The organism is Sinomicrobium oceani (assembly GCF_900119185.1).
In the GTDB taxonomy this organism is placed as follows: domain Bacteria; phylum Bacteroidota; class Bacteroidia; order Flavobacteriales; family Flavobacteriaceae; genus Sinomicrobium; species Sinomicrobium oceani.
On sequence record NZ_FPJE01000027.1, the window covers coordinates 1 to 57,671 of the forward strand.

Genomic DNA, 57,671 nt, shown 5'->3' on the forward strand with positions numbered 1-57,671 from the left:
GCCATATAAAATGGATGTTTTCATGTAGAGCCTGCTCTATTTTACGCGAAGAATACAGGTTGCGCAAATAGGCATACACTAAAATTTTTAGCAATACTTTGGGATGATAGCTCGATGTACCGCCTCCACGATAGGTCTTTTCCAGGCTGCTCAAGTCTACCGAGTCCAAAATCGTGTTGACAATACGTACAGGATGGTTCTGAGGAACTAGGTCATCATAACTGGGCGGAAGCAGGCTCAACTGCCCTTGGTCGTAGATCTTCCAGGTGACTTTTCGGCTCATGCTTAAATTTACAAACACAAAACCTTATAACAAAAAAAAGAGGCTGCCTTTTTAGACAACCTCTTTTTTTATCCCCGTTAACGATCGGCATTAGGAAATATCATTGATTTTCTTTATATTAACTGAAATAACCATACAGACATAAACCTGAAATGTCTTAAAATGTTCGGGAATATTAACTAAAAACCCTTAATCACCATGTTAAAGAGTATATCAAACTTACAAGATGTGAAAAAGTTATCACGAAAAGAACAAGAGTTAATCCGAGGAGGTATTGCCTGCAAACTGGAGTCCAACGGATCTTATTCGTGCCCCGGGGATACAATCTGCGATTGGGACACCATGATGTGCAAAAAACCCTCGGACATCTACGGATAATCGAAAAAGGTCAACCTTCGTATGTATACGGGGATGTCCAAAAATTATTTTTTACCTTCTGAGATTTGCGCATTTAATTCTTTTCTCGGGATACAAAAGAGGCTGCCTTGACAAAATTCAGGACGGCCTCTTTTTTATTCCCTGACGCATCAACACCAGCTCCATCAAAAAACTTCCATTTTCTTTATACACATCAACACGTAATCGTCCTCAAAAAAACGAAGATCACGAACACACCGTGTAGTTTATCGATAAAAACATACATTTTATCGATTTTCATGAAATCAGGTTTTCGCCAAAAACATCAAGACATCAACTTATCGGATATTTGAAACGTCATTCAGAAACATACGCTGGATAGTCACTAAAAAAACAGCATACACTTTATTCGATTAAAGTTTCTGGATTAGTTAGTTGTTTTAAGATTCATGGTTGGTTTAGACTTTTACTGTAGTTTATTTTTGGGGTAGTTTAACATGCAAATGTTAATTAATAAACTCAGTAATTCAAGAAGCTGTCTTTTAGGCAGCTTCTTCTTTTTTATAGCATCTCCGCTTTGCTTTTTCTTTTCCCGCATAAATCCTATATTCGTAATCAGAAAAACTATATCATGCCAGACATCAGAAAACTATTTGACACTATATACGAATCTGCTCCTTTCCAAAAAATTCAGGCTGCAGACTACCTGCCACTTATTGAGAATGAAATACAAGAGGCCAAAAGAGAAATAGACCTTATCACATCCAATACGGAGTCACCTAACTTTAAGAACACTATAGAAGCCCTGGAATTTTCAGGAAAATACCTGGACAGGATGACCAGCATGTTTTTCAACCTGAACAGTGCCGAAACAAATGATGAGATCCAGAAGCTGGCACAGAAAATTTCTCCGATGCTTTCGGAATTCGGCAATGACATCCGGCTGAACCAGAAACTCTTTCAACGTGTTGAAGCTGTCTATCTGCAGCAGAAAGAACTCGACCTCAACGCCGAACAGACAACCCTTTTAGAGAACCGCTATAAGAGCTTTGCCCGGAACGGAGCCGCACTATCCGAGGACAAAAAAAACAAACTCCGCGAAATCGACAAGAAACTTTCATCGCTTAGTCTGAAGTTCGGAGAAAACGTACTCGCCGAGACCAACGCTTTCGAGCTCCATCTCACCGATGAAAAGGATATTTCGGGGATTCCGGAAGGTGCCCTGGAAGCCGCAAAAAACCTTGCCGAAAGCAAAGACAAAGAAGGATGGGTATTCGACCTGAATTACCCCAGCCTGGTCCCCTTCCTCACCTATGCCGACAACAGGGAGTTAAGAAAAAAAATGCTGCTCGCTTCAGGTAGTAAGGGATTTCACAATGATGAACTCGACAACCGTGAAACCGTATTAAGTATAGCACGTCTCCGCTTTGAGCGCGCGAATCTTCTGGGATATAAAACCCATGCCCATTATGTTCTCGAAGAACGGATGGCAAAGACCCCCGGAAAGGTTAACGACTTTTTAAAAGAATTACTCGAAAAAGCAAAACCCGCTGCACAAAAGGAGTTCATACAATTACAGGATTTCGCCCGGGAACGGGATGGCATCAAACAATTGGAAAAATGGGACGGAGCCTATTACACCGAAAAACTAAAACAAAAACTTTTTGATCTCGACGACGAAAAACTAAAACCCTACTTCAAACTGGAAAATGTGGTTCGCGGGGTTTTCACCATAGCTCATCAATTATATGATCTGAACTTTGAAGAGGTACACGATGTGGACACCTATCACGAAGATGTAAAAACTTATAAGGTAACAGATAACTCCGGAAATTTCACAGCCCTTTTTTATGCCGATTTTTTCCCTCGCCCGGGCAAGCGCAACGGCGCATGGATGACTTCATACAAACCTCAATGTATAAAAGACGGTATTAATGACCGTCCGCACATATCTATCGTCTGTAACTTTACCAAACCGACAAAGACCAAGCCTTCATTACTTACTTTCAATGAAGTCACCACCTTATTTCACGAATTCGGACATGCCCTTCACGGTATGCTTGCTAACACCACCTATCCTTCTCTAAGCGGAACCAGTGTGTACTGGGACTTTGTAGAACTTCCGAGCCAGGTTCTGGAAAACTGGTGTTACGAAAAAGAGGCGTTAAAACTTTTTGCCAGGCACTACGAAACCGGAGAAGATCTCCCCATGGAATATGTAGAGAAGATCAGGAAATCTTCGAGCTTTATGGAAGGAATTCAAACATTGAGACAACTCAGTTTCGGGCTTTTGGATATGAGCTGGCACGGTATCGATCCGACCACAATAAAAGACGTAAAGGCACATGAAAACAAGGCCTTCAGCGCTACAAACCTCTATCCTGAAACACCGGAAACCTGCATGAGCACAGCTTTTTCACACATCTTTCAGGGCGGGTACTCATCGGGCTATTACAGTTACAAATGGGCAGAAGTACTCGATGCCGATGCCTTCGAACTCTTCAGGGAAAAAGGAATTTTCAATAAAGAAGTAGCTGTGAGTTTTAAGGAGAATATACTATCCAGGGGTGGTACCGAAGACCCTATGATACTCTACAAACGCTTCCGGGGGCAGGAGCCCAAACCGGACGCACTCCTTCGCAGAGCCGGCCTACTGGAGAAAGTATCCTGACCCTTCTAAAACAAGAAAAGCATAAGAACCTTAAAAATCAGTTCTTGTGCTTTTCCTTTTTAGCCTGCTCCTTTTCCCAGGCCTGATACCCACCCTGAAGGTTATACACCTCCTTAAACCCCAGTGAGTCCAGAGATTTGGTAACCCTGGCACTTCGCTTACCTGTGCGGCAATACACATACACCGGCGTGCTTTTATCAATGCCCTTCCATTGCGAAAGAAAGTCAGGCTCCGAGCTATCCAGATTCAGGGCTCCTGCAAAATGCCCCTCTCCGTATTCATCCGGTGTACGCACATCGACCAGGAATTTTCCAGCCAGGTCTTTTTCACTAAGCTTGGTAATATCTACATCCGCTACCTGCGCCTGAACAGATAACCCGACAAAACCACATAAAACCAATAATAAGTATTTCATGATTACACGTATTTTGATCTTCAAAAATAACTATTTTATTTCCAGTTCTTAAACAATACCAGTAATACTGCCCAAACTACCGGGATGCCTTCCACCCAAAAACTACAGTAGTAACGATGTTGTTTTACCCTTGAGTAAATCAGGGCAAGTACTAACAGTACGATCACGACAAGCAATGTCATCGCATCCGTTCCCAACCGGTTCTGTTTTAATAATTCCAGGGCAAATACGACAACCAGTACATATATCCCGAGTTTTCTGGCATTTTTTATGCCTATTTTTTGCGGTATGGTTCCCAAAGAAAGGTTATCTACCGCCATGTCCCTGATCTCAAAAGGAATAGTCAACACCATAACAAAGAGAAAACGTTGTAACCATTCGAGGACCACATCCTGTACCGAGGCTTCTCCGAAAGCCATAATATCCGCATTATTTACTACCGGAAGCACCACCGTTGCACCGCTCCACACCAAAGCAACAATAAAGATCTTAATACCGGGAGAATTCCGGATGTTGCGGAAAGAAGAAGATAACGGAACCGCATAAAAAAAGGAAAGGATCATCAATACGGCCAGCACGATAAAAGCAGCTGCATTTAAATGCAAAAGGTAATATCCACAAAGCAGAAAGCAGATAAAACTAAAGTATTGTATACTTTTTACATACCGGGTTTTTACCACGTAAAATCGCCTGGCTTCACTTCCGTATTTTATAAAATTATACCCGACAATGGTTCCGTAAAAAACGACATAACAAACATTTTCATCATACGGTATCCCGAAGTTCAGCAGTGTTATAACCGTTAGCGAATATACAGACAGGGCCACATGTATACTTGCCTCGATATAGAAGTTGAATACCTTTGTTAAAAAGCTCATCGGACAAAAATAGAAAATAGACTTTATTCACGCATAATCTGCCCTGAACATTCCGGTTTACGACCGTTAAAAACTTTGTGTACAAGTAGATACAAAAGGTTATTTTTAACAAATATAATACGTATTTTTGCGCCGCAAACACAACGATTTACACATACATTTAATTTTAGAGAATGAGAACAGACTCCTTTGCAGTACGTCATATTGGGCCGCAAGAAGACGACCTGGATAAAATGCTGAATGTCATTGGCGCAGAAAGCCTGGATCAATTGATTTTTGAGACTATTCCGGATGACATTTTACTAAAAGAAAAACTCGATCTTCCGAGAGCCCTCAGTGAAAACGAATTCCTTTACCATATTCAAAAACTCGCTGCAAGGAATAAGATGTTCAAATCATATATCGGACTGGGTTATCACGAAACTTTCACCCCTTCCGTGATCAAGAGAAATGTCCTCGAAAGTCCGGGATGGTACACTGCGTATACACCTTACCAGGCTGAAATAGCCCAGGGAAGGCTCGAAGCCCTGCTCAATTACCAGACGATGATCTGCGACCTTACCGGTATGCCACTGGCCAATGCATCATTGCTCGACGAAGGGACAGCCGCTGCTGAAGCTATGACTATGCTCTTCGAACTTCGTTCCAGAGATCAGAAAAAAAATAACACCTGTAAGTTTTTCGTATCTGAAGAAATTTTACCGCAAACCCTTTCCATCCTTAAGACCAGGGCCATTCCACTCGACATAGAACTCGTTATCGGAGATCATGCGAACTTTGAATTTTCTGCGGATTTCTTTGGAGCTATTCTTCAATACCCCGGTAAGTACGGCCAGGTTTACGACTATAAAGAATTTGTGGCAAAAGCTAATGACAATAATATCAAAGTTGCCGTAGCGGCTGACATCCTAAGCCTTGTCATGCTCACACCTCCAGGAGAATTCGGTGTGGATGTCGTGGTAGGAACCACGCAACGATTCGGTATCCCGATGGGATACGGCGGACCTCATGCCGCATATTTTGCTACCAGGGAAGAATACAAACGAAATGTTCCGGGACGAATTATAGGCGTCACCAAAGATGTTAACGGAAACCGCGCACTTCGTATGGCCCTGCAAACCCGTGAACAGCACATTAAGAGAGATAAAGCGACCTCCAACATCTGTACAGCACAGGTTCTCCTCGCCGTTATGGCGGGCATGTATGCGGTTTATCACGGTCCGGAAGGGCTGAAATACATCAGTTCCAAAGTTCATCGTTCCGCAATTACCCTGGCAAAAGCCCTGGGGCAACTGGACTATGAGCAGACAAACCCGTCTTATTTTGACACCCTTGTCATCCGAACCAATGCTGTCGCCATACGCAAAACAGCAGAAAATCACGAAATCAATTTCCTTTATATAGATGACAACACAGTATCTATAGCCATTAATGAGGCTACATCGGTCGATGACCTCAATGATATCATCGCTGTCTTCGCTGAAGTCGCAGGTAAAGAAACTATCGTTCTCCATACCCTGGAAGAGGCTACCGTCATCCCGGAAAACCTGCAAAGAACATCAGATTTCCTGAAAAACGAAGTTTTTCATGCCTACCATTCCGAGACTGCCCTGATGCGGTATCTCAGAAGACTGGAGCGGAAAGACCTCTCCCTTAATCACTCCATGATTTCGCTGGGCTCATGTACCATGAAACTCAACGCCGCTTCGGAGATGTTACCGGTGAGTATGGCACAATGGGCCAACATTCACCCTTTCGTTCCCGTAGACCAGGTGGGAGGTTACCAGGAAGTCCTCAGCGAACTGGAACAACAACTCAATGTCATTACCGGCTTTGCAGGCACATCGTTGCAACCCAATTCCGGCGCACAGGGTGAATTTGCAGGACTTATGGTAATACGTGCCTATCACGAAGCCAACGGAGATACCAATCGCAACATCTGTCTCATCCCGGCATCGGCACATGGTACCAACCCCGCTTCCGCAGTGATGGCAGGAATGAAGGTCGTAGTAACCAAAACCGATGAAAAAGGAAATATAGATATTGACGACCTCAGGGAAAAAGCAGAAAAGCATCACGAAAACCTCGCAGCCCTTATGGTTACCTATCCGTCCACACACGGTGTATTCGAATCGTCCATTAAGGAGATTACGAGAATCATCCACGATAACGGCGGTCAGGTGTATATGGACGGTGCCAATATGAATGCTCAGGTCGGCCTCACGAATCCGGCGACCATAGGCGCAGACGTATGTCACCTCAACCTCCACAAAACCTTTGCCATCCCTCATGGTGGCGGTGGCCCGGGAGTAGGCCCGATCTGCCTGGCAAAACACCTCGTGCAGTTCCTTCCGTCGAATCCCGTAGTAAAAACAGGCGGAGAAAACGGTATCACTGCAATTTCAGCCGCACCATGGGGAAGTGCCCTGGTCTGCCTGATCTCCTACGGATACATAAAAATGCTCGGGGTCAACGGTCTCACCAATGCTACCAGGCATGCCATCCTCAATGCAAATTATATTAAAAACAGGTTGAGCGGGCATTTTGATGTGCTCTACACCGGAGAAAGAGGCAGGGCTGCACACGAAATGATCGTGGACTGCAGGCCATTCAAGAAAAACGGTATTGAGGTGACCGATATCGCCAAACGCCTTATGGACTATGGCTTTCACTCCCCTACCGTATCATTCCCGGTAGCAGGAACACTGATGATAGAACCGACAGAAAGTGAAAATCTCGATGAACTCGATCGCTTCTGTGATGCCATGATCTCTATACGCAAGGAAATAGACCACGCTACTGCAGAAGATACAAATAACGTATTGAAAAATGCACCACATACACTCGAGATGCTTACTGCAGATCAATGGGATCTTCCCTACTCGAGGAAAGAGGCAGCGTATCCGCTGGATTATGTTGCAGAAAATAAATTCTGGCCTTCGGTAAGACGTGTAGATGATGCCTATGGCGATCGTAATCTCATGTGTACCTGTGCCCCGATAGAAGCGTATATCGAAGCCGAATAGCTTATAAAACAAGCCTCATTTACAAGCCTTTCCGCGATTTTTTCCGGAAAGGCTTTTTTTATTCCCCTTGACATCTGACAGTTTTCTCTGAATTAAAAAAGATGTTGAACATCGTATTTTTTACTATGCGCGCATAGTAAAATAAAAATCAATTCCATACCTTTAAAGAAAATAATTCACCAGATGAATATTAAAATTACCGGTACGGGGTGCTACATCCCTTCCGAAATAGAGATGAATTCAGGTTTTGATCAACATGAATTTTTAGACGCTAACGGTGTCAGGCTTGATCCTCCCAACCAGGTTATCATTGACAAATTCAAAGCGATAACGGGTATTGCCGAAAGACGATATGCCAAAGAACATCTCAACACTTCCGACCTGGCTTTTTATGCTGCCGAGAAAGCCATTCAGGATGCTGGTATCGATTCCGAAACGCTCGACTATATCATCGTGGCCCATAACTTCGGAGATGTCAGGTACGGCTCTATTCAGGGCGACACCATTCCTTGTCTTGCAGCAAGGGTAAAACATGCTTTAAAGATTAAAAATCCGAAATGTGTAGCTTATGATCTTCTTTTCGGATGCCCGGGTTGGGTGGAGGGACTCATCCAGGCCCAGGCTTTTATAAAAGCCGGTATGGCAAAGAAATGCCTTGTTGTAGGAGCAGAAACACTATCCCGGGTTATCGATAAACACGACAGGGATTCCATGATTTTTTCCGATGGCGCCGGTGCCACAATAGTCGAAACCTCCGCAAAAAACGAGGGCATACTCGCTTGTGAATCGGCAAGCTATACCCAGGATGAAGTATATTACCTCTATTATGGCAACTCCTATAATAAAGACCTGTGCAGAAATACCCGTTACATTAAAATGAACGGAAGAAAAATATACGAATTTGCCTGTATCCACGTCCCCCAGGCTATGAAAGACTGTCTGGATAAAAGTGGTGTTGCTATAGAAAATGTAAAGAAAATTTTTATCCATCAGGCCAATGAGAAAATGGACGAAGCCATTATCAAACGCTTTTTCCGGCTCTACAAAACCCCGGTCCCCGAAGACATTATGCCTATGAACATTCAAAAAATGGGAAACAGCTCCGTAGCGACCATACCCACACTACTCGACATGGTTAAAAAAGGCGAAATCGAACGGCAGTCCATAAATAAGGGAGATGTTATTATATTTGCAAGTGTTGGCGCCGGCATGAATATCAATGCCGTCGTTTATAAATGCTAACTATGTACGAAAATAACTTTCCCAAGAAACGGTACGGAATTACCTTAGACTTTCTTAAAAAACATATTCCGGGAAATGCCAGGATACTCGATCTGGGAACACCAAACCCCTTTTCCGAAATTATGGAAAAAGAAGGTTTCCGGGTTACCAACACCACAGGTGAGGATCTGGACATTAAGGTTGATGTAGTGACCGAAGACAAGTTTGAAGTGGTTACCGCTTTTGAAATTTTCGAACATCTCGTGGCTCCTTTTAATGTATTAAACGCCATTAAAGCAGATAAACTGGTAGCCTCTATCCCGCTCCGGTTGTGGTTTTCGCCTGCCTACCGAAGCAAAACCGATATGTGGGACAGGCATTATCACGAATTCGAAGACTGGCAGTTCGACTGGCTGCTCGAAAAAGCCGGATGGGAAATCAAAGCCCGTAAAAAGTGGACAAATCCTGTTAAAAAAATCGGACTCCGGCCCTTGTTGCGGTATTTTACGCCGCGGTATTATATGGTGTATGCCGAACGCAAGAAGACAACTTCTGCAGTTTAGCCGGGAGACTCCCGAAATACATCGTACTCCATGAAGTATTATATTATCATACCTGCCCATAACGAAGCAAAATTTTTGCCTCTCGCACTCCGGTCTGTTGCGGAACAAACACTCCTGCCCGAAAAGCTTATCGTGGTTGACGATAACTCTACGGACAACACTACAGAAGTACTCTTACCCTTCTCGGCACAATACCCCTGGATCGATGTGGTATCCGCTACCGATTCGTCCACGGAACACCTTCCAGGCGGCAAAGTAATACAGGCTTTCTACCAGGGGCTCAACACTCTGGATTCCCACTATGATTTCGTTGTGAAAATGGATGCCGACATTGTACTGCCTCCGGACTATTTTGCTACCATTGCACAGATATTCGGAGCAGACCCTTCGATCGGGATAGCCGGCGGACTCGTTTATATTGAGCAGAAAGACAAGTGGGTTTATGAAGCTATAGCAGATAAAAATCATGTCCGTGGCCCGGTAAAATCATACTCCAAAGCATGTTTTGAAAAAATCGGCGGATTGAAGCCGGCCATAGGCTGGGATACCGTAGACACCTTACTTGCCCGTTACCACGGTTTTTCCATCGCTACCACAGATACGCTTATTATAAAACACTTACGTCCTACGGGCAACGCTTACACCAAAAAAGCCCGGCTGCTCCGGGGGCATGCCATGTACACCATGAGGTATGGTTTGCTGATAACCTTTATCGCATCGGTAAAAACAGCATGGAAACAGAGAGATCCGATCGTTTTATCAGACAACCTGAAAGGTTATTTTCAGGCGGGGGCAACCCAGGTCCCTTTTCTCGTAACGGAAGACGAAGGCCGTTTTATACGCAGGTATCGCTGGCGGGGGATTCGTAAAAAGCTCGGGATATAATCCACTGCCGACATCCATTGAACTACCTGTATTGTTACAAAGGCAGGTGTACTACTTTTTTGGTTTCGAAAAAATCTTCGGAAAAAAAATCGGAAAGCAGGTATTCTTTAGCTTTCGGAAAGTCCTTCAATTCTTCCGAGAGGTCTCCCCCTTTAAGATATAATATACCGTTTTTGAGATCGTGACGATGCTCCCGGGTAGTTTTATTGCGGACCCATTGCACAAAATCGGGCATATTGGTTACGGCCCTGCTGACGACAAAATCAAACTGTTCCCGGATTTTTTCCGCCCGGATATGGGCAGCCCTGACATTGCGGAGCTCCAGGGCCTGTGCGACTTCCCGCACCACCTTGATCTTCTTGCCGATGGCGTCAACCATCAAAAATTCGGTTTCCGGAAAAAGTATGGCCAACGGAATCCCCGGAAAACCGCCTCCCGTACCTACATCAAGTATTTTGCTTCCGGGGGCAAACGGCTGTACTTTGGCAATCCCCAGGGAATGCAGTACATGGCGGATATACAATTCTCCTATGTCTTTTCTCGAAATTACATTGATCTTTGCATTCCACTCGGTGTACAAAGGCTCAAGGGCCTCTAAACGGCTGACCTGCACATCGGAAAGTCGGGAAAAGTATTGCTGAATGACCTCAAAAGACATGGGCTCGATTTTTGCACAAAAGTAAACAAATCTAAATTTTATATCCACGATATCCCGGATATCTCGCAAATTGGTTATTTTTGACTGGTTTTAACCGGTTGTTTTACTACAATACATATCGGAAAACAACTATTTACGAGACCTCAGGATACTTGCCATGGATCGCCAAAAAACCGGAGAACGGGATCAGGCTTACGAATCATAACTATCCTGTAGCTTCTCCGGAATAATTAATCATCTATTATTTCATGGAAAACGACATACTCAGATTTTCGAGAAAAGATACCCGGAATTTTTTCAAAACGCTAAACAAAAGGGTCAATGCCTACTTTAAGGAACACAATATAAAAAGAACAGGGAACTGGAGGTTATACCTCAAGACTATCATTATGTTCTCCCTGTTCCTTACCCCTTACTTTCTTATCCTCACGCTCGACATCAACCAGTGGATTCAGTTATTGCTCACCATGGTCATAGGCATCGGCATGGCGGGGGTAGGCATGAATGTCATGCACGACGGTAATCACGGATCCTATTCTTCCAAAGGATGGGTAAACAATCTTATGGGGGCCAGTATATACATCCTGGCCGGGAATGTGTACAACTGGCGGGTACAACACAACGTATTGCACCATACCTACACCAATATTCACGGACATGATGAAGATCTGAATGCAGGAAAGATCATTCGGTTTTCCGAACATGCCAGCTGGCACAGGTTTCACCGTTTCCAGCATTATTATTCGGTCTTCCTCTACGGACTTCTCACCTTAAACTGGGCTATTACCACAGATATCCGCCAGTTACGCAGGTACCTGAAACGAAAGCTTTCCTACGGAAAACTGCATAGTCCCGCAAAACAATGGAGTGTGCTTATCATCAGTAAACTTATTTATATAACGCTCTGGATCGTACTTCCCATGGTAGTCCTGGATGTCGCCTGGTGGAAAATCCTTATCGGATTCTTTACCATGCACTACACCGCCGGACTTATTCTGAGTATTGTATTCCAGCTGGCTCATATCGTCGAAGACACCGAAACCCTGATGCCCGACGAAACAGGCACCATGAAAAACACCTGGGCCATACATCAGCTATTTACCACTGCCAATTTCTCTACCAAAAACAAGGTAGTAAACTGGTTTACAGGAGGGCTTAACCACCAGGTTGAACATCATATTTTTCCGAATATCAGCCATATACATTACACAAATATTGCTAAAATTGTTAAACAAACAGCCAGTGAGTTTAATTTGCCCTATTATGAGTATAAATCTACCAGAAAAGCTATAATTTCGCATTTTAAACATCTGAAAGCACTGGGTAAAAAACCCGTATATATCTATAATTAAGAACGTAAAACAACAGATGGAACAACAACTCATGGAACAAAAGCTATCTGAAAGAATCCTGAACATGGCCACTTCGGCCACACTTGCTATGGCAGCAAAAGCCAGGGAACTGCGAGCAGAAGGAAAAGACATCATAGGGCTGAGCCTCGGAGAACCGGACTTCAATACTCCCGATTTTATAAAAGATGCGGCCATACAGGCTATCAATGATAACTATAACAGCTATTCACCTGTAGACGGTTATGCCGATCTCAAAGACGCTATTATAACCAAGTTTAAGCGCGATAACAAATTAACGTACAAACCCGATCAGATCGTCGTTTCTACCGGAGCAAAACAATCGCTTGCGAATATAGCCCTGGTGATGATCAATCCGGGGGATGAAGTGATACTTCCCGCTCCCTACTGGGTCAGTTATTCCGATATCGTGAAGATTGCCGAAGGTGTTCCCGTTGAAGTCCCTACTTCGATAGAAAATGACTTCAAAATGACACCCGAGCAACTGGAAGCTGCCATAACTCCCAAAACCAAAATGTTGTGGTACAGTTCTCCTTGTAACCCGAGCGGATCGGTATACAGCGAGGAAGAACTCGAAGCGCTCGCGGCAGTGTTGAGAAAACACCCGCAGATCTATGTGGTCTCCGACGAAATATACGAACACATCAACTTCGCAGGAGGTCATGTAAGTATGGCTGCCATAGAAGGTATGTATGACAGAACCGTTACGGTAAACGGTGTATCCAAGGCTTTTGCCATGACCGGATGGCGTATCGGTTATATCGGCGCTCCTTCATGGATAGCCCGTGCATGCAACAAAATGCAGGGACAGATTACCAGCGGAGCTAACTGTATAGCACAACGAGCCACCATTACTGCTCTCGAAGCACCGGTGAGCAAGATACAGTATATGATCGATGAATTCCACAAAAGAAGAGATCTCGTACTTGATCTGCTTCGTGAAATCGACGGATTTCAGGTCAACGTACCCGAAGGTGCTTTCTATGTCTTCCCGAACATCGCTTCGTTCTTCGGAAAAACTTTAAGAGGCAAAAAGATCGAAAATGCTTCCGACTTCTCGCTTTACCTGCTCGAAGAAGCGAATGTAGCTACGGTGACCGGAGAAGCCTTCGGAAACCCGAACTGTATACGTATCTCTTACGCAGCCTCCGAAAAAGATCTCAGAGAAGCCTTGCGAAGGATCAAAGAAGTACTGGCCTAAACAACCATACAAGCCACGGAATAAAAAGGTTAAAGAGCGGAAACGCATTCTTTAACCTTTTTTTACATCCTTGACTCCTGCACTATTGCTTCAAATAATCCCTATCTTTGTCAAAAATTTTTTTTGATGTCTGAAAATGTCACTCCCTATAAAGACTCCGGATTGGGAAAAAAGGAGCAGGTTACCAAAATGTTCGATACGATTTCCGGAAAATATGACGGCCTCAACAGGGTTATTTCTTTCGGAATAGATATAAAATGGCGAAAAAAAGTAGTACAGATCGTCAAAGATACAAATCCGGAAACGATACTGGACATCGCTACAGGAACCGGTGACCTGGCCATTAATCTGGCACAGACAGGGGCCGGAAAAATTATCGGCCTTGATATTTCCTCCGGCATGCTCGAAGTGGGAAAAAAGAAAATAGCCGAAAAGAAACTGGAAGACACTATCGAGATGGTATTGGGCGACAGTGAAAACCTCCCCTTCGAAGACAACACATTCGATGCCATTACCGTAGCCTTCGGCGTAAGAAATTTTGAAAATCTCGAGAAAGGACTTTCGGAAATTTTACGTGTCCTCCGCCCCGGTGGATGCTTTGTGATCCTGGAGACCTCCGTACCTACCAAACCTCCCTACAAACAAGGGTACAACCTGTACACCCGTCACGTTCTGCCCGTGATCGGGAAGGTCTTTTCCAAAGATCGTTCGGCATACAAATACCTCTCCGAATCGGCATCTGTTTTTCCACACGGAGAAAAACTGAACAATATTTTATCGAAAATCGGGTTTATAAAGGTGCAGAACCATCCCCAGACCCTTGGGGTAGCTACCATATATGTAGCTTCCAAATAAAAAGTCATGACATACCCAAGTAAAACGGAAACTTTAAGCGTATGAACAAAACACTACTTTGTGCCTTTGTGCTTACTTTATTGAGCTATAACGCCTCGGCGCAGTTTAATGAAAACCCGTTGATAAACCTTGAAAACTTTGATAAACAACCCCTGCACTGGGGTTATTTTCTCGGGATCAATCAATACGATTTCAAATTCGATTACCGGGCGTATGACAACCAGGAAAGCCTGAGAGACGTACAGGTAAACAAAAGCATCGGCTTTAATGTGGGGCTCATCGGAGACCTTCGCCTCAATGATTATATGAACCTCCGCCTCGAACCCGGGCTGTACTATACCCAGAGAGACCTTTACTTCCCCGGATTCTATAACCCGGATGGTTCTTTTGATGATGTCAAAGGGCTTCGCCAGGTAAAATCGACTTATATTCACGTACCGTTACTGTTAAAGGTAGGTACGAAACGTATGGGCAATATCAAACCCTATATCGTCGGCGGACTCTCCACATCCATGAACCTGGGCAGTAATGAAAGCAGCCGCGAAGACAACCGGGAGGGAAAATTCCGGATGAAAAAACAGGCCTATTATTACGAGATCGGGTTCGGGATAGATTTCTATTTGTACTATTTCAAATTCTCCCCTTCTATCCGCGGGGTTTTCGCCCTGACTGATGAGTTAAAACCCGATGACAATCCTGCAACCCGATGGACAGGGAACATCGAAAACATGTACAGCCGGGCTATTTTTATCAACCTTACATTTGAGTAGGGCCGAACTCGCGAAAAATTTCCCAGTATTTTCCGTTATGCTTTAAAAGTGTAATACCACGGGCGACAAAAGAAGCCTGAAAAGTCCGTTTCCCGAAGATTTCCCACAGCTCATTATAGGATGCTTCCGGTATATCCCGGGTAGCTACCGTCATATGAGGGTGAAATTTATGTTTCATTTCCGTATCCGAAAAACCGCATGGTCCGGATAATATTTTTTGTAATTCCTGCCGTAGTGCTATCAACCGGGAATGTCCCTTTAACGCAATGTAAATAACTCCGGGCGGAAAACTGCCAAAACCATCCAATACTATCGGAACGGGGCGCATGTTCTCGGCAAAATGCCGCAACGCACCGATCAGGATCGTTTCTTCTCCAGCACTGCGCCGGAAAGGCATTTGAAGTGTAATATGTGCAGGCGATTTCAATGCGTGCTTTATACCATAATTTTCACAGAGCTCCTTTTTGATCAAACAAACCTCATCGCGGATATGCGGTGGGGGTACTATGGCTATAAAATACAAATGCTGCTCCATGCCCTAAAAATAGAAAAGCCGGGCCAAAACAGCAACAGGAGCTTATTGCAAAAACCGCTATATTTACCGTGTGAACTGGAAACAAGCATTAAAAGATTACGGACATTACCTGAAAATAGAGCGGGGGCTATCTGCCAATTCGCTGGAAAACTACACTCTTGATGTCAGGAAACTTATACTATTTCTGGATACTCATCATATCGACCAATCTCCTGTGACGATCACTGCCGAGACGGTTCAGCAGTTCGTTTATGAAATAGCCAAAGAGGTCAATACCCGTTCGCAGGCACGTATACTCTCCGGATTACGCAGCTTCTTCAGTTATCTTGTCTTTGAAGACTACCGGAAGGACAACCCCATGGAACTCATAGAATCACCTCGTATAGGGCGAAAATTGCCAGATACGCTTTCACAGGAAGATATAGACCTTCTTATCGCAGCCATAGATCTCAGTACGCCCGAAGGAGAACGCAACAGAGCGATGCTCGAAACCCTGTATAGTTGTGGCCTCCGGGTATCCGAACTGACGGCACTCCGTATTTCTGACCTTTTTTTTGAAGAAGGTTTTATCAAGGTTACAGGTAAAGGCGATAAACAACGATTTGTCCCCATAGCTCCTGTAACGCAAAGGCTCATCGAACTTTACAGAAGCGAAATCCGGGTACACATTCCCGCACAGAAAGGGCATGAAGACATCCTCTTTCTCAACCGTCGGGGTAAACAACTCACCCGGGCTATGATCTTTACGATAATAAAACGTCTTGCTGAAAAAACGGATTTGAAGAAAAACATCAGCCCGCACACCTTCCGGCATTCTTTTGCCACACATCTGCTACAGAACGGTGCCGATCTGCGGGCCATACAGCAAATGCTCGGACACGAGAGCATAACCACTACCGAAGTGTATATGCATGTCGACCGTTCGCAACTGGCGGAAGTCATGCAAAAATTCCATCCCAGAAGTCCGGAAAAAGAATAGTATTACCATACCACAGTCTACTCCTGTATAGCGGCTTCCCTACCCTTCTTTTTATAGGGACGTATAATAAGTCTGGCCTCCCGGTCAAAACGTATATAATTGTACAGCCAGTTGACAAATACGACCATCTTATTCTTAAACCCTATCAGGGCGAAAAGGTGTACGAATATCCATACAAACCAGGCAAAAACTCCTTGAAACTTCCAGCGCGGAAGATCGACCACAGCTTTATTTCGTCCCACGGTAGCCATGGATCCCTTATCAAAATAACGGAAAGGCTTCATGGGCCTGCCCTGAAGGAACTTTGCCAGATTACTTCCCAGCAATTTCCCCTGCTGTATTGCAGGTTGTGCCATCATGGGATGCCCGTTCGGATATTTTTCCGTAGGCATATAAGCCACATCACCGATGGCAAAGATATCTTTAAACCCTTCGACCTGGCTGAATTCATTGACTTTAACCCGGTTGCCCCGTGCCAGGAGTTCTTTGGCATCTACCCCTTTGAGTGTCGCCCCTTCTACTCCTGCTGTCCATATCAGGGTTTCCGTCTCAAACGCCAGTCCTGTATTGGTCGTCACTGTGTACCCGTCATAATTGGTTACAAACGCGCTTTTCCAGATATTCACACCCAGCTTTTCGAGAAACTCTTCGGCTTTCTTCGACGCTTTAGGGCTCATGGCATCCAAGACCCTGTCGGTTCCCTGGATAAGATTGATCTGCATCTGGCGAATGTCCAGATCCGGATAATCTTTAGGCAATATACCTTTTTTGATCTCTGCCAGTGCCCCGGCCAGTTCCACCCCAGTAGGGCCGGCTCCTACAATAACAAAGTTCATCAGGGCATTTCGTTTATCCAGGTTATTGGTAAGCAACGCCTGTTCGAAATTCTCCAGGATAAGACTTCTGAGGTTCAGGGATTGCGGAATGGTTTTCATAGCCATCCCGTTTTGCTTTACATTCTCGTTACCGAAATAATTGGTTCTCGATCCGGTGGCAATCACAAGATAATCGTATGTGATGTCCCCTATATCAGTCTTGATATTCTTATTTTCCGGTTCGATACTTTCCACATTCGCCAGACGAAAATAAGAATTCGGATAATTTTTCAACACCTTGCGGATGGGATAAGCGATAGAATCGGGCTCCAGTCCTCCTGTAGTTACCTGGTAAAGCAGCGGTTGAAAAGTATGGTAATTATGTTTGTCCAGCATCACCACCTGAACATCCTGTTTTCCTAAGCGTTTTGCCAATTCCAGGCCGGCAAAACCACCGCCTATGATTACTACCCTCGGAATACTGGTCTTTGGAATATTCATAAGAAGAATGAAATTTACGATGCAAAGGTAAGTGTTAGTTATCTTTTAATAGTTGTAAAGCCCTAATTTATTATCCCCAAATATTGATAAAACGAACATAATCTAAAAAATACGTTATACTTCAACTCCCTTTCCTTCATTTTACATTAAATTTATTGCAAAATTTTTTGACTATGAAGTTGTTCCACACCACACTATTAACACTTTTCTTTTCTATTTCTCTTGGTTACGCTCAAAAACACACAAACAAGGCCCTTTCGGAAATCGACAGCAAGCAGCATTTTTACGGCGATATTGCGCAATCGATCTGGGAATATGCTGAAATGGGTTACCTTGAGGAAAAAAGTTCGGCCTTGCTACAAAAAACACTTAAAGACGAAGGTTTCACAATAAAGACAGGGATTGCCGGTATTCCTACTGCATTTATTGCCGAATATAATAACGGGGGGCCTGTTATCGGAATACTGGGAGAATACGATGCCCTTCCCGGGCTTTCACAGGAAGCTGTTCCGGAGAAAAAATCAAGGGGAGAAAAAGCGGGACATGCCTGCGGGCATCACCTTTTCGGCACGGCATCGGCAGCAACAGCCATCGCGGTCAGGAACTGGCTGAAAGAAAATAAGGTTAAGGGTACCATACGTTTTTACGGGTGTCCTGCCGAAGAAGGCGGATCGGGAAAAGTTTATATGGTCCGTGAAGGCGCTTTCGATGATGTAGACGCCGTTATACACTGGCATCCTTCTTCGGTAAATGCCGCAAATGCCGGGGCAGCTCTGGCTAATAAGTCTGCAAAGTTCCGTTTTTACGGGGTTTCGGCACATGCCGCTGCAGCACCGGAAAAAGGAAGATCGGCCCTCGATGCCGTCGAAGCCATGAATTATATGGTAAACATGATGCGCGAGCACGTGCCTTCCGACTCCAGGATACACTATGTCATTACCAGCGGAGGAAAAGCTCCGAACGTAGTACCGGATTTCGCCGAGGTCTATTATTATGCGCGACATGCAAAACGGGATGTGGTTATCGATATCTTCGACCGCATGGTCAAAGCTGCCGAAGGTGCTGCCCTTGGTACGGGTACTACGATGGAGTATGAAATGATAGGTGGCACACACGAGCTCTTGCCCAATCTTACCCTGCAAAAACTCATGTATGACAACCTGGTATCGGTAGGAGGTTATACCTATACTCCGGAAGAAAAAGCTTTTGCGGAAAAAATAGGAAAAACCCTGGGAATAGAAAACGTGGATTATGATGCGCCCCATAGCATTATGCCCTATCAGGAAACCGGAACTCCAGGAGGTTCCACGGATGTAGGCGATGTCAGTTTTGCCGTACCTACCGTAGGTATGGGAGCCGCAACCTGGGTGCCCGGAACACCTGCACATAGCTGGCAGGCTGTGGCTGCAGGGGGTATGAGCATAGGGAAAAAAGGTATGATGGTTGCCGCTAAAACCATGACCCTAACGGCCATAGACCTGTTTTCATCCCCGGAAACCCTCAAAAAAGCCAAAAAAGAATTCCTGGAAAAAAGAGGTCCTGATTTCAAATACATCCCCATGCTTGGCGAGCGCGATCCTGCACTGGATTATAGAAAATAATAGCAGTTTTTCGATCCGGCAAAACAACAGAAGCATACGAACATTCCCTGAAATACAAGGATAGTCTCCGGCGTTTTTACCTTGTATTTCTGGTTATTTTCACCCCACAGACCCTTTGATCCTCTACCGGAAAAACCTGCTGTGCTATTATTCCGTATATTTTTGTAACAAACCCCGGAATCCTGCTACTAATATCAAAATATCTTATCATTAGTGGACAAAGAACTGGAACATAGTTTTGTAAGCGAACTGGAAAGGAATCAGAATATCGTACATAAAGTATGCAGGTTGTACACCTCCTCTCCGGACGAGCACAATGACCTGTTCCAGGAAATTACCATACAACTCTGGAAGGCCTATCCTAAATTCAGGGGAGAAGCCAAGTTCAGTACGTGGATGTACCGGGTAGCCCTGAATACGGCTATCACCCTGTACAGAAAATCGAAAACGACCATACGGACTCAAGGCTACGAGAATGTTCTGAGCAATCTCAAGGCCAGTGAATATAACGATGAAGAAGAACAACAGTTAAAATTAATGTATGATGCCATAAAGCAACTGAGCGATGTAGAAAAAGCCTTGATCTTCCTGTATCTGGAAGATAAGAATTACAAGGAAATATCCGATACCCTGGGAATTAGCGAAGTCAATGCCAGGGTAAAAATGAACCGGATAAAATTGAAGTTACGAACCATTTTGAACCCGTAGTTATGGATGAGTTAGAGCTGTTAAAAAAGGATTGGAAGAAAAGAGAGGCTTCGTTACCGAAATTGTCATACCAGGATATTTATAAAATGATCTGGAAAAAGTCCTCTTCAAGTGTAAAGTGGATATTTATCATAAGCGCCATAGAATTATCACTGGGTCTGGTTTTTCTCTTTTATACGCCTTCCTACATGAAAGAAATGAACTATCTGTTTACCGATATTTTACTGTATAGCACATATCCCGTTATTATTTATTTCGTGTACAGGTTTTACCTCAACTACAAAAAGATATCGGCAACGTCATCAGTAAAAGGCCTTATGGATTCTATTTTGCGAGCCCGGAAAACAGTAAAACATTACATTCTGTTCAACCTGGCTATTATCGCATTAACATCGATCAGCACGGCCATTATCACCTATGTAAAAGGGCATGGTGGCTGGGAGGTTTACAAACAGAATGCTCACCTGAGCGATCATCTCATCCTGTTGTTTTTTGTAGTGTTGCTCACTGCAATGATCATCGGAGTCTGCCTCGGAATTTACCTCCTGCTTTATGGATTTTTGCTGCGTCGTCTTAATAGAAACTATAAAGAATTGAAACGCCTGGAAGTTTAGCAGAGCAGGCATCAAAAATAACCGGGGTTACAGGAAATTTCATCTCCTGCAACCCCGGTTTGTATAGATTGATAGGTTATTTAGTAGGCCTTATTGTATTCCTTTTGTATAGCAGGGCGACCCTTTTCCATCCACTCCGGCATTTTCGCTCCTTTCAGATAGTGATCGAAGAACTGCATCATTCGCGTAGATAAGTCCTTTCTGTTACCCCAGCTGCTTCCTTTAAGATTGTGAGGTTCTCCGTTGTAGGAGAGCATCCACACCGGTTTATCGAGCCTGCGCAAGGCCACGAAGTATTCTATCCCCTGGTACCAAGGTACTGCACCGTCATTATCATTGTGCATCATCAGCAATGGTGTATTTACCTTATTGGCATAAAACAAGGGCGAATTTTCGAGATACAAATCCAGTTTATCCCAAAGCGTTCCCCCTATCCGGCTTTGCGTATGTTCGTACTGGAACATACGGCTCATTCCTGTTTGCCAGCGGATCCCTCCGTAGGCACTGGTCATATTACTTACAGGTGCACCTGCCATAGCCGCTGCAAACATATCTGTCCTCGTAATGAGATAAGCCGTCTGGTATCCGCCCCAGCTTTGTCCCTGCAATGCAATGCGGGAGTCATCTACATAGTCGTAATCCGATATAAGCTTTTCTACTCCGCTTACGATACAGTCATACGCACTTTGTCCCGGATAGCCTTCTTTGTAAACGATATCCGGAACAAAAACAAGATAATCATTACTGGTGTAGAAAGGCTTATTTACCGTAGAGCGGCTTGGCGCGGGTACAAAATGTCTGTGATACGTATCCGAGTTTAATTCGTAGTAATATACCACCATCGGATATTTCTTTCCCGGCTCCATATTTTCGGGCTTATACAACAACCCCTGTAACGGAACATCGTTATAATTCTCCCATTCTACCAGCGAAACACTTCCCCATTTAAAATCCTTTTGCTGTGGGTTGGCCGCCGTGAGCTTTTTCGGACCTTTCCACTTTATGGAAGTAATCCAGATATCAGGATACTCTGTAAAACTCTCTCGTGTAAAGAAAACTTTGTCCGCATGCTTTGCTTTACGGGGACTTCCGAAAGTATAATCTCCCGTAACGATTTTTTCCGGGATTCCGGAACGATTGAGGTCTGCAAAGGCATATCCGTCTTTTTTGGTCTTTTCTTCAAAAGCGAACAACCACACTTTTTTACCGGTCTCAATAAAATCTTCTTCGCGGTCCAGTTGTATGTACCGATAGACGGTACTTGTTTCCCGCCCGTTAGCTGTTATCCGCAACGGTTTCTTTTTTCCGGAAGGGTCAAGTCGCCAGATATCGTACCGGTCGTAGACGAAAACCGCTTTGTCATCTTTGGCCCATCCCGCAACGCCGTATGGCCTGGGTTCACTCGGAGTATCATGTCTTTCATTATAGAAAGGAACTTTCAGATTATCGGTGAGGGCACGTTGGGTATTATTTTTGAGATCTACAGCATAATACACACTGTCCTTACGATTATAAAAGACCCCGTAATGCTGTGAAGGGCCCACCCACATCCTATTCTGTTCTTTTACGAGAAGCTTTCTTGCTCCCGTTTCCAGGTTAACCGTGTAGATATCACCTATCCAAAGCCCGGTCCACGAAGAAGCTCTCTGATAGGCATCCCCGTCTTCAGCCAGTACATATTTACCCCTTCCGTGGTCCAGTACCGTTACTTCGGGCAAGGTACTGTCTGCCAACTGTATGGCAGTACCTGCTTCAAAATTATATACGGCGAGATAGGTTTTCTTTTTATCCTTACCCAGATTTACCTTTTGCTGCGGCTGTAACTGCTTATCGGTCCAGGCCCAGATATCTACGGAAACTCTTTCGTTATTGAGCAACGTATCTTTCGGATGGTCTTTTTCCGGAAAAGCCGTTCCGAAGAACATTCGCTTCCCGTCCTTGGAGAAAAATACATTTCCGTTTTCCGATGCTCCCCAATCCTGAGGAAGATTTTTTATAGCATCGTCCGTTATAGATTTTACATCCTTCGTAGTGCCTGCATAGAGCGCATATTTCTTTATTTTGGTCGTGTCTTCAGAAAACAAAAATCCCACTTTCTCACCCGAAGGTCCGAACGATATTTTCGCTACCGATCCCTCCCTTTTAAAAAGCGTATCCGTCTTTCCGGAATCGGCATCAAAATAAAGTACGGCCGAAGTGGTCACCGTGCTGTCTTTTTCTTCTGCCCCCAATAAAAGCCGGTTCTTTTTGACTGCCCAGCTAAAGGACTTGGTATGATTAAACAGTATACTATCTCCCCGGAGAGGGTTCCGTACAACGACGAGCGTATCTTTTTTACTTTTCTTTTCCGAAGCTTTTGCCGTATCTTTTACTTTTTTTGCTTCTCCATCCATCACGGTTTTATAAGCCAGCCAGTCACCACCTTCTGAGGGTAGACTAAAACTGCTTACATTCGGATATTTTTTGAGGTCTCCCGTTTTCAAGATATAGATCCCCAAAGAGTCTTTCGGCTGTTTGTCCTTTTTCCATTTGGCTGTTTCGGACTTTCTGCGAAGTGCTATCGGAGGTTTTATACCAAAAGCGACAAAAGCACTGTTTCCGCTGATAGTGGCATCAGCTCCCCTGGCGATAGTGTCGGATACACCAGTAGTGGTGTTGGTGATCACAAGGGCCCCGTCCCCGTCACCAGTATTATATTCGTACACAAGATAATTTCCGTCATCCGACAACTGGGGTTTTTGAATGTATCTCCAGTTATCAAAATCGTCTACCGTAATAGATTTCTTCTGTGCGAATAGCGTTCCTGCCGTGAGCAACAGAAATGCCGATACGCGTAATTTTCGGTTCATTTTGAGTTCGTTTTAGTTTTAAAAATTGCGTTAGCCTGCCGGATCTCCGGCTTATTTTCCTTTTTCAGTTTTTACTTTTTTATCAATCCTCTTCCTTATAACTCCAGCGACGCTTCTGATTGAGCTCTTCTTCAATCTGCAAAGCTTCTTCAGGAATTACTTTAAGGAAAGAAGGATGTTGCTCTATGGCGTATTCCAGTTGCTCTACAATTTGCTCCACACTGTCATTTTCATAATCGATGTCCAATGGCTTTTTAATTACCATAGATTGCAGGATACCTTTCTTTTTGACCCATAACCCTTTTTTATCAAAAGATCTTCTGAAACCATCTATGACTACCGGGATAACCAAAGGCCTATACTGTTTGATAATATGGGCCGTCCCTTTACGTATGGGTTTCCAAGGTTTTGTCGTTCCCTGCGGGAAGGTAATCACCCAACCGTCCTCCAATGCGATTCCTATATTTTCCGTATCCTTAGGATTCACGCCGCGCTGTATTTCTTTCCCTTTCTCCCGCCACGTGCGCTCTACGGTAATGGCCCCGGCGTAAGACATAATCCTGGCCAAAAGACCGGCACGCATGGTTTCTCTGGCTGCGACATAATAAATATTGAGTTTTGGCTGCCATATATAACCGACATTTTTTATGGAGTCGACCCTATGGGTCAGACTGGCATTAAAAACGTGGAACATAGCGACTACATCTGCAAAATAAGTTTGATGATTGGATACGAATAACACTCCCGTTTCTGGTAATTCCTTGATGATCTCGGACCCTTCGATCTGCAGTTCGTTGAAGCCGCGGTAGCGTCTGTGTGTGAGTACTCCGAATATCCTGATCAACCATTTTTTCAGGAACAAGATGTGTCCGAAAGGATTCTTCTTGAATAATCCCATGTATATACTATTAAATTTTAAGGCTGTGATGCCGGTGTAGACCAGGCCTTACAAAAATATATATTTAAATTATTATTCCTGCTGATTCGTCAGTCCATAGCCATCGCCAGCAGGTCTTTTACTTCACTGAGCATAGCTGCGGTGGCACCCCAGACCGTATATCCGTGAAAATCAAAATAAGGTACGTCCACATTGGTGGCATAAGAAGTGACAATAGTTTTGCGGGCAACCAGCTTGTCATCGAGGATATTCTCCAGGGGAACCTCAATGAGTTTGGCCACTTCTTTTTCCTGTGGAATAAACAGGGGCGTCTCTTCCGATATTCCAAAAAAAGGATGTACCAGAAAGTTGCTCGGGGGCACATAAAGCGTGGTAAGAGCCCGTACCACATTGATTTTTTCCGGGGAAACCCCTACCTCTTCCTGAGTTTCCCGCAATGCTGTAATACGAATATCCGCATCTTCCTTTTCCATTTTTCCACCGGGAAAACCGACCTGATTGGAGTGAATACCCTCATATTTTCTGCGGAGCAAAAGAATAATACTGGTCCGGCGAGCGTTATCCGGATAGAACAAGGCCATAACTCCGGCTTTCCTGGGATTCTTTAGGGAAAGATCTACCTCGCGTAACTCTTTTGCCCGGATAGAAGCCATTTTGTACTGTGATTCCTGCCCCGGTAAAGGCAGATTTTTTATTTTTGGAACTAACTCTAAAAATTCGTCAAAATTCATGTTACGCAATACACTGAGTCTTTTTACAATAATACTACTTATATTTTTAACCGGTTGCCAAGAAAACGCTAAAAAAAGCTCCTCCGGGAGCACTCCATCGGCGAAAGAAACACTTCGGGGAACAAAATCAGCTCACGATGAGCAAAAGGATAGTGTTGCCCAAGACAGTATTCCGAAAAACATAAAGGTCGAGGACACCATTGTTCTCAACGATGACAATGCCATTCCTTTCTTTTTCGAATACAACAAAGAGCACAAGGAACACAAGGTTAAGATTGCTACAAAATACGGGGATATCATTATTGAACTTTACAGGGAAACACCTTATCACCGTTCCAATTTCATATACCTGACCAAAAAAAAATATTTTGACGGCACTTATTTTCACCGGGTCGTAAAGAACTTCATTATTCAGGGTGGAAACTCCGACAGCCGTATCACAGCGGAAAAGCGGACAAAAATAGGCAGGTACCTTCTTCCTCCCGACACGAGAAAGGGATTCAAACACCACCGTGGGGTAATATCCATGCCGAGTAGCGATGATGTGGACAATCCGCATAAACTGGCTTCGCCTTTCGAGTTTTTTATCGTGGTCCAGGATCCGGGAGCTTATCACCTTGACGGAAATTATACTGCTTTCGGGCGTGTCGTTCAGGGGATGGATGTTGTCGACAAAATCAGTGAACTCCCTACAGACGACAGAGAGTGGCCTTATGAAGGGGTACGGATGAAGGTAGAAATTATAGAGTAATTAAACCCATATAGAAAAGACGCGTGATTTCCGAAATGAAAATCACGCGCTTTTTTTTATAACGATCACGGGAGCCTTCGACCGGATCAACCGGTAAAGTACAACATAATGGAAGTTATAATAACTATAATAAGTACGGAAGTTGCGATATCCACCCAACTGTAACTGTTCTTCACTTCGGCTTTTTGCTCGGGCGTCAATGTCCCCATGGCCAATCCTTCTACCTGTTCGGGCAAAGGTTTGGGTGTAGACAAACTCACCCCTACGAGGATACAGAGTGAAATAACAAAAATAACAATAGCAAAGTGAGAGAACGGTATGGCGATGATATCGCCTAATATACCCGTAAACTCATGACCCGGACTAAACGTTACGATCGTATCCAGCACAAGCCGGAAGAGCCCTATACCAAAGCCTGTGTATAATGTCACCATCGCTCCGGTGGCATTGATACGTTTAGACAGGATCCCAAGCAGGAAAACCGCCGTAATGGGAGGTGCAATATAGGACTGTACCGATTGCAGGTAATCATAGAGTGTACCCGGGGCATTTTTCATAACCGGTATCCAGGCAAAACCTAAAATCACAATTACCCCTGTAGCTATTTTACCGATACGAAGCAACTTACGCTCGCTGTCATGAGGCCTTAGTTTTTTGTATATATCTATGGTAAACAGGGTAGAACAGGAGTTAAATACCGAAGCCAACGAACTCATAAGTGCTGCGAGCAATCCGGCAGCCACCAATCCCCGAATCCCGGCAGGAAGCAGGGTTTTCACCATAGTCGGCAATACCTCATTGGCATCGTCGTACTGAAGCACTCCTTGCTTACTGAGTGCAAAAGCCACCATTCCCGGTACGAGGAAAAGGAATACGGGCAGTATTTTCAGGAATCCGCCCCAGATAGCTCCTCTCCGGCCTTCTTTAACATTTTTGGCGGTCAGGACACGTTGTACGATATACTGGTCGGTACACCAGTACCATATTCCCACAATTGCTCCACCAAACACCATCCCCGTCCACGGATATCTCGGATCATCGGCGGGGCGCCACATATTAAAATGTTCACTCCCCACAATTTCTTTGAGCCCGGACCATCCTCCTATAGCTTCATGGTTCAGCCCGATAAATGTTACCGCGAGTGCCCCCCCGATGAGTATAAACGTCTGAAGGGTTTCTGTATATACCACCGCGCTCATTCCGCCGACTACCGTATAAACGCCGGTAATCACAAGCGTAAGAATCGCTCCGGTCCAGAAATCTATTCCCAGAAGAGACTGAAAGACGATCCCTCCGGCATAAATCGATACGGATACCTTGGTCAGAATATATCCTACGAGGGATAATATGGATAAAAACCATCTTGCTTTGGGGCTGTATCTCCTTTCCAGAAATTCGGGCATGGTGAATACCCCGCTGCGTGCGTAGAAAGGAAGAAACACCCATCCGAGTAACAGTACGATCCATGCATGGAGTTCGTAATGTGCCATGGGCATTCCGCTATCCGCACCCGCTCCGGCAAGCCCTACGAGGTGTTCCGATCCGATATTCGACGCAAAAATAGAGGCTCCTACCACAAACCATCCTACATTCCGTCCCGCGAGAAAGTAATCTTGTGTATCTTTTTGTTTTTTGCTCATCACCCAGGCAGCAATACCGAGGAGAAGTACAAAGTACATTGCTATGACAATCCAGTCCAGTTGTTCCATAATTCCGGTTTTTGGTCAGCTATTCCGAATACGGGAGGCCAGGATCTCCCGCATCGGAAACAGTAACTTAAATATATTGATTAATCAGGTTTTCGAAGTGTTCCTGTTTCCCGCTTCGCTGTTTGATCTCCTGATGTCCTTCTGCATAACGGTAAAGTTCTTCCAGGGAAGTCATACCATCGGCAAACACTTTTCCGTCTCCAGAGTCAAAAGAACTGTAACGTTCTTTACGTAAGGCGAGGTATTCGGAATCGTCGAGGATACGCTGTGCAGCGATCAGGGCACGTGCAAAAGCATCCATTCCCCCGATATGTGCGTAGAAAATATCTTCGAGATCCGTAGAATTTCTGCGGGTTTTAGCATCGAAATTGACACCTCCGCCCTGGAATCCTCCTGCCTGAAGGATAACAAGCATGGCCTGGGTAAGTTCGTAAACATCTACAGGAAACTGATCCGTATCCCATCCGTTCTGATAATCACCCCGGTTGGCATCTATACTTCCCAACAGGTTATTGTCTGCCGCCACCTGGAGTTCGTGTTCAAAAGTGTGTTGAGCGAGCGTGGCATGGTTTACTTCGATGTTCAGCTTAAAATCGTCCAAAAGGTCGTATTTGGTAAGAAAGCCGAGCACCGTAGCCGAATCAAAATCATATTGATGTTTGGTGGGCTCCATAGGCTTGGGCTCTATAAAAAATTTACCTTTGAATCCCTGTTTACGGGCATAGTCCCTGGCCATGTGCAGGAAGGTGGCAAAGTGTTCCTGTTCGCGCTTCATATCGGTATTCAGAAGAGACATATAGCCTTCTCTACCACCCCAGAACACATAATTCTCTCCTCCGAGTTTAATGGTAATGTCCAGTGCGTTTTTCACCTGTGCCCCGGCTTGTGCCAATACGTCAAAATCGGGATTGGTAATGGCTCCGTTCATATAACGGGGATGACTGAAACAATTTGCTGTACCCCACAACAGTTTTACACCGGATGACTTTTGTTTCTCCAGAGCATAGTCCGATATAAACTGTAACCTCTTCTCGGATTCGGCCAGGTTCTTTCCTTCATCGATCAGATCGAAATCGTGAAAACAGTAGTAAGGAACCCCCAGTTTGGTAATGAATTCGAAAGCGGCATCCATCTTGTCTTTAGCCTGCTGTTTTGCATCGCTTGCTTCGAGCCATGGAAATTTTTTGGTAGGTACTCCGAACGGATCTCCTCCCGTACCGGTAAATGTATGCCAGTAGGCCACAGCAAACCGGAAATGTTCTTTCATGGTTTTGCCTCCTATGACTTTGTTCTCATCGTAATACTTAAATGCGAGAGGATTTTTGGAAGAAGCGCCTTCAAACGCAATTTTCCCTATCCCTTTGAAATACTCTTTCTCTCCTAATGTTATCATTTTTGCTTACATTAATTTATTGTTATACTTCGGTGTCAGGTATTTATATATGCTTTATGATGTTGTTTTTTTTAATATTGGGTAGTGGCAAGCGCCTCTTTCCAGGCAAGGTAAGCCCCCCGGTATGCACCGGCTTCCTTCAGCGGGCTATAGGTCGCTATGTATTCGTCACCGGAAAACGCATCTCCGAACGTATCGAAATCGCCATAACTGTAACCTGCTGCACGTGCGGCTCCGACAGCACCTGTAGTGTCCACTATCCGGATCTCACGGTCTACCAATGTAGCTATGGTCCTTGAAAACAACTCCGAGCGGAACAGGTTATCTCCTCCCGCTTTTATGGTGGTCAATTGTACCCCGTCGTTTTCAAGTATCCCGATACCGTACACAAAAGAAAACGCTATACCTTCGAGTGCGGCTCTGAAAAGATGTCCCTGTCCATGGATATTGAAATTCAGATCCTTTACGGCTGCCCCGATATTGGCATTGTAAAGCATCCGTTCCGAACCGTTGCCGAAAGGAAGTATCCGCAGACCTTCCGATCCGACAGGAACGACTGCAGCCATCCGGTTCATATCGTTGTAACTTAGTGTACCACCCGAGATCTGATCTTTCATCCAGCGATACAGTATCCCCGCTCCATTGATATTCAACAGTTTTCCGATCCGCGGATTTTCCGGTTTGTGGTTGACGTGAGCAAAATTATTGATCCGGGTGCCTTCACTGGTTCTGCTAACATCGCTAACCGCATACACCACTCCGGATGTACCTCCTGTAGCCGCAATTTCTCCCGGATTAAAAACATTCAGGGACAGCGCATTGTTTGGCTGGTCTCCTGCCCTGTAGAGCAGCGGAATACCTGCCTTGAGCCCCAATACTTTTGAAGCCTGCCCGGTCAGTTTGCCCTGCTCCGAAAAAGTGGCCACCACCTCCGGAAGAAGCTCCGTATCGATGCCGGCTTGTTCGAGCAGCCACAACGCAGGTTTGTCGTCCTTAAAGTCCCAGGTAATACCTTCCGATAATCCCGAAGGGGTTGTAGTACACCGCCCGGTAAGCTTTAAGGCTATGTAATCGCCGGGCAGCAGAAACTTATGGATTTTTTCAAATATCCCCGGCTCATTATCTTTTACCCATTTTAATTTGGACAATGTAAAATTCCCCGGAGCATTAAGGAGCCGTTCCAGGCACTTCGTCTCTCCCGCCTTCGCACAAAGCTCATTTCCTACGGCTACCGCCCGGCTGTCGCACCATATAATGGAATCCCGAAGCACGTTAAGTTCTTTATCGACAATGACAAGACCGTGCATCTGGTAGGATACTCCCATTCCGGCTACTTGATACGGATCTACCCCGGTTTCCCGGATAAGTTTTCCCGTTGCCTTAATGAGGTTCTCCCACCACATTTCAGGGTTTTGTTCTCCCCATCCGGGCTCTATGGAGGTAATAGGCATTTCGTTATCGGGTTGTTGTGTAATGCCGATCACTTTTCCACTCCCCGCTTCGACAAGAGAAGCTTTTACCGAAGAGCTTCCCACGTCATATCCTATCCAATACATATATTAAGATGTCTTTACTATTTTATTGCACACTTGTTTGCTGTAATCCGGGACTTCAAAAAAACACCTTATAGTTATTTTCACTATAAGATATGGTAAAATTAACCATATCTTTCGATCTGACAAATTTTTTACCATAAAATCGAACTGATCACGGACCCGGAGCCAAATATACATTTTTATCGCTAAAAAATTAAACATATATTAATGGCTACCTCAGCGCCCTTCCCCGGAGAACAGGGAGTCCGTCTCCCGGTAAGTTCTTGCAAAAGGACAAGCCCGATGCCGGTTACAGGCAATTGTGTATATTTGATGACTTCAATACTATGCTTTTGAGGTGATCCGGGCAAGCTTCGGGCAAAACCGCCAAAATGATGCCGCAAAACAGACTAAACAGCAGACATGAAAGCAAACAAGGAAATCACCATCTACGATATAGCGGAAAAATTAAAATACGCTCCGTCCACGATCTCCCGGGCACTCAATGATCATCCAAGCATCAGTAAAAACACCACACTACTGATCAAGAAGGTAGCGAAGGAAATGGGGTACCGCCCCAATTCGCTTGCGGCAAGCCTGAGAAACAACAGGAGCAAGACCATAGGTATCATGATATCCCGCATCAATCGTCCTTTTGTCTCTTCCCTGATTAGTGGTGTCGAAGAAACCGCCCGAAAATCGGGGTATAATGTTATTATCAGTCAATCCAATGACAAGTACGAAAATGAGGTCATCAATGCCCAGACCTTATACAACAGCCGGATCAGCGGACTTATTGTTTCGCTCTCCATGGAAACCCGAAAACTCGATCATCTACGTCCTTTTATAAACCAGGGAATTCCTATCGTCTTTGTAGACAGGGTTCCGGATATGGCCGATGCCCATAAAGTTATCATAGACAATTATACCGCGGGTTACCGGGCTGCAGAACATCTTATTGAGCAGGGATGTACGCGGATTGCCCACTTTGCCGGAGCACAACACCGCAATGTTTACAGCGAACGTAAAAAGGGGTATATGGATGCTCTTAAAGATCACAACCTCAAGGCAGATAAGGACTTCATCATTACCTTTGAGAGCTTGAGTTTTGAAGAAGGCGAAAAAGCTACTAAAAAATTACTCGATCTTCCGATACCTCCCGACGGTATTTTTGCTGCCAATGACACCACAGCCGTAAGTGCAATTATGTATGCCAAGAAAAGAGGTATAAAGATCCCGGATGAACTCGCTGTCATCGGCTTTAATGACGACCCCATAGCCTCTATCGTAGAACCCGCTCTCTCCACCGTCATACACCCCGCCATAAAAATGGGGCAACTCTCTGCAAAGCGCATATTGCAACACGCCGTTGAAAAAGACGAAGAGGTCCTTTTCGAAACCTCCATCCTTCCGACGGAGCTTTGCATCCGTAATTCGTCCCTGAAAAACAAATAATATAATCCGTATTCCGGGACAAACTTCGTGTTGTACCTCTCCCTATTTTCACCGCATTTGTTATTATCACTATAGTTAAGTATAAAAACGCAACCGATTGCATCAAATATTTTGAAAAGGTACTTTTTTTCATTTATTTTACATTCAGAACACCCCCTTCAGACTTATATATGGTCTTTACGGGAGTTTTTCCGACCTTATTTCCGTTAGGAGAAACAGCTGAAAACTAAAAACATACATTATGACTAAAACAGCAATTGTAACCGGGGGAAACTCCGGCCTTGGCTATGCTACGGCCAAAAAATTATGTGACAACGGTATCAAAACATATATCATAGGCAGAACCCCCGAAAAAACCGAAGTTGCCTGTAAAGAGATCGGGGAACTGGCGTTTCCCGTTATCTTTGACCTCAACAACCTGGAGGGCATTCCGGGCATGATCAAGGATATCGCTAAAAACGGCCCTATAGATATCCTCGTCAACAATGCGGGGATCAATATGAAAAAGGAATTTATCGATGTTACCGATGCGGATTTTGAGTCTATTATCCACACTAACGTATTCAGCGTATTTTCCGTAAGCCGTGAAGTGGTAAAAATAATGAAGGAAAACGGAGACGGAAGTATCGTCAATATCAGTTCCATGACTTCCCAATACGGCATTCCGAAAGTAATTGCATATTCTGCCAGTAAATCGGCTATCGAGGGGATGACAAGGGCTATGGCGGTAGAACTCGCCCAGTATGGCATCCGCGTTAACTGCGTAGCTCCGGGCTTTATCAAAACCAAAATGTCTTCAAAAGCACTCGACAATGATCCGGAACGTAAAAACAAAGTACTCTCCAGAACACCGATGGGAAAACTGGGTGACCCTTCGGATATCGGTGATGCGGTATTTTATTACGCCACTTCCGAATCCAAGTTTACAACGGGCACCATACTTCCGGTAGACGGAGGAAACAGCATAGGTTTTTAAACAAAAACGATAACTAACCGGAAACTTTTCAAAAGGATCAATTGCTGTGCATGAAATAACGGCAGAAAAAAGAAAGGTTCCGGCAGATACCAAATATATTACAACATGATACGAATGCAGCAAACCATGCGATGGTACGGACCGCATGATGGCGTAAGCCTGAAGGAAATAAGACAGTCGGGGGCAAGCGGTGTGGTCACAGCCCTGCATGAAATTCCGGTAGGAGAGGTATGGACCACGGCGGAAATCGGTAAAAGACTGGCTGAGATACGGGAAGCAGGACTCGACTGGACCGTTATCGAAAGTCTTCCCGTCCATGAAGACATCAAACGCCGCAACGGCAACTACGAACTGTATATAAAAAATTATAAGGAAAGCCTGAAAAATATCGCCTCCTGCGGACTCCGGGTTATCACTTATAACTTTATGCCTGTTCTGGACTGGGTAAGAACAAACACCATGTTTGTCAATGAAGACGGCACCAAAACACTACGCTTTGAAAAAGACGCATTTGTGTTCTTTGACCTGTCTCTTTTGAAAAGACCCGGGGCAGAAAATGATTATACCGGGGAGGAAATGGCAAGTGCCCTCGCTTATGGCGACAAACTCTCGGAAGAAGATAAACAATTGTTATTCAATACGGTACTGCTGGGTCTTCCCGGAAGTAAGGAAAATTTCACTCCGGAGAAAGTCCTGAGCCTCTTAAAAGAGTATGAGGGTATAGACGACACCAGGCTACGGGAAAACCTGCAACTCTTTTTGAGTGAAGTAGCTCCCGTTGCGGAAGAGTTGGGCCTGAAACTGGCCATTCATCCGGATGATCCGCCTTTTTCCGTATTGGGATTACCCCGTATCGTGTGCTCTGAACAGGACATCGATAGGATATTCGAAGCGGTTCCGGTGAATGCCAACGGACTTTGTTTCTGCACGGGGTCTCTCGGGGCCAATCCGGATAACAACCTTGTCCGTATCCTGGAAAAACATGGCGACCGTATTCACTTCCTTCACCTGAGGAGTGTGGAGAAAGAACGCAAAGGTGTGTTCAAGGAAGCAGAACACCTTGGCGGTGATGCTCCTATGGCTACCATAGTCCACAAGATACTGCAGTTGATGAACAGCAGAAATACGGCGCTCCCTATGAGGCCGGACCACGGTGCTCTTTTCACGCTGGAAGAGGGAAGAGAACACTATTCCGGTTATTCCCTGATCGGACGACTCAAAGGACTTGCTGAGATCCGGGGGCTGGAACAAGGCATCGTGTATGCCCTGGAACAGCACGTATAATTTTTATAACATCAAATACAAAGCCCCGGTACCATGTTCAAAAAACGGTACCGGGGCTTTTTAATACCCGAAAAATCCTGATCCCGGTTATTCTGTCACCGTACTGATCGTTTCGATAGTTCCGTCTTCGCGATGTTTCAGGGGACTCACTTTGATATTCCTCAGGTGTGTTTTACCGGATAATTCGGTATCGTGGTAAAAGATGTACCACTGCCCGTTAAACTCCGCAATAGAGTGGTGATTGGTCCATCCCTCAACCGGGTTCAGAATATTCCCCTGGTAAGTAAAAGGTCCGTAAGGGCTATCTCCTGTGGCATACGCTATGTAATGTGTATCTCCCGTAGAATATGAAAAATAATACTTCCCTTTATATTTATGTACCCAGGCCGCTTCAAAAAAGCGCCGGTCATGATCTCCCGCGAGGATAGGGTTTCCCTCCTTATCCAGTATACGGATCTCTTTGAGCTTTTCATCGAACTGCAACATATCATCGCTCATACGAGCCACCCTTGGCCCGATAGCAGGTTCGTCATCCGCAGGTTCGTTGTCATACGGGGTTTTGGTATGGTGATCGTATTCACCTGTCCTCCAGTTTTGCAATTGCCCTCCCCATATTCCGCCGAGATACATATAATACGCTCCGTCGTCATCCTTAAACACTGCCGGGTCGATACTCAGGCTACCTTTGATAGGCAATTTCTCTGCTTTAAAAGGTCCTTCCGGCCTTGAGGCAACAGCCACCCCGATATGGAACACTCCATCTTTATCCTTGGCAGGGAAATACAAGTAATACGAGTCACCTTTTTTCGCCGCATCCGGCGCCCATAACTGCCTGGCCGCCCACGGCACGTCATCTACACTTAAAGCTACTCCATGGTCCGTTACTTTTCCACCGACGGAATCCATGGAGAATACGTGATAATCCCTCATATCGAAATGCCCTCCGAAATCATCTTCTTTCACCCCGGCGTCAACATCATGGGAAGGATAGACATATAACCTGTTCTCAAAAACATGAGCCGAAGGGTCTGCTGTGTATATGTCGGTAACCAGAGGTTTATTCCGGAATTCAGACTCCTTTTTCTGTTGCGTTTCTTCTACCTGCTTATCTTCCGTTTTCTGCTTTTTTTGCGGTGCCTCTCCGCACGACACGACGAGCATCCCGGCAAATAAGACTGATGTCGCCTTTATAACATGCTTTTTTTTCATACTGGTTTTATTTATGAATATGGTTTTATACTATTTTACATGTATGCCCTCCTGCTCTTCGATGACAAACCTGCTTTCTTCCGGACCGAGATAACTGGGTTTTAGTCCACCGGTATCAATGATAATCTTCTGCAATACGATTCCCGTATCGAGCATACGAACACGCAGTATATGCTCCCCGGGCGTTTTTATCTGGTGTTCGCTGACCAGTGTATTGATATTATCCGCAACCCATTTTCCCCATTGCCTGCCATCATTTTCGGAATGCATAGAAACAATCTCGGGAGGGTCATCATCCAGAGAAACCGCCAGACGTTTTCCGGCTTCGGAATTCTGATAATTGAGTGTAGGAGAAACCAGAGTATGAATTTTAATGGTACCCGGCGTATTTACGTAAATCCTGTATTCAAGCCCATGCCCTTCGTTGTTCAGTACTTCTCTATCGAGAATCACCGGGTAAAGTGTCACGGCAGAACCGGTACGCCCCAGATCGGGTATAATACCGTATTGAATCCCGGTCAGTTCTTTTTTGGCTGTGAAATGCGCAGCCTCCATAGCAATATACCCGTTTTGTTCTATGAATCCCTTTACGTTTTGCCCGAAATAGGTACGAACCGGTACAGCGACCTCAACCTTTTCCTTTCCGGAACGGATGACAACGGAAGTTCCGGTGGCATCAGCAGGGATCTTATCCCAGTCTACGGTCAGCCATATTCTTTCTTCACCTTCAGTTTCTCCTTCAGTGGAGGAAAGCGTTAACCATGCGGCATTGCTTGTAATGCTGTATTTCAGTTTCTTTTGTCCGCGATTGAATATATCCAGATAGCGCCTTCCTGTCTGGTATGGTGTTATCTCCGGCGATACCGCTTTTTTCCGGGCTTCCGGCCACCAGGAAGAGGAACCTTCGACAGCGACACCGAGTCCGGATTTCCGGGACAGTTTTATTTCTTCGACCTTCGGCATGGACTGCTTTTCGGGTTGCTGCCAATAGGTATATCCTATATGGGTCTGGCTCATCATATGGTTCCACTTACCATCTCCCATGGTATGGTACGCCTCGGTAAGCTCCTCATCTTTGCGATATAATACTTTCGCGCGCTTCGCCATCGCATTGGTCGTCGCGCGGCCCTGTTTTGCATACCACCTGTTTTTTGCGACCGTTACATATAGTTCGTTGAGATTGGCACAGGCTTTCACCGGAAATGCGACCAACTGATAAAACGCATCTTTATATGATTCGGGCAGTGCTTCATGAATACGGTCTGCCTTTTCGGCCAGCCTGTTGTAATCTTCCACAACCCTTTCGGCCTCCCGGTAATCAACCAGACTGTATGTATCTGCGTCCAGTAGTTCGGGTTTTCTCCTGCTGTTATATTTGGTATACAGAGAGAGCAATTCCGATATTTCCGCAGCGTATTCGGGGCCAAACTGCCTTTCGCTCCAGGATTCCACATATTCTCCAATGCGTTCGGCCGGCCATTTATCGGGCGACCAGGCATAGTCGAGAAAAAATGACACAGGAAGTTCCATCGGTTTGATGTCCCCTACGTTGACCACCCATATCCTGTCGACACCATGCCGATAGGTCAGGTTCATCTGTTCCCATATTCTCGGGATCGGATTGGTGTTGAGCCATTTGTAATTCCGGGGGCCACCTACATAATCAAAATGATAGTACATTCCGTATCCGCCCTTGCGCGGGGCTGCATAAGGATCGGGCAGTTTCCTGACATTCCCCCAGTTATCATCGCATAAAAACAGGGTGACATCATCCGGCACACGCATACCTTTGTCATAATACTCCTGAACTTCCTTGTATAAGGTCCATACCTGCAGGGTTTCCTCCGCAGGTTTTCCGGTAACATCACTGATGATCTTTCGCTGATCGTCTATGATTTTCTCCAGGAGTGCTATATTATTTTCTTCGCTCATGGGCTCATCGCCATCTCCACGCATCCCGAGGGTTACAATGCTTTCGTTAGCACCCATCCTTGCGATACCTTCTTTCCAGAAGTCCTGTAGCGCAGCCTTGTTGGTCTCGTAATTCCAGGCTCCTTTCCCGTATCGGCTCCATTCTGCATGAGCACGCATGAGAGGCTCATGATGAGAAGTACTCACCACGATACCATATTCATCGGCCAGGGTCGCATTCAGGGGATCGTCATCATAAAACGCTCTTCCCCACATGGCAGGCCACAGGAAATTTCCCTTGAGCCTTAGGATAAGCTCAAAGACTTTTTCATAAAACTTATGGTTAAACCCTCCGAATTTCTCATGGGCCCAACCGGATAGCGCGGGAGCTTCATCATTAATAAATATACCCCGATACTTTACTGCAGGAGTTCCATGGCTGTACCGTTCCTTCCCTAAATAAATATGCTGTTTTTTACGAACAGGTACATCGGCCCACCAATACCAGGGCGAAACACCGATCTGCTCCGAGAGGTCGTACAACCCGAAGATCGTACCTCTCTTATCGCTCCCTGTGATAACCAGGGCCTGGTCGACTCCCTCGAAAGGGTGGTCTACAACCCGAATTAAAAAGGTTTCCCATTGTCCCGCAATATCATTGACCCGGAGTTTACCTTCCGCTACGAGTCGATCGATCCAGGCATTATTTCCTAAAGTTCCCGCAAGAACAACACGTGATGGCAATTTGTCTGTTATCTCGGAGATCTCAGGTGATTTTCCGGTAACACGAAATACATCTTCTCCGAAGTTTTTCAAGGCCCTGACCACTCCAGGATCTTCATCGGCACCGATATAAACAGGCAGGGCTTTCTCTCCGACCAGGGGAAATTTATCTCCGTTGTCTTCTGCAGACACCAGAGACTGCCCATGTAATATCCCTGTAAAAAAACACAGGACTATTACGGGAAGCATATATACGTATATTCTAAAGTTGATCTCAGACATGGTGTTAGGGTTTGGTTATTTTGAGATACGTTATAATCTGATTATTTATAGCTGTACAGTTCCACTTGCTGTATATCGTAACGGCCGGCAGGTATACGCAAATGTCTGCCCTGGTGGCTTTGATCTCCATTCATTCTTCTGCCTGGCTTCCAACTTCCATTTTCGTACTTTCCTTCATCTATTCTGGATATTCCGGCCTGAGGGGCATTTTTACTCCGGGAGAGAAAAGTAACAACAACTCCTGTTCCGGCGATAATGAATTTACCAGGACCTTTACGGATAATCAAAGCCCCGCTCTCGGGCCATTCTTCTGCTTTGGCTTCTGGTGACCAACCCAGAATATGATCGTGTTTTGCCACCAGGGTATAATCGCCAAAATGCAGGGTATCGACAGCCTCACTTTTGCTCAACCAGACTCCTCTCATGTCACGGCTTCCCACATTTTGTTGAATTTCCGGAGACAACTGGCGGAGCAGCTCATAAACTTTCCCTATGTTCTCTTCTTCGGGATGCTCGGTTGATTCTATGGAAAAGGGCGAAAATCCCATAGCATGATAATGCCCTATGGCATAAAAAGCTTTGGCCCCTACCGATGGTTCAAATCGTATTTCGGGTATAAAAAGGGGATTGTCTTCACGGGTATAAAGATCATTCCAGTACCGAAACCTGGGATTGTAAAAATCCGGGGAAAGAAAATCGATTTGCGGTGCCGCTGCTTTCCATATATCTATAAGATGAGGTAAAGGCCCACCACTGGGATAATCTCCTGGTCTTACTCCCGGGCGGTTCAGGGCTGCATTGACAAACATCGGAAGCGGGTATGCTTCCTTCCCGGCTTTAGCTACTTCATCTGCATATCTGGCGAAATACCACGCCATAAAAATTTCGTCTGTATCCAGTCCCTTTCCGAAAATCTCTTCCCAGCTACCTCTCCATGACGAACCGTTAGATTCCCAACGTGTCCTGAGGAAAGGAGCCAATTCATCCCGGTTGTTTTTCATATAGGTAATGAGCTCGTCCGGAACTGCCTGTTTAAAAAACCGGTTTGCTTCGGCACTGTGATCCCGGGCATCGGGCAACATTCCTATTTCATTTTCTACCTGAACCATAATCACCGTTTGTTCCCCTCCATCCGTTTTCCGCAAGTGGTTCATCAATGCCACAAATGCTTTTTTATCGGCCTCCAGGTTCTCTCGGGCAAAAGGACTGAGTATTTCCTGTCCTTCTCCCTCCTTACTGGCAGCCCTCGGAAATCGCCTTGCATTTTTCTTGACCCAGACCGGAGCATAGCAAGACATGCTGTTCTTCCAGCTACCAAACCAAAGTAAGACCAGCTTGACATCATGTTTCCTTGCGTCACGGATCAGGTTATCTATGAGTTCAAAATTGAACTTGCCTTCTTGAGGTTCTGTTAATTCCCAATACACCGGGGTTAAAAGTGTATTCAGATTCATTTTTTTGATTTTGGGCCAGATGTTTTCCATATAGCACATATCGGAGGCACTGGAGTTTCCCAATTCGCCCCCCAAAATCAGAAAAGGCTGGTCTTTGACTACCAGTATTTTTCGTTCTCCCCGTGCGGTCAATTCCGGAAATTCCTGGGCAAAAACAGGAATATTTACAAAGAACAGCAGCGCGATAAAATATGGATATAATGTATTCATAGCTTCTTGGCTTTAATCTTATAGTCAAAAAGAATATATGATGTAAATATACACAAATATTCCATGCTTGCAATCGGTTGCGTTTTCTTTTCTGTTAAAAAACCTATCGAACCTATAATTTTTAAGGGTATATTTTTTCATCTTCAAAATTCCCTGTAGTTTTTAAGACAATACCGCAACATCCGGAAGTAAGATTCAAAAAAAATACCCCGAAAACAGCCTGCGCTAATTTCGGGGTATTGCGTACCGTATGAGATCTGCGGGATTAGTACCCGTTGTTCTGATCGGACTGGGAAATGTTATTATTAGCCGCTATTTCTGCCAGCGGAATAGGATATACTTCACTCTTTCCGACCACAAAATTGGGAATGGTATTTCCCATACCCCATCGTACCAGGTCAGGAAAACGCACCTGCTCCCCGGCAAGTTCTACTTTCCGTTCGTGTACGATAGCTGCAAATACTTCTTCCGGGGTGGAAACCGGGTATATACTATCCATAGCCGGAGTACCGTAGTTGGGCATGTTCACCCGGTCACGCACCTCATTGAGGTAGTCGATCGCCACATCCGAATTGCCCAGTGCATTTTCGGCCTCGGCCATCATCAGCAAGACATCGGCATAGCGTATCACTCGGAAATTGATACTGGAGTTGATATTCTCATTAGCCCTCTTGTAATAATTCTGATACTTTCTCCAGGCGGCTCTTCGCTCCAGGGGAATATTCACTTCTCCTTCTCCGTTATTAAAAGAATCTCCGTTGAAGTAAAAACTTGCGGTATAGCGCGGATCTCCATCTTCGAACTCATCCAGAAGATCATCGGAAGGATACACGTTAAACCAGTCGTTCCATCCGTATTCCTGTCCGCGGAGCGTTGCTTCATTCTGCCCTGCTCCGGTGACATCGGAATCCCAAAGGTTCCCTGCCCCAAGGCTTTCATCATATTCGATCTCAAAGATCGATTCGTCGTTGTGCTCGGTCTCTTCGAGGAAGTTATCTCCGAAATTTGCTGCCAGCGTAAAGTCGCCGATGATTTCATTAAACGCATCCCGTGCCGGACCGTAATCTTCCCTGTACAGATGTACTTTTCCCAGGAGGGCATAAGCCGCTTCATAAGTTGCCCTTCCCCATTCGTGTCTTTCACTGAAATTGCTGTAAAGATTTTCTGCGGCAAATTCCAGATCCGGAATGATGACTTCTTCATAAATCTGTTCGGAAGACGTTCTCGGGAAACCTTCCTGGTCCTCTACAATAACATCGGTTATCATGGGGACATCACCGAATCTCGTTACCAAAAGAAAGTAATACAGTCCACGCAGGAACCTGGCTTCCCCTATAAACTTGTTTTTGGCTTCGTCGGACATCCCAAAGATATCCCGTATTTTCTGCTCATTGGAGATGATATAATTTGCCTTGTTTATCCCACGGAAACAGCTTTCCCAATAGGCCCGGATACCCCCGTGACTCGCATCAAAACTAAAGGCGAGATACTGTTGCTTATCGGCCTCCAATTGTGGATTTCCGCTATTTTCATGAGAGAGATTATCCATCATAAAAAACATATGCCTTCCCCATAGTCCCTGGGTTTGCAAATTGGCATAAATAGCATTTACTGCCGATATCACCTGGGTTTCACTTTCCAGAAAGGTCTGCGAATTGGCCCCGTTGGGATCGGTGAGTTCAAGATCGTCCGTATTACACCCTCCCATAGCCACAGCGATGAGCAAGGCACAGAAAAGGACTGTCGTAGTGTTTTTATATTTTCTTATAATTTCCATGATATTGTTCTTTTGGCATTAAAAAGATACTTGCAATCCAAGGAACAGAGACTTGGGTTGCGGATAGTTTCCACGGTCTATCCCTACTTCAAAATTTGAAGTTGCATCATTTACCGTATAGGCTCCTACTTCCGGATCGTAACCGGAATAACCGGCCAATGTTATCAGGTTTTGTCCGCTCAGATAAACCCTGAACCTGGAGAACGTACCGTTAAACACTTCTTCGGGAAGGGTATAACCAATCGTAATATTTCTTAGCCGGGCATAAGATCCGTCTTCGACAAACCTATCGGAAGCCCGGGTATTGAGTGTTGCTCCCTGTGCTCTCGGAATACTGTTCGATGTTCCCTCTCCGGTCCACCGGTCGAGTACGCGGGTACTGGCATTAAATAAACGCTGCATCCCTTCGGTGTCGAAAAGCAGGGTGTTAAATACATCATTCCCGGCGGTTCCGCTTACAAATACGTTAAAGTCGAAATTCTTGTATGCCGCATTGAGATTAAGACCAAAAGTGAGATCCGGGAACGGATTCCCGATTTTCACACGGTCTTCATCGTTAATAATCCCGTCTCCGTTTTGATCGACCATACGTATATCTCCGGGTTGCGCCCCGGCCTGTGTAGCATGGGCATCCACTTCTGCCTGATTCTGAAAGATCCCATCGGTCTGAAAACCAAAAAAATGGAACAGGGATTCTCCGGGTGCTACACGGGTAAGGTTGTCATTTACTCCTGCCACAAAGCTGGCTCCCGTAATTTCTCCCACGGTTCCCAGGGAAAGTGCTTTGTTTGTGTTTGTCCCGAGGTTGAGATTGGCAGACCATGTAAAATCTCCTTCGTAATCATTATACCCCAGGTTGAATTCAAAACCTTTGGTCTCTACAGAACCGACGTTTTCGGTAACAATCCCGGAGTGGGTTCCGAATGAAGGCGGTAAAGGCCGGTCCATGAGGAGGTCATCACTTTTATTCTTGTAGTACTCTGCAGACAATGTCACTTTATTATCCCACAGCCCCAGGTCGATACCGATATTTGTCATAGTGGTTTCCTCCCATTTTACATCGGGGTTGCCTACCCCGGAAGGAGAAGCCCCTATACCGGCCGATCCGTTTATCGGATAAATAAAATTATCTATAATGGTGTAATTGTAGACATAATCGGCAATATTGTCATTTCCGGTGGTCCCCCAACTCCCCCGGAGTTTAAGGTTGTTAATAGCCGGGACGTTAAAGAAACTTTCTTCACTGATCAGCCATCCCCCCGCAAGCGAGTAGAAATTACCCCATCGGTTATTCGGACCGAAACGGGAAGAACCATCGCGACGGATGGAAGCTGCAAGGATATATTTTTCGTCGTAATTGTAGTTAACACGTCCGAGATAACCGATCCGGGTATATTCCAGAGAATTAGATCTCAGGTTGGATTCGGTATTAGTCAGTTCATTCACATCATTACTGATATAATTTCTGCTGTATGCATTGGTATTGGTAGATCTCATCTTTTGCTTTTCCGCCAGTACCAACACTTCCAGATTATGTTTATCTGCAAAGGTTGCCGTATAATTCAGACTGTTGGTATAAACCAGGGACTTAAACGTTCCTGAATTTTTTTCTATGGAGGCAAAGATCTGGGTATGTGTGGCTCCCATACTGTCATCGTTAAAGGAAGGCACAAATGTATTGTTATTAAAAGTCCGGTAATCCAATCCGGCTTGCGTTTTAAAGACCAGCCCATCGAGTATTTCGTACTGGGCATACAAACCTCCGATAATATTAACGGAACGGTTTTCCCGTTGTGGTAACTCGAGTACTCTTACCGGGTTCTCCGCATCCTGCCCGTCTACAGAAGAATTGGGTCCTTGAAATCCTCCCGGATTATTCGGGTTGTAAATGGGCAGATAAGGAGCCATTCGTATGGCATGCCGGATCACAGAACGTCCGCCGCTATCACTTTCGGGATTCTGATTATTGAAAACGATTTGGGCTGTTTCTCCTATTTTCAGCTTACCGAAAGTAAAATTGCTGTTCGCCCGAAAATTATGTCTTTTAAAGCCGGTATTCCTCAGAATCCCGTCCTGATCGATAAGTCCTGCCGAAATTCTGAAATCGCTGTTTTCATCTCCGCCGGAAATTGCAAAATTGTGTTTCTGCATTAATCCCGACTGGAAGATAGCATCCTGCCAATCGGTATTCCTGTTGAGCATATCGGCATATTGCGGATCGGTAAGACGCTGGGGAAGCCCGAATGCTTCTGCAAACTGAGTGTACTGATTGGTATTCATCAGGCCCAGTCTCTTGGTTACAAACTGGGTCCCCACGTAACTGTCTATGGAGAGCGATAATTTGCCCTGTCTTCCTTTTTTCGTCGTAACCATAACCACCCCGTTCGATCCTTTCGACCCGTAAATGGCCGTGGTCGATGCATCCTTAAGCACTTCGATAGACGCTATATCCTGCGGATCGATGTCTGCAAGCCTACCTCCGATCACTCCATCGATGACATACAACGGGTCGTTGTTGTTCATGGTTCCCAATCCCCGTATCCGGACAACAGGTGGCTGTCCCGGAGAACCGCTGTTAATCACAGACACCCCCGAAGCCCTTCCCTGCAGGGCCTGCTCCGATGTGGTAACAGGTATACTGGCCATGGCCTCCGAATCTATAGACTCAATAGCTCCGGTAACCACTCTTCTGGACTGTGTACCGTAACCCACGACGACCACTTCATCGAGTTGTGCCAGGTCTTCTTCGAGTGTAGCGTTGACCGTAGCACGGCCATCGACAGGCACCCTGACTTTCTTATATCCGATATAACTAATTTCCAGGACAGCATCCGAGGGAACATCGCCAAGCGAATACTTCCCGTCAAAATCTGTAGTAGTTCCGTTTGAGGTTCCCTGAACTATGATACTTGCTCCCGGCAAAGGACCATTAGCATCAGAAACCATTCCTGACACCGTGATATGCTGTCCGTATGAAAAACTCCCGAAAAGGAGTAATACAAGACCGAGCATCACCTGTCGCACTTTACGCTGATTTTCTGAATTTTGTAAGTACATAATAAATGATTGAGTTTAGAAAAAGCATATATCATGAAGACTCCTTTAACACACTTTTGCTTATAGTCAACATGAATATATGATGTAAATATACATAAATAATTCATCCACACAATCGATTTCTACGCATTAATAGATAATAAAACAGCTAAATATTTATCAAAATACTATATGTGCACGACAACTTTAAGAGAAAAATTATAATATCAGAAAACCAATATTTATCAAAATATATTAAAATAATTGGATACAATGTGCTTCGAAATAAAAAATGAAGGGAGTCAGGGTATAAAAAAGCGATCCGTCCCGGGATCGCTTTTTTTATTTTTTCAGCTGAGTAATACTTACAATAAACATCAGATCATACGGGATACATACTTACTTACTTCAGAGTATTCACTTATAATGTTATCTACAATTTCCGATACGGGTCTGATATCGTGAATCAGTCCGGAGATCTGACCGATTTCCAGTTCCCCTTCATCCATATTACCTTCGAACATCCCTTTTTTTGCTCTTCCCCTACCCAGCAGATTTCTGAGTGCTTCGGAAGACGGGGATTGCTTATAGAGTTCCTGTACCTGATCAAAGAATTTATTTTTCAACAGCCGCACGGGAGCCAGTTCCTTTAGTGTCAGTTGAGTATCTCCTTCCTGTGCTTCCACCACCTTTTGTTTGAAAAGCAGGTGTGAAGACGCTTCTTCACTTGCTACAAAACGACTGCCGATCTGTACGCCGTCTGCTCCCAGTACCATAGCCGCAAGCATTCCTCTTCCTGTCGCAATTCCTCCTGCTGCGATGAGAGGTATGGAAAGTTTTTCCCTGACCATAGGAATCAGGGTAAACGTTGTGGTTTCTTCACGCCCGTTGTGCCCACCGGCTTCAAATCCTTCCGCTACTACGGCATCTACCCCTGCTTCCTGCGCTTTGATGGCAAATTTCACACTACTTACCACGTGGACTACCGTAATTCCATGATTTTTGAGATAGGAAGTCCAGGTTTTCGGGTTTCCGGCCGAGGTAAAGACGATTTTCACACCTTCCTCAACAATAATCTTCATGACCTTATCGATATCCGGATACAACATAGGAACATTAACCCCGAAAGGCGCTTGCGTCGCCTGTTTGCATTTACGTATGTGCTCACGCAATACTTCCGGATACATGGAGCCTGCCCCCAGCAGTCCGAGGATTCCGGAGTTACTGGCAGCAGATGCCAGTCGCCAGCCGCTTGCCCATATCATTCCGGCCTGGATTATGGGGTATTTTATCCGGAACAAATCCGTAATCCTGTTTTCCATATCTTATAGGTTCGGGGCCGCGGTGGCCTTTATTCGTATACATAGATCTCAGGATATCACTCCTGAGCCCACCAGTTCGTCCTTGATATACCAGGCTACAAACTGGCCTTCGGTAATAGCACTCTGTGCTTCTGCGAAATCCACATACATTCCGCCTTCTACTTTATACAATCTCGCCTGTTGTAAAGGTTGACGGTAACGTATGCGTGCTTCCACTTTCATAACGCCGTCCGAAGGTAATGCCAGGTCTTCACGTACCCAATGTAATTCATCATCGGTGACGAACAGTGTTTTCCGGAAAAGTCCGGGGTGATTTTTACCCTGCCCGGTATAGATCACGTTTTCCGCTACATCCGTGTCGATAACAAATAACGGCTCCTCCGTTCCACCTACATTCAATCCCTTTCGCTGGCCTTTGGTAAAATAATGGGCTCCCTGATGTTTCCCCACTACAGCACCATCTGTTTTGGTATATTGTATTTTCCTGGATCGGTAAGCCAGTTCTTCCTCTATATTGCCGAACGCAGGCACTTCCCCTGCGTAATCGGCATGTGAAGCGGGAACTTCTATGATGACTCCTTCTTTGGGTTTTAGTTTTTGTTGCAAGAATTCGGGCAAACGTACTTTCCCTACAAAACACAGCCCCTGCGAATCCTTTTTCCCCGCGGTAACCAGTTCTTCCCCCGCCGCAATCTGCCGCACTTCGGGTTTGGTGAGTTCTCCGATAGGGAATAGTGTTCTGGAGAGTTGCTCCTGCGAAAGCTGACATAAAAAGTAAGACTGATCTTTATTCTCATCTTTACCGGCCAGTAAGCGATAAATCGTCTCTCCGTTTTCTCCCGTAATCTCATCCTTACGGCAATAATGTCCGGTAGCCACATAATCCGCTCCCAATCCGAGTGCAATTTTCAGGAATACGTCAAACTTGATCTCGCGGTTGCAAAGCACATCCGGGTTGGGTGTCCGGCCCCGCTCGTATTCTCCGAACATATAATCTACTATACGTGCTTTATATTCAGCACTCAAATCTACGGTTTGAAATGGGATCCCCAGCTTTTCCGCTACCATCATGGCATCATTACTGTCTTCTACCCACTCACACTCCCTGGATATGGTTACGGAATCGTCCAGCCAGTTTTTCATAAAAAGGCCTATGACTTCATATCCCTGTTCTTTCAGGAGATATGCTGCCACACTGGAATCCACTCCCCCGGAAAGCCCTACAACTACTCGTTTCATTTTTTACTCCTTTCGCTCCGTTCAAGAGCATTTGTTTATTACCCTGCAAAATTACAAAAAACAAAGAGACGCAATGAAAATTGCGCCTCTCTACTTTATACTCCGGAAAACACCGTTCTGCTATTTCCCTTTTCCTTTTTGTTGTGCCTGCGCTTCTTCCATCATTTCCTGCATCTTTCGCTGGAAACGGTTCATCTTCTTCGGCTTTTTCTTCTGTTCCTGTATCTTGGCGTGTATCTTCTGCTCATCTATAATAAAATGCTTAATGGCAAGCATAATAAATATGGTGATCAGGTTAGATACGAAATAATACAAACTCAGTCCACTGGCATAATTATTAAAGAATATCAGCATAAACAACGGCGACAGGTACATGATAAATTTCATGTTCGGCATACCGGGTTGCTGCTGCATTTGCATACTTTGCCCTGTGGTCATCGTCATATAGATGAGTATTGCTATGGAAGCCAGTATAGGGAACAAGCTGACATGATCTCCGTAGAACGGTATCTTAAACGGCAATTCCGCTATAGTATCGTAAGAAGACAGATCGTCTGCCCATAAAAAGCTTTTTTGTCGCAATGCGAAAGCTGTCGGGAAAAACATGAACAGCGCATAAAATATCGGCAACTGTAACAATGCCGGGATACAGCCGCTCAGCGGACTCACTCCTGCCTTATTGTATATCTTCATGGTCTCCTGTTGCTTCTTCATCGCGTCGTCCTTGTACTTTTCATTGACCTCGGCAATTTCCGGACGAAGCACCTTCATTTTCGCCTGGGAGAGGTAAGACTTATAGGTAACCGGCGACAGCAATAATCGCACAAGAATGGTCATCACTATAATAGCTACTCCGTATGGCAGGAAAGAACTCAAAAAGTTGTATAAAGGGGTAAAGATATATTTGTTGATCCACCCGAATATACCCCATCCGAAAGGAATGGAATCGTCCAGGTTCAATCCTTCGTATTTGCTTAGTATTTTCACATCCGTAGGCCCAAAATACCAGGACATGTTCTCATTGATCTCTCCTCCGCTCAAAGGCATATCGGCTGCTACGGCGTACGCCTTGGTCCAGCGGGCTTCCTTACTCTCTTCTTCGACCAGGTTTTCCGAAGAAAGTTCTGCTTTGGCAAAAGGTTTATCGGCCACCAGTATAGAACTGAAGAAATGCTGACGGAAAGATATCCAGGTTACATTCTCTTCGATGTCGTCATCATCGCTTCCCGGACTGAGTTTGGATATTTTGTCTCCGTTCCTGTACTGATAAGTAAGTCTGGTATACCTGTTCTCATAGGTGATGCTTTTGGAGTGCCGTATTCCACGGAGTTTCCAGTTCATACGTACCGGCTGTGAACTGTTGAGTAACATATTGAGCCCCTGGGAACGGACCGCGAAGTCAACCATGTAATCTCCGGGCTTCAGCGCATACCTGTATTCCAGAAATTGATTTTCGGAAGCTTTTAACTTCATGGAAAGCACCTTTCCGTCCTGAGACAACGAAGGCTCGAAATACATATCCTGAGTATTCAGGCTACGGTTGTCCGAAGTGGAAAGTGCCAGGTTAAAGGCGGCATTTCCGTCTTTGATAAGATATACGGGAACAGAATCGTAGGTATTGAATTCTTTTAGCCTCGCTTCAACGATCTGCCCTCCTTTATTGCTGATCTCGAAATAAGCCACATCATTTTCCAGTACGGTCACTCCTTCTTTTGCGGAGGAGAGGGTTGCAGAGTATCCGAATGCTCCGAGCGTTTTAGCGTAATTCGCCATTGCGGTAGAATCTGCCGGGTTCTGTTTTCCGGTATTATAGTCGGCAAGTTTTTCCTCCTCTTCCTTTTCTTTTGCCTTCTGCACTTGTTCTTCCTGGGCTTTCCGGGCTTTCATCTCCTCTTCCGAGGGACGGTTATTATACATAACCCAGATCAAAATAGCTCCTATCAGAACAAACCCGATAATGGAACTGGTATCCAACTTCTTCTCTTCCATGTAGTCTTTTATAAATTAATATTACGCAGCGTCATTAAAAAAACCGGGGCATGATGGCATCTCTGCGCAAATGCAGACGCAAAAATATCCCCAAAACGACTTATTATGCCAAAGTGGCATTGTTTTTTTCTTTCTTGTGCCTGAGCGCTGCTTCAACAAATGCTACAAAAAGCGGGTGCGGATTGGCTACCGTACTTTTATATTCGGGATGGTACTGCACCCCTACAAACCAGGGGTGCCCCGGTAATTCGACGATCTCTACCAGTTTGGTATCCGGGTTATACCCGGTTGCTTTCAAGCCGGCAGCTTCTATCTGCTCTTTGTATTTATCATTAAACTCATAACGGTGTCTGTGCCTTTCCATAATGGTCGCTGTTCCGTAGATCTCACGCGCGAGGCTCTGTTCTTTCAGTACACATTCCCAGGCTCCCAGACGCATCGTCCCGCCTTTGTGGGTAACCTCCTTCTGCTCTTCCATGAGATCGATCACCGGATAGGGCGTATCTGCTACCATTTCCGTAGAATTGGCATCTTTCAGTCCGAGTACATTACGCGCAAATTCGATCACGGCCATCTGCATCCCCAGACAAATCCCCAGGAACGGAATATGGTGTTCCCTGGCATACTTCACCGTATTTATCTTCCCTTCGATACCGCGTTCCCCAAAACCGGGAGCCACCAGAATACCGTCCAGATGAGATATTTTATTTTTTATCGTAGCCTCATCGATATATTCGGAATGAACAGTTTCTATATTCACCCGGACTTCATTTTCCGCACCGGCATGGATAAATGCTTCGAGGATCGATTTATAGGAATCCTGCAATTCTACATATTTACCGACAAGACCTATAGTTACTTCATGTTTCGGATTTTTATGGCGTTCCAGAAAAGCGTCCCACTTTACAAGATCGGGATGATTTTTTTCGGGAAGGTTCAGCTTTTTCAATGCTACTTTATCCAATCCTTCGGCCAGCATCAGCTTGGGCACGTCATAGATGGTTGATGCATCGATCGACTGTATCACAGCTTCTCTGCGGACATTACAGAACAGGGCGAGCTTCTCTCTCAGGTCATCCGACAGATCATGCTCCGTACGGCAAACCAGGATATCGGCCTTTATTCCGCTCTCCATCAGTGTTTTTACAGAGTGCTGCGTAGGTTTGGTTTTCAGTTCGCCGGCAGCAGAAAGATACGGCACAAGTGTAAGGTGCACTACAATACCATTGTTATCTCCCAATTCCCACATCAGTTGCCGTACAGATTCGATATAAGGCAAGGATTCAATATCTCCTACGGTTCCTCCTATTTCGGTAATTACGATATCGTATTCCCCGGACTTACCCAGAATCTGAATACGTTCTTTAATCTCATTGGTAATATGCGGGACCACCTGTACGGTTTTCCCCAGGAACTCGCCTCTTCGTTCCTTTTCGATAACGCTCTGGTAAATACGACCGGTAGTAACGTTATTGGCCTGAGACGTATTTACGTTGAGAAAACGTTCGTAATGCCCCAGGTCCAGGTCTGTTTCCGCTCCGTCATCCGTTACATAGCATTCTCCGTGTTCATAAGGATTCAGTGTACCGGGATCTACATTTATATAAGGGTCCAGCTTCTGGATCGTCACCTTGTACCCCCTGGCCTGTAATAATTTAGCCAGTGAAGCCGCGATAATTCCCTTTCCCAGTGAAGAGGTTACCCCTCCCGTTACAAAGATATACTTGGTGTCTGCCATGTTATTTAAACCGTTTGTTGTATTGTTGTTTTTTGACGCGCCAAAAATACAAAGAACTATGCATACCATACAAGGATAATAACACATAAGATTTATCTCCTTACCATTACCTTAAAACTTTCGGCAGGTTCGATCAGAAATCGTCTGTATCATGTCTTAATCTCCATTCTTTTAATGAGATATCACGGCCGGCACCCTATCCATTTAAACCTTCTTTTCCTACAGCTATAAAAGGAAATACATGTTAAGCTGATACCAGAAGGAAAATATCACTTAAAACCTACCTGAACCGCTGATTTATTGTACTGTTTGAATCTTAGAATTTTATAGTTCCGGAGACTATAAAGCTTTGTCATTTTTACCGATTTTTTCAATATTTGTTGAATAAATAGGGCATAAATCCTATATTAGCTTCCAATAACTATATGTTATACAGACAAAGCGGGCACAAAATTTATTTTAAACTTTTATATGAAAAAAACTCCTATTGACAAGATACTAATTGACCCCATGAGCAGGTTTATCAACAAGTCTACGACCGGTGGTGTCGTATTGTTCTTATCTGCTGTCGTTGCATTAATACTTGCCAACTCTCCTTTAAAAGAAGCTTACCATCATTTCTGGCAACACGAATTTGCCATAAAATTCGATTCTTTTGTCGTTAGTAACAACCTTCACCACTGGGTTAATGACGGGCTGATGGCTATTTTCTTCTTCGTGGTGGGACTGGAGTTGAAACGGGAAATGATTGCCGGAGAACTCTCCCGGCCCAAAAAAGCGATATTACCGCTAATGGCCGCGTTAGGCGGAATGATCTTTCCGGCCGCTATATACCTTATTTTCAACCATGATTCCAACGCTGTAGGAGGCTGGGGAATCCCGATGGCCACCGATATCGCTTTTGCACTGGGTATTCTATACCTCCTTGGCGACAAGGTTCCCGTATCTTTAAAAGTATTTCTCACGGCCCTGGCCATCGCAGATGATCTTGGAGCCGTACTGGTTATCGCCCTGTTTTACACATCCGACATCGACACTAATAGTCTTATCGCAGGCGGAATTTTCCTGCTGATCCTTCTTGCTGCTAACCGGCTCGGCGTACGGGCACCCGTTTTTTACGGCATCATAGGTATCGGAGGATTGTGGATGGCATTCCTGTTTTCGGGGGTACATGCCACCATCGCCGGCGTGCTGGCCGCGTTCACCATTCCGGCCAGAACTAAAGTTCGGGATAAAAAATACGTAGAAAAACTCAGAGGTTTTATAGATGAATACGACAACCTCGAAGTGCGGACCACAAGGCTGAAAACCCCGCAACAACAGCATGTACTGGAGCAGGTACGTATATACTCCAAAGCAGCACTTACCCCGCTGCAACGCCTCGAGCACTCTATGCATTCCCTGGTAAGCTTTTTCGTGATGCCCGTTTTTGCACTGGCCAATGCCGGAGTAACATTTTCGGGGGATTTCTGGAGTAATATTACAAGTAGTGTGAGTATCGGTATTATTTTAGGCCTCGTCGTCGGTAAGTTTATCGGTGTCGTTGCATTCACCAAACTCATGACCAAATTAAAGATAGCCTCGCTCCCATCGGACCTCACCTGGAAACATATCTACGGCGTAGCCCTGCTGGCCAGTATTGGTTTTACCATGTCGCTATTTATCACGGAACTGGCCTTTAAAACCAACGCCGAAGAGTATATCCTTGAAGCCAAAATGGGAATCTTTGCAGCATCTATGATAGGCGGTACTCTGGGATACTTTATCCTGAAAGGCATTAAACAAAACACATAACAGGCTATATCACATTCCAAAAACATAAAAAAGACCGCTCAGAAAGTTTGAGTGGTCTTTTTTATGAAATATACCTGTACGCTGCTTCGGAATCTGCAGCACTTAAGAATAACATAATGTGAATACTATTTAAGATATTTATCAATAATCTCATTTCAACAATTTTATATATAAGGCAACCACAGCGTTCTGAACAGTGATAGTCAGCAAGCCAACACCACTTTACCAGGTTTTTGGCTATGCCCTTTTCGTTCTGTTGCATTTACAAAAGCTCATCACCTTACAAAAACAAGGGGACTGCCTAAAAGACGCCCCCTCCCGTTTATCTTGTATGTCCGATCCGCTATTCGAATTCCTTCAGGGTTTCGGTAATGATCCGCACACAATCTCTTAATTGTTCTTCGTTTATAACCAACGGAGGAGCGAACCGGATAATATTCCCATGAGTAGGCTTGGCCAGCAATCCGTTCTCTTTGAGGGCCACACAGATATTCCAGGCCGTATCCCCGTCTTCGGAATCGTTGATCACTATAGCATTGAGTAGTCCTTTTCCCCGAACGAGTTTTACCACTTCCGATTTTGTGATGTACGTATTCAGCTCTTTACGGAAGAGTTCTCCGAGTGCTGCCGCATTTTCCGCCAGTTTTTCATCTTTTACTACTTCCAGGCTTTCCATGGCCACGGCTGCCGCCACGGGATTACCACCGAAAGTGGAACCGTGTTGTCCCGGCCTGATCACTTCCATAACCGTATCATCAGCCAATACTGCAGACACCGGATAGGTTCCGCCGGAAATGGCTTTTCCCAGCACCAGCATATCCGGACGGACCCCTTCGTGCTGAACAGCAAGTAATTTTCCCGTCCGCGCAATACCTGTCTGGATTTCATCCGCAATAAAAAGTACGTTATGGGCTTTACAAAGTGCTGCTGCCTTTTTGAGATATCCCTCGGAAGGCACATAGACTCCGGCTTCACCCTGTATAGGCTCCACCAGGAAACCTGCTATATTCTTTTCTGTTTTCAGCACCTCTTCCAGGGCTTCGGTGTCATCATAAGGTATCTTCAGGAAACCCGGAGTATAAGGCCCGAAATTTTTACGCGCCCCCTCATCATTGGAAAAGGATATAATAGTTGTGGTTCTGCCGTGAAAATTGTTCTCACAAACAATGATTTTAGCTTCTTCTTCGGCTACTCCCTTTTTCTCATAAGCCCATTTACGACATATTTTTATCGCGGTCTCTACGGCTTCCGCGCCGGTATTCATGGGTAAGACCTTATCGTAACCAAAGTATTCTGTCACATATTTTTCGAACCGTCCGAGCATATCATTATAAAAAGCCCGCGAGGTAAGGGTTATTTTTCGCGATTGTGCTATAAGCGCATCTACTATTCTCGGGTGGCAATGTCCCTGGTTTACCGCAGAGTATGCAGACAAAAAGTCATAATACCGCTTTCCTTCCACATCCCATACATACACTCCTTCTCCTTTACTAAGAACAACCGGCAACGGGTGATAGTTATGTGCCCCGTAATCGTTCTCCAGTTGAATAGCATCCTGCGAAGTTAGCTGTTCTGTAATACTCATTATTAATTAATTTTATGAAATGAAACTTTACCATTCCTTCTTTAGAGGAGAGAAATCATCCAATGAAGATGCAAATTAGGAAAAGTTAGACGATTACACTAACATATCTCCCGCAAATTATAGATGTGTTACATGGTCTTCACCAATGATGGTATCCAGGCTTACCCCCATAACAGACTGAAGACGGAAAGTTCGGAAATACGGGATGCCAGATGGTTTGGCACGTACTTTTTGTCGGTTGCATTTTTGAGAGCGGCATTCCCTGCAGGAGCCGTGGTCTGTGTTTCTTTGGTGTTGATTTGTGCTTTCATTTTATCTATGTTTAGAAGTCAGGCACAAAGGTAAAATCGACCTGTGACAACCCTTTGTCAGCAGCTTATACATCACGATCAAAAAATCATATCTTCCGGAGCATATCTTCCAGCAGTTTTTTTATATGATCTTTCAGGTATTCCGGCTCCACGATTTCCGCACAATCGGCAAACATAAGGTACCAACGGGCAAAACCTTGCTCGAGATGGGTGGTAAGGAAGGTCATCTCTATCGCATCTTCTTTTTCCGCCTCGGAAATAAAACCAAAGTTTTTTTTTCGTTCCTGTAAATAAACAGCAGTTTTCTTATCCACACGGATCACCACCTTTTGCAACGAATCGCTTTTTTTATCCGCTTCCCAAAGCTCACGATACTCATTCAATGTGGGGCGGTCTTCCAGGCGGTCTTTTTCGGTTAGTTCGATGTGATAGATACGGTCCGCACGAAAATTGCGGTAATCTTCTCTCAGATGGCAATATCCTATAGTGTACCAATGATCATTTTCGTAGTAGACCCCTATAGGCTCAATGAAGCGTTCGGTTTTTGTCTCCCGCCCAAGGGCCTTGTAGCTCATTTTTACCACCTTTTTGCCCGAAATCCCCCTGAAGAGCACCTCCAGCGTATTCCCCGATATACCCTCTGATAATGCCCGGGTATCTCTTACGTGGATATGGGACGAAAGCTCTTCGACAAAGTCCTTTTCCGACCCCCGAAGTACGGATTTCACCTTATACATCGCAGATTCGAAGTGCTGTTTTATCGCCTTGTCCGTAAGTCTTTCCATCAGTTTTTCAGCCGTTACAAAAGCCATGGCTTCTTCCTTACTGAACATTACCGGAGGCAAACGGTATCCGTCTACTATAGAATACCCTATTCCGGCTTCTCCGTAAAGCGGCACTCCGGCTTCTTCCAGGGTACGGATATCCCTGTAGACTGTTCTCAAACTCACTTCAAAACGCGCTGCAAGATCCTGGGCACGGACTACTCTTTTGGACTGAAGTTGGATAAGGATAGCGGTAATCCGGTCAAAACGGTTCATAACGGAAAGCGGTTATTTTTTCAAAAATACTCATTTATTCTCTTTTTCCGGTTTGATTCCCATCGCTCTTTCGGCTCCCGGCACCATTTTTAAAATGATTTGAAGTAAATATTTCACAGGGTATTGGAAATCATCAATAAACCTTATTTTTGCCCCATGTCAAGAAATAACCGAAAACAGTTTTTTGAGCAGGTCGAAGTTACGGATGCCGGTGCCAGGGGTAAAGGTATAGCCAAGGCCCCGGACGGAAGGGTTATATTCCTTTCTAATGCTATTCCGGGTGATATTGTCGATGTTCAAACCACCAAGAAGAGAAAGGCCTATTTTGAAGGCAAGGCCACTAAATTCCATACCTATTCCGATAAAAGACAGGAACCGGAATGTAGTCATTTCGGGGTATGCGGAGGATGTAAATGGCAGAACATGCGCTACGAAGATCAGCTTTTCTACAAACAAAGAGAGGTGGAGAACAACCTGAAACGCCTGGGAAAAGTAACGCTTCCGGAACCACATCCCATCCTCGGCTCGGAAAAACAGTTTTTTTACAGAAATAAAATGGAATTCTCTTTTTCGGACAGCAGATGGCTTACCCAGGAAGAAATTGACAGTGGAAGAGAGCTAAAAGACAAGGATGCCCTCGGGTTTCACATTCCGGGGATGTGGGACAAAATACTCGACATCGAAAAGTGCTATCTTCAGGAAGATCCTTCGAACACGATCCGACTCGCCGTACGCGGGTTTTCAAGAAAACAGGGACTTCCTTTTTTCAATCCCAGACACCAGACGGGATTGTTGCGAACCCTGATGATCCGTATCGCATCTACCGGAGAGATTATGGTACTGGTGCAGTTTTTCGAAAATGACCAAAATGGCATATCGCTGCTGCTCGATTTTCTTAAAGCCGAATTCCCGGAAATCACTTCCCTGTTATATATAGTTAACAATAAACCTAACGATACCATCTATGACCAGGAAGTCATCTGCTATCATGGCAGGGATCACATTTTTGAAGAAATGGAGGGACTCCGGTTTAAGATCAATGCCAAATCCTTTTACCAGACCAATTCGGAGCAGGCCTACACCTTGTATAAGGTAACCCGAGATTTTGCCGGTCTCACCGGTAAAGAACTGGTATATGACCTTTATACGGGTACGGGTACCATCGCACAGTTTGTAGCAAAAAAGGCAAAAAAAGTCATCGGGGTAGAAGCTGTCCCCGAAGCTATTGAAGATGCCAAAACCAATGCACAATTAAATCATATAGATAACGTTGAATTCTTTACCGGAGATATGAAGAAGGTATTCAATGCCCAATTTATATCCGCACATGGTGTGCCGGATGTCATTATCACCGATCCTCCGAGAGATGGCATGCACAAGGACGTAGTACAGCAGATACTCGATATTGCCCCGTCAAAAGTAGTCTATGTGAGCTGCAACAGCGCCACACAGGCCAGAGATCTTGCCCTTATGGATGAGATGTACAAGGTAAGCCGCGTTCAGCCCGTGGATATGTTCCCGCAGACCCACCATGTGGAAAATGTCGTACTTTTGGAAAAACGGC

General features: G+C 45.0%; 43 protein-coding genes (1 of these 43 running past the window's edge). 19 read left to right on the top strand and 24 right to left on the bottom strand.

The window, feature by feature from the left end; genetic code table 11:
* On the bottom strand, positions 1 to 283 hold a 283-nt coding region (locus BT112_RS18095), incomplete at its 3' end, for a transposase (protein ID WP_139276305.1).
* Between the two features lie 988 nt (positions 284 to 1,271).
* On the opposite strand from BT112_RS18095, the gene BT112_RS18100 reads away from it, so the two are divergent.
* Positions 1,272 to 3,311 carry a M3 family metallopeptidase gene (locus BT112_RS18100; protein ID WP_072318877.1) on the top strand — a complete coding sequence of 680 codons (2,040 nt, stop codon included), beginning with the start codon at positions 1,272 to 1,274 and terminating at the stop codon, positions 3,309 to 3,311.
* Between the two features lie 37 nt (positions 3,312 to 3,348).
* Here the strand turns inward: BT112_RS18100 and BT112_RS18105 are convergent, their stop codons facing one another.
* Entirely contained in the window at positions 3,349 to 3,726 is a 378-nt protein-coding gene (locus tag BT112_RS18105) for a rhodanese-like domain-containing protein (protein ID WP_072318878.1), read from the bottom strand.
* 35 nt (positions 3,727 to 3,761) lie between these two features.
* Positions 3,762 to 4,604: a UbiA prenyltransferase family protein gene (locus BT112_RS18110; RefSeq protein ID WP_072318879.1), complete on the bottom strand. Its 843-nt coding sequence runs from the start codon at positions 4,602 to 4,604 to the stop codon at positions 3,762 to 3,764.
* Positions 4,605 to 4,777: 173 nt separating this feature from the next.
* Between BT112_RS18110 and gcvP the strand changes: the two genes are divergently transcribed.
* From gcvP to BT112_RS18130, 4 genes are all read left to right on the top strand, one after another.
* The gene (gene gcvP / locus BT112_RS18115) at positions 4,778 to 7,630 is read left to right on the top strand and encodes an aminomethyl-transferring glycine dehydrogenase (RefSeq protein ID WP_072318880.1); all 2,853 of its coding nucleotides are present in this window, start codon (positions 4,778 to 4,780) and stop codon (positions 7,628 to 7,630) included.
* A 183-nt stretch (positions 7,631 to 7,813) separates the two neighbouring features.
* A complete protein-coding gene (locus BT112_RS18120) occupies positions 7,814 to 8,872 on the top strand; it encodes a 3-oxoacyl-ACP synthase III family protein (RefSeq protein WP_072318881.1) in 1,059 nt (352 codons plus the stop codon).
* A gap of 2 nt (positions 8,873 to 8,874) precedes the next feature.
* The gene (locus tag BT112_RS18125) at positions 8,875 to 9,414 is read left to right on the top strand and encodes a class I SAM-dependent methyltransferase (protein ID WP_072318882.1); all 540 of its coding nucleotides are present in this window, start codon (positions 8,875 to 8,877) and stop codon (positions 9,412 to 9,414) included.
* 30 nt (positions 9,415 to 9,444) lie between these two features.
* Positions 9,445 to 10,299, top strand: coding sequence for a glycosyltransferase family 2 protein (locus tag BT112_RS18130; protein WP_072318883.1), 855 nt, complete (start codon positions 9,445 to 9,447; stop codon positions 10,297 to 10,299).
* Between the two features lie 34 nt (positions 10,300 to 10,333).
* Here BT112_RS18130 and rsmG read toward each other — a convergent pair whose 3' ends face one another.
* A complete protein-coding gene (rsmG, locus tag BT112_RS18135; protein WP_072318918.1) occupies positions 10,334 to 10,957 on the bottom strand; it encodes a 16S rRNA (guanine(527)-N(7))-methyltransferase RsmG in 624 nt (207 codons plus the stop codon).
* Between the two features lie 248 nt (positions 10,958 to 11,205).
* Here rsmG and BT112_RS18140 point away from each other — a divergent pair, with 248 nt between their 5' ends.
* From BT112_RS18140 to porT, 4 genes are all read left to right on the top strand, one after another.
* On the top strand, positions 11,206 to 12,309 hold the full coding sequence (locus BT112_RS18140) for a fatty acid desaturase family protein (protein WP_072318884.1): 1,104 nt from the start codon (positions 11,206 to 11,208) through the stop codon (positions 12,307 to 12,309).
* Positions 12,310 to 12,340: 31 nt separating this feature from the next.
* A complete protein-coding gene (locus BT112_RS18145) occupies positions 12,341 to 13,528 on the top strand; it encodes a pyridoxal phosphate-dependent aminotransferase (RefSeq protein ID WP_072318919.1) in 1,188 nt (395 codons plus the stop codon).
* Positions 13,529 to 13,654: 126 nt separating this feature from the next.
* Entirely contained in the window at positions 13,655 to 14,383 is a 729-nt protein-coding gene (gene ubiE, locus BT112_RS18150) for a bifunctional demethylmenaquinone methyltransferase/2-methoxy-6-polyprenyl-1,4-benzoquinol methylase UbiE (RefSeq protein WP_072318885.1), read from the top strand.
* Positions 14,384 to 14,424: 41 nt separating this feature from the next.
* Complete coding sequence (porT, locus tag BT112_RS18155) at positions 14,425 to 15,153, top strand: type IX secretion/gliding motility protein PorT/SprT (protein ID WP_072318886.1); 729 nt, start codon at positions 14,425 to 14,427, stop codon at positions 15,151 to 15,153.
* Here porT and BT112_RS18160 read toward each other — a convergent pair.
* Entirely contained in the window at positions 15,140 to 15,688 is a 549-nt protein-coding gene (locus tag BT112_RS18160) for a 2'-5' RNA ligase family protein (RefSeq protein ID WP_072318887.1), read from the bottom strand. The genes porT and BT112_RS18160 overlap by 14 nt on opposite strands.
* A gap of 70 nt (positions 15,689 to 15,758) precedes the next feature.
* Between BT112_RS18160 and xerD the strand changes: the two genes are divergently transcribed.
* Positions 15,759 to 16,667 (top strand): site-specific tyrosine recombinase XerD, encoded by a 909-nt coding sequence (gene xerD / locus BT112_RS18165; RefSeq protein ID WP_072318888.1) that lies wholly within the window; start codon positions 15,759 to 15,761, stop codon positions 16,665 to 16,667.
* 17 nt (positions 16,668 to 16,684) lie between these two features.
* Here xerD and BT112_RS18170 read toward each other — a convergent pair whose 3' ends face one another.
* Positions 16,685 to 17,983, bottom strand: coding sequence for an NAD(P)/FAD-dependent oxidoreductase (locus BT112_RS18170; protein WP_072318889.1), 1,299 nt, complete (start codon positions 17,981 to 17,983; stop codon positions 16,685 to 16,687).
* 173 nt (positions 17,984 to 18,156) lie between these two features.
* Between BT112_RS18170 and BT112_RS18175 the strand changes: the two genes are divergently transcribed.
* The 3 genes from BT112_RS18175 to BT112_RS18185 all read left to right on the top strand — a co-directional run bounded on the left by BT112_RS18175 (position 18,157) and on the right by BT112_RS18185 (position 20,906).
* Positions 18,157 to 19,584, top strand: coding sequence for an amidohydrolase (locus tag BT112_RS18175; protein ID WP_072318890.1), 1,428 nt, complete (start codon positions 18,157 to 18,159; stop codon positions 19,582 to 19,584).
* Between the two features lie 213 nt (positions 19,585 to 19,797).
* Positions 19,798 to 20,292: an RNA polymerase sigma factor gene (locus tag BT112_RS18180; protein ID WP_072318891.1), complete on the top strand. Its 495-nt coding sequence runs from the start codon at positions 19,798 to 19,800 to the stop codon at positions 20,290 to 20,292.
* Positions 20,293 to 20,294: 2 nt separating this feature from the next.
* Positions 20,295 to 20,906 (top strand): hypothetical protein, encoded by a 612-nt coding sequence (locus BT112_RS18185; RefSeq protein WP_072318892.1) that lies wholly within the window; start codon positions 20,295 to 20,297, stop codon positions 20,904 to 20,906.
* A gap of 80 nt (positions 20,907 to 20,986) precedes the next feature.
* On the opposite strand, the gene BT112_RS18190 is transcribed toward BT112_RS18185, so the two are convergent.
* From BT112_RS18190 to BT112_RS18200, 3 genes are all read right to left on the bottom strand, one after another.
* A complete protein-coding gene (locus BT112_RS18190; protein WP_072318893.1) occupies positions 20,987 to 23,755 on the bottom strand; it encodes an alpha/beta hydrolase family protein in 2,769 nt (922 codons plus the stop codon).
* Positions 23,756 to 23,837: 82 nt separating this feature from the next.
* Complete coding sequence (locus BT112_RS18195; protein WP_072318894.1) at positions 23,838 to 24,653, bottom strand: lysophospholipid acyltransferase family protein; 816 nt, start codon at positions 24,651 to 24,653, stop codon at positions 23,838 to 23,840.
* A gap of 89 nt (positions 24,654 to 24,742) precedes the next feature.
* Positions 24,743 to 25,306, bottom strand: a complete 564-nt coding sequence (locus BT112_RS18200) for an NUDIX hydrolase (RefSeq protein ID WP_317039612.1) — start codon at positions 25,304 to 25,306, stop codon at positions 24,743 to 24,745.
* 76 nt (positions 25,307 to 25,382) lie between these two features.
* On the opposite strand from BT112_RS18200, the gene BT112_RS18205 reads away from it, so the two are divergent.
* A complete protein-coding gene (locus BT112_RS18205; RefSeq protein ID WP_072318896.1) occupies positions 25,383 to 26,135 on the top strand; it encodes a peptidylprolyl isomerase in 753 nt (250 codons plus the stop codon).
* An 86-nt stretch (positions 26,136 to 26,221) separates the two neighbouring features.
* Here the strand turns inward: BT112_RS18205 and BT112_RS18210 are convergent, their stop codons facing one another.
* The 3 genes from BT112_RS18210 to BT112_RS18220 form a co-directional block, all read right to left on the bottom strand.
* A complete protein-coding gene (locus BT112_RS18210; protein WP_072318897.1) occupies positions 26,222 to 27,844 on the bottom strand; it encodes a sodium:solute symporter in 1,623 nt (540 codons plus the stop codon).
* A 67-nt stretch (positions 27,845 to 27,911) separates the two neighbouring features.
* Complete coding sequence (gene xylA / locus BT112_RS18215) at positions 27,912 to 29,237, bottom strand: xylose isomerase (RefSeq protein ID WP_072318898.1); 1,326 nt, start codon at positions 29,235 to 29,237, stop codon at positions 27,912 to 27,914.
* Between the two features lie 71 nt (positions 29,238 to 29,308).
* Positions 29,309 to 30,793 (bottom strand): xylulokinase, encoded by a 1,485-nt coding sequence (locus BT112_RS18220; protein ID WP_072318899.1) that lies wholly within the window; start codon positions 30,791 to 30,793, stop codon positions 29,309 to 29,311.
* Positions 30,794 to 31,195: 402 nt separating this feature from the next.
* Between BT112_RS18220 and BT112_RS18225 the strand changes: the two genes are divergently transcribed.
* The 3 genes from BT112_RS18225 (at position 31,196) to uxuA (ending at position 34,487) form a co-directional block, all read left to right on the top strand.
* Positions 31,196 to 32,227, top strand: coding sequence for a LacI family DNA-binding transcriptional regulator (locus tag BT112_RS18225; RefSeq protein WP_072318900.1), 1,032 nt, complete (start codon positions 31,196 to 31,198; stop codon positions 32,225 to 32,227).
* A 241-nt stretch (positions 32,228 to 32,468) separates the two neighbouring features.
* Complete coding sequence (locus BT112_RS18230) at positions 32,469 to 33,203, top strand: SDR family NAD(P)-dependent oxidoreductase (protein ID WP_072318901.1); 735 nt, start codon at positions 32,469 to 32,471, stop codon at positions 33,201 to 33,203.
* Between the two features lie 114 nt (positions 33,204 to 33,317).
* Entirely contained in the window at positions 33,318 to 34,487 is a 1,170-nt protein-coding gene (gene uxuA / locus BT112_RS18235) for a mannonate dehydratase (protein WP_072318920.1), read from the top strand.
* Between the two features lie 87 nt (positions 34,488 to 34,574).
* Here uxuA and BT112_RS18240 read toward each other — a convergent pair whose 3' ends face one another.
* From BT112_RS18240 to BT112_RS18280, 9 genes are all read right to left on the bottom strand, one after another.
* Positions 34,575 to 35,696 (bottom strand): glycoside hydrolase family 43 protein, encoded by a 1,122-nt coding sequence (locus tag BT112_RS18240; protein WP_072318902.1) that lies wholly within the window; start codon positions 35,694 to 35,696, stop codon positions 34,575 to 34,577.
* Between the two features lie 30 nt (positions 35,697 to 35,726).
* On the bottom strand, positions 35,727 to 38,612 hold the full coding sequence (locus tag BT112_RS18245; RefSeq protein WP_083564988.1) for a glycosyl hydrolase 115 family protein: 2,886 nt from the start codon (positions 38,610 to 38,612) through the stop codon (positions 35,727 to 35,729).
* A gap of 41 nt (positions 38,613 to 38,653) precedes the next feature.
* Positions 38,654 to 40,276: a GH35 family beta-galactosidase gene (locus BT112_RS18250; RefSeq protein ID WP_072318903.1), complete on the bottom strand. Its 1,623-nt coding sequence runs from the start codon at positions 40,274 to 40,276 to the stop codon at positions 38,654 to 38,656.
* 265 nt (positions 40,277 to 40,541) lie between these two features.
* Positions 40,542 to 42,053, bottom strand: a complete 1,512-nt coding sequence (locus BT112_RS18255; RefSeq protein ID WP_083564989.1) for a RagB/SusD family nutrient uptake outer membrane protein — start codon at positions 42,051 to 42,053, stop codon at positions 40,542 to 40,544.
* Positions 42,054 to 42,071: 18 nt separating this feature from the next.
* Positions 42,072 to 45,110: a SusC/RagA family TonB-linked outer membrane protein gene (locus BT112_RS18260; protein WP_139276307.1), complete on the bottom strand. Its 3,039-nt coding sequence runs from the start codon at positions 45,108 to 45,110 to the stop codon at positions 42,072 to 42,074.
* A 356-nt stretch (positions 45,111 to 45,466) separates the two neighbouring features.
* A complete protein-coding gene (locus BT112_RS18265) occupies positions 45,467 to 46,411 on the bottom strand; it encodes an NAD(P)H-dependent flavin oxidoreductase (RefSeq protein ID WP_072318904.1) in 945 nt (314 codons plus the stop codon).
* Between the two features lie 48 nt (positions 46,412 to 46,459).
* Positions 46,460 to 47,650 carry a tRNA 2-thiouridine(34) synthase MnmA gene (gene mnmA, locus BT112_RS18270; RefSeq protein ID WP_072318905.1) on the bottom strand — a complete coding sequence of 397 codons (1,191 nt, stop codon included), beginning with the start codon at positions 47,648 to 47,650 and terminating at the stop codon, positions 46,460 to 46,462.
* 120 nt (positions 47,651 to 47,770) lie between these two features.
* Complete coding sequence (gene yidC / locus BT112_RS18275) at positions 47,771 to 49,639, bottom strand: membrane protein insertase YidC (protein ID WP_072318906.1); 1,869 nt, start codon at positions 49,637 to 49,639, stop codon at positions 47,771 to 47,773.
* A gap of 103 nt (positions 49,640 to 49,742) precedes the next feature.
* Complete coding sequence (locus tag BT112_RS18280) at positions 49,743 to 51,377, bottom strand: CTP synthase (RefSeq protein WP_072318907.1); 1,635 nt, start codon at positions 51,375 to 51,377, stop codon at positions 49,743 to 49,745.
* Between the two features lie 471 nt (positions 51,378 to 51,848).
* Between BT112_RS18280 and nhaA the strand changes: the two genes are divergently transcribed.
* Positions 51,849 to 53,171: a Na+/H+ antiporter NhaA gene (gene nhaA, locus BT112_RS18285; protein WP_072318908.1), complete on the top strand. Its 1,323-nt coding sequence runs from the start codon at positions 51,849 to 51,851 to the stop codon at positions 53,169 to 53,171.
* A gap of 343 nt (positions 53,172 to 53,514) precedes the next feature.
* On the opposite strand, the gene rocD is transcribed toward nhaA, so the two are convergent.
* The 3 genes from rocD to BT112_RS18295 all read right to left on the bottom strand — a co-directional run bounded on the left by rocD (position 53,515) and on the right by BT112_RS18295 (position 56,107).
* Positions 53,515 to 54,756: an ornithine--oxo-acid transaminase gene (gene rocD, locus BT112_RS18290; protein ID WP_072318909.1), complete on the bottom strand. Its 1,242-nt coding sequence runs from the start codon at positions 54,754 to 54,756 to the stop codon at positions 53,515 to 53,517.
* A 161-nt stretch (positions 54,757 to 54,917) separates the two neighbouring features.
* Positions 54,918 to 55,067: a hypothetical protein gene (locus tag BT112_RS21910; protein WP_175545822.1), complete on the bottom strand. Its 150-nt coding sequence runs from the start codon at positions 55,065 to 55,067 to the stop codon at positions 54,918 to 54,920.
* An 86-nt stretch (positions 55,068 to 55,153) separates the two neighbouring features.
* A complete protein-coding gene (locus tag BT112_RS18295; RefSeq protein ID WP_072318910.1) occupies positions 55,154 to 56,107 on the bottom strand; it encodes a helix-turn-helix transcriptional regulator in 954 nt (317 codons plus the stop codon).
* Between the two features lie 156 nt (positions 56,108 to 56,263).
* Between BT112_RS18295 and rlmD the strand changes: the two genes are divergently transcribed.
* Positions 56,264 to 57,671: the 5' portion of a 23S rRNA (uracil(1939)-C(5))-methyltransferase RlmD gene (rlmD, locus tag BT112_RS18300; RefSeq protein WP_072318911.1), read on the top strand. It continues 14 nt past the right edge of the window; 1,408 of the gene's 1,422 nt are visible here — the first part of the coding sequence; its start codon is at positions 56,264 to 56,266; the stop codon falls past the right edge of the window.

What these genes read in the sequence shown, in the direction of transcription:
- BT112_RS18100 (WP_072318877.1), top strand. Translation starts at nt 1,272, where the DNA reads ATGCCAGACATCAGAAAACTATTTGACACTATATACGAATCTGCTCCT.
- BT112_RS18105 (WP_072318878.1), bottom strand. Translation starts at nt 3,726, where the DNA reads ATGAAATACTTATTATTGGTTTTATGTGGTTTTGTCGGGTTATCTGTT.
- BT112_RS18110 (WP_072318879.1), bottom strand. Translation starts at nt 4,604, where the DNA reads ATGAGCTTTTTAACAAAGGTATTCAACTTCTATATCGAGGCAAGTATA.
- gcvP (WP_072318880.1), top strand. Translation starts at nt 4,778, where the DNA reads ATGAGAACAGACTCCTTTGCAGTACGTCATATTGGGCCGCAAGAAGAC.
- BT112_RS18120 (WP_072318881.1), top strand. Translation starts at nt 7,814, where the DNA reads ATGAATATTAAAATTACCGGTACGGGGTGCTACATCCCTTCCGAAATA.
- BT112_RS18125 (WP_072318882.1), top strand. Translation starts at nt 8,875, where the DNA reads ATGTACGAAAATAACTTTCCCAAGAAACGGTACGGAATTACCTTAGAC.
- BT112_RS18130 (WP_072318883.1), top strand. Translation starts at nt 9,445, where the DNA reads ATGAAGTATTATATTATCATACCTGCCCATAACGAAGCAAAATTTTTG.
- rsmG (WP_072318918.1), bottom strand. Translation starts at nt 10,957, where the DNA reads ATGTCTTTTGAGGTCATTCAGCAATACTTTTCCCGACTTTCCGATGTG.
- BT112_RS18140 (WP_072318884.1), top strand. Translation starts at nt 11,206, where the DNA reads ATGGAAAACGACATACTCAGATTTTCGAGAAAAGATACCCGGAATTTT.
- BT112_RS18145 (WP_072318919.1), top strand. Translation starts at nt 12,341, where the DNA reads ATGGAACAAAAGCTATCTGAAAGAATCCTGAACATGGCCACTTCGGCC.
- ubiE (WP_072318885.1), top strand. Translation starts at nt 13,655, where the DNA reads ATGTCTGAAAATGTCACTCCCTATAAAGACTCCGGATTGGGAAAAAAG.
- porT (WP_072318886.1), top strand. Translation starts at nt 14,425, where the DNA reads ATGAACAAAACACTACTTTGTGCCTTTGTGCTTACTTTATTGAGCTAT.
- BT112_RS18160 (WP_072318887.1), bottom strand. Translation starts at nt 15,688, where the DNA reads ATGGAGCAGCATTTGTATTTTATAGCCATAGTACCCCCACCGCATATC.
- BT112_RS18170 (WP_072318889.1), bottom strand. Translation starts at nt 17,983, where the DNA reads ATGAATATTCCAAAGACCAGTATTCCGAGGGTAGTAATCATAGGCGGT.
- BT112_RS18175 (WP_072318890.1), top strand. Translation starts at nt 18,157, where the DNA reads ATGAAGTTGTTCCACACCACACTATTAACACTTTTCTTTTCTATTTCT.
- BT112_RS18185 (WP_072318892.1), top strand. Translation starts at nt 20,295, where the DNA reads ATGGATGAGTTAGAGCTGTTAAAAAAGGATTGGAAGAAAAGAGAGGCT.
- BT112_RS18190 (WP_072318893.1), bottom strand. Translation starts at nt 23,755, where the DNA reads ATGAACCGAAAATTACGCGTATCGGCATTTCTGTTGCTCACGGCAGGA.
- BT112_RS18195 (WP_072318894.1), bottom strand. Translation starts at nt 24,653, where the DNA reads ATGGGATTATTCAAGAAGAATCCTTTCGGACACATCTTGTTCCTGAAA.
- BT112_RS18200 (WP_317039612.1), bottom strand. Translation starts at nt 25,306, where the DNA reads ATGGCTTCTATCCGGGCAAAAGAGTTACGCGAGGTAGATCTTTCCCTA.
- BT112_RS18205 (WP_072318896.1), top strand. Translation starts at nt 25,383, where the DNA reads ATGTTACGCAATACACTGAGTCTTTTTACAATAATACTACTTATATTT.
- BT112_RS18210 (WP_072318897.1), bottom strand. Translation starts at nt 27,844, where the DNA reads ATGGAACAACTGGACTGGATTGTCATAGCAATGTACTTTGTACTTCTC.
- xylA (WP_072318898.1), bottom strand. Translation starts at nt 29,237, where the DNA reads ATGATAACATTAGGAGAGAAAGAGTATTTCAAAGGGATAGGGAAAATT.
- BT112_RS18220 (WP_072318899.1), bottom strand. Translation starts at nt 30,793, where the DNA reads ATGTATTGGATAGGATATGACGTGGGAAGCTCTTCGGTAAAAGCTTCT.
- BT112_RS18225 (WP_072318900.1), top strand. Translation starts at nt 31,196, where the DNA reads ATGAAAGCAAACAAGGAAATCACCATCTACGATATAGCGGAAAAATTA.
- BT112_RS18230 (WP_072318901.1), top strand. Translation starts at nt 32,469, where the DNA reads ATGACTAAAACAGCAATTGTAACCGGGGGAAACTCCGGCCTTGGCTAT.
- uxuA (WP_072318920.1), top strand. Translation starts at nt 33,318, where the DNA reads ATGCAGCAAACCATGCGATGGTACGGACCGCATGATGGCGTAAGCCTG.
- BT112_RS18240 (WP_072318902.1), bottom strand. Translation starts at nt 35,696, where the DNA reads ATGAAAAAAAAGCATGTTATAAAGGCGACATCAGTCTTATTTGCCGGG.
- BT112_RS18245 (WP_083564988.1), bottom strand. Translation starts at nt 38,612, where the DNA reads ATGTCTGAGATCAACTTTAGAATATACGTATATATGCTTCCCGTAATA.
- BT112_RS18250 (WP_072318903.1), bottom strand. Translation starts at nt 40,276, where the DNA reads ATGAATACATTATATCCATATTTTATCGCGCTGCTGTTCTTTGTAAAT.
- BT112_RS18255 (WP_083564989.1), bottom strand. Translation starts at nt 42,053, where the DNA reads ATGGAAATTATAAGAAAATATAAAAACACTACGACAGTCCTTTTCTGT.
- BT112_RS18260 (WP_139276307.1), bottom strand. Translation starts at nt 45,110, where the DNA reads ATGTACTTACAAAATTCAGAAAATCAGCGTAAAGTGCGACAGGTGATG.
- BT112_RS18265 (WP_072318904.1), bottom strand. Translation starts at nt 46,411, where the DNA reads ATGGAAAACAGGATTACGGATTTGTTCCGGATAAAATACCCCATAATC.
- mnmA (WP_072318905.1), bottom strand. Translation starts at nt 47,650, where the DNA reads ATGAAACGAGTAGTTGTAGGGCTTTCCGGGGGAGTGGATTCCAGTGTG.
- yidC (WP_072318906.1), bottom strand. Translation starts at nt 49,639, where the DNA reads ATGGAAGAGAAGAAGTTGGATACCAGTTCCATTATCGGGTTTGTTCTG.
- BT112_RS18280 (WP_072318907.1), bottom strand. Translation starts at nt 51,377, where the DNA reads ATGGCAGACACCAAGTATATCTTTGTAACGGGAGGGGTAACCTCTTCA.
- nhaA (WP_072318908.1), top strand. Translation starts at nt 51,849, where the DNA reads ATGAAAAAAACTCCTATTGACAAGATACTAATTGACCCCATGAGCAGG.
- rocD (WP_072318909.1), bottom strand. Translation starts at nt 54,756, where the DNA reads ATGAGTATTACAGAACAGCTAACTTCGCAGGATGCTATTCAACTGGAG.
- BT112_RS21910 (WP_175545822.1), bottom strand. Translation starts at nt 55,067, where the DNA reads ATGAAAGCACAAATCAACACCAAAGAAACACAGACCACGGCTCCTGCA.
- BT112_RS18295 (WP_072318910.1), bottom strand. Translation starts at nt 56,107, where the DNA reads ATGAACCGTTTTGACCGGATTACCGCTATCCTTATCCAACTTCAGTCC.